General features: G+C 62.8%; 43 protein-coding genes and 1 pseudogene. 14 read left to right on the top strand and 30 right to left on the bottom strand.

The window, feature by feature from the left end; genetic code table 11:
- From HUI96_RS27495 to HUI96_RS27450, 10 genes and pseudogenes are all read right to left on the bottom strand, one after another.
- A pseudogene (locus HUI96_RS27495) lies at positions 1-443 on the bottom strand (carboxynorspermidine decarboxylase); the annotation flags it as partial.
- Positions 440-1,639 (bottom strand): hypothetical protein, encoded by a 1,200-nt coding sequence (locus HUI96_RS27490; protein ID WP_210320349.1) that lies wholly within the window; start codon positions 1,637-1,639, stop codon positions 440-442. The gene HUI96_RS27490 and the pseudogene HUI96_RS27495, both read right to left, overlap by 4 nt.
- A complete protein-coding gene (locus tag HUI96_RS27485) occupies positions 1,611-2,168 on the bottom strand; it encodes an NUDIX hydrolase (RefSeq protein WP_188257897.1) in 558 nt (185 codons plus the stop codon). The genes HUI96_RS27490 and HUI96_RS27485 overlap by 29 nt, the downstream gene beginning before the upstream one ends.
- 579 nt (positions 2,169-2,747) lie before the next feature.
- Entirely contained in the window at positions 2,748-3,047 is a 300-nt protein-coding gene (locus HUI96_RS27480; RefSeq protein WP_188257896.1) for a DUF1127 domain-containing protein, read from the bottom strand.
- A 505-nt stretch (positions 3,048-3,552) separates the two neighbouring features.
- A complete protein-coding gene (locus HUI96_RS27475; protein WP_188257895.1) occupies positions 3,553-4,299 on the bottom strand; it encodes a sulfite exporter TauE/SafE family protein in 747 nt (248 codons plus the stop codon).
- A gap of 32 nt (positions 4,300-4,331) precedes the next feature.
- Complete coding sequence (locus HUI96_RS27470; protein WP_188257894.1) at positions 4,332-4,868, bottom strand: nucleoside-diphosphate kinase; 537 nt, start codon at positions 4,866-4,868, stop codon at positions 4,332-4,334.
- A gap of 144 nt (positions 4,869-5,012) precedes the next feature.
- Positions 5,013-5,462: a nucleoside diphosphate kinase regulator gene (rnk, locus tag HUI96_RS27465; RefSeq protein WP_188257893.1), complete on the bottom strand. Its 450-nt coding sequence runs from the start codon at positions 5,460-5,462 to the stop codon at positions 5,013-5,015.
- A gap of 351 nt (positions 5,463-5,813) precedes the next feature.
- Positions 5,814-7,613 carry a hydantoinase B/oxoprolinase family protein gene (locus HUI96_RS27460; protein ID WP_188257892.1) on the bottom strand — a complete coding sequence of 600 codons (1,800 nt, stop codon included), beginning with the start codon at positions 7,611-7,613 and terminating at the stop codon, positions 5,814-5,816.
- Between the two features lie 16 nt (positions 7,614-7,629).
- Positions 7,630-9,711 carry a hydantoinase/oxoprolinase family protein gene (locus HUI96_RS27455; RefSeq protein WP_188257891.1) on the bottom strand — a complete coding sequence of 694 codons (2,082 nt, stop codon included), beginning with the start codon at positions 9,709-9,711 and terminating at the stop codon, positions 7,630-7,632.
- Positions 9,712-9,830: 119 nt separating this feature from the next.
- Complete coding sequence (locus HUI96_RS27450) at positions 9,831-10,553, bottom strand: isochorismatase family protein (RefSeq protein ID WP_188257890.1); 723 nt, start codon at positions 10,551-10,553, stop codon at positions 9,831-9,833.
- A gap of 180 nt (positions 10,554-10,733) precedes the next feature.
- On the opposite strand from HUI96_RS27450, the gene HUI96_RS27445 reads away from it, so the two are divergent.
- Both HUI96_RS27445 and HUI96_RS27440 read left to right on the top strand, forming a co-directional pair.
- Positions 10,734-11,660 (top strand): LysR substrate-binding domain-containing protein, encoded by a 927-nt coding sequence (locus tag HUI96_RS27445; RefSeq protein WP_188257889.1) that lies wholly within the window; start codon positions 10,734-10,736, stop codon positions 11,658-11,660.
- 95 nt (positions 11,661-11,755) lie between these two features.
- Positions 11,756-12,004 (top strand): DUF1858 domain-containing protein, encoded by a 249-nt coding sequence (locus tag HUI96_RS27440; RefSeq protein ID WP_188257888.1) that lies wholly within the window; start codon positions 11,756-11,758, stop codon positions 12,002-12,004.
- Here HUI96_RS27440 and HUI96_RS27435 read toward each other — a convergent pair.
- On the bottom strand, positions 11,970-12,671 hold the full coding sequence (locus HUI96_RS27435; protein ID WP_188257887.1) for a Crp/Fnr family transcriptional regulator: 702 nt from the start codon (positions 12,669-12,671) through the stop codon (positions 11,970-11,972). The genes HUI96_RS27440 and HUI96_RS27435 overlap by 35 nt on opposite strands.
- Positions 12,672-12,807: 136 nt before the next feature.
- Here HUI96_RS27435 and HUI96_RS27430 point away from each other — a divergent pair, with 136 nt between their 5' ends.
- Positions 12,808-13,251, top strand: coding sequence for a pseudoazurin (locus tag HUI96_RS27430; RefSeq protein ID WP_188257886.1), 444 nt, complete (start codon positions 12,808-12,810; stop codon positions 13,249-13,251).
- A gap of 189 nt (positions 13,252-13,440) precedes the next feature.
- Here HUI96_RS27430 and nirK (HUI96_RS27425) read toward each other — a convergent pair whose 3' ends face one another.
- From nirK (HUI96_RS27425) to nirK (HUI96_RS27385), 9 genes are all read right to left on the bottom strand, one after another.
- The gene (gene nirK / locus HUI96_RS27425; protein ID WP_188257885.1) at positions 13,441-14,931 is read right to left on the bottom strand and encodes a copper-containing nitrite reductase; all 1,491 of its coding nucleotides are present in this window, start codon (positions 14,929-14,931) and stop codon (positions 13,441-13,443) included.
- A gap of 328 nt (positions 14,932-15,259) precedes the next feature.
- Positions 15,260-15,967 carry a cytochrome c3 family protein gene (locus tag HUI96_RS27420; RefSeq protein ID WP_188257884.1) on the bottom strand — a complete coding sequence of 236 codons (708 nt, stop codon included), beginning with the start codon at positions 15,965-15,967 and terminating at the stop codon, positions 15,260-15,262.
- 4 nt (positions 15,968-15,971) lie between these two features.
- On the bottom strand, positions 15,972-16,457 hold the full coding sequence (locus HUI96_RS27415; protein WP_188257883.1) for a nitrate reductase cytochrome c-type subunit: 486 nt from the start codon (positions 16,455-16,457) through the stop codon (positions 15,972-15,974).
- Entirely contained in the window at positions 16,430-18,925 is a 2,496-nt protein-coding gene (napA, locus tag HUI96_RS27410; RefSeq protein WP_425299313.1) for a periplasmic nitrate reductase subunit alpha, read from the bottom strand. Before napA ends, HUI96_RS27415 begins: the two co-directional genes overlap by 28 nt.
- A 2-nt stretch (positions 18,926-18,927) precedes the next feature.
- Positions 18,928-19,263, bottom strand: coding sequence for a chaperone NapD (locus tag HUI96_RS27405; RefSeq protein ID WP_237684425.1), 336 nt, complete (start codon positions 19,261-19,263; stop codon positions 18,928-18,930).
- 7 nt (positions 19,264-19,270) lie between these two features.
- Positions 19,271-19,477 (bottom strand): periplasmic nitrate reductase, NapE protein, encoded by a 207-nt coding sequence (gene napE / locus HUI96_RS27400; RefSeq protein WP_188257881.1) that lies wholly within the window; start codon positions 19,475-19,477, stop codon positions 19,271-19,273.
- Between the two features lie 116 nt (positions 19,478-19,593).
- Complete coding sequence (locus HUI96_RS27395) at positions 19,594-20,850, bottom strand: NnrS family protein (protein WP_188257880.1); 1,257 nt, start codon at positions 20,848-20,850, stop codon at positions 19,594-19,596.
- On the bottom strand, positions 20,850-21,227 hold the full coding sequence (locus HUI96_RS27390) for a hypothetical protein (protein ID WP_188257879.1): 378 nt from the start codon (positions 21,225-21,227) through the stop codon (positions 20,850-20,852). The genes HUI96_RS27395 and HUI96_RS27390 overlap by 1 nt, the downstream gene beginning before the upstream one ends.
- 130 nt (positions 21,228-21,357) lie before the next feature.
- Positions 21,358-22,419, bottom strand: a complete 1,062-nt coding sequence (gene nirK / locus HUI96_RS27385) for a copper-containing nitrite reductase (RefSeq protein WP_188257878.1) — start codon at positions 22,417-22,419, stop codon at positions 21,358-21,360.
- A 307-nt stretch (positions 22,420-22,726) separates the two neighbouring features.
- Between nirK (HUI96_RS27385) and HUI96_RS27380 the strand changes: the two genes are divergently transcribed.
- Positions 22,727-23,032, top strand: coding sequence for a chorismate mutase (locus HUI96_RS27380; protein WP_188257877.1), 306 nt, complete (start codon positions 22,727-22,729; stop codon positions 23,030-23,032).
- Between the two features lie 368 nt (positions 23,033-23,400).
- Complete coding sequence (locus tag HUI96_RS27375; protein WP_188257876.1) at positions 23,401-24,258, top strand: transporter substrate-binding domain-containing protein; 858 nt, start codon at positions 23,401-23,403, stop codon at positions 24,256-24,258.
- 58 nt (positions 24,259-24,316) lie between these two features.
- Here HUI96_RS27375 and ctaD read toward each other — a convergent pair whose 3' ends face one another.
- Complete coding sequence (ctaD, locus tag HUI96_RS27370; RefSeq protein ID WP_188257875.1) at positions 24,317-25,969, bottom strand: cytochrome c oxidase subunit I; 1,653 nt, start codon at positions 25,967-25,969, stop codon at positions 24,317-24,319.
- 233 nt (positions 25,970-26,202) lie between these two features.
- Between ctaD and HUI96_RS27365 the strand changes: the two genes are divergently transcribed.
- The 3 genes from HUI96_RS27365 to HUI96_RS27355 are packed head-to-tail and all read left to right on the top strand — an operon-like array spanning position 26,203 to position 30,634.
- The gene (locus tag HUI96_RS27365) at positions 26,203-28,071 is read left to right on the top strand and encodes a glycoside hydrolase family 2 protein (protein ID WP_188257874.1); all 1,869 of its coding nucleotides are present in this window, start codon (positions 26,203-26,205) and stop codon (positions 28,069-28,071) included.
- Entirely contained in the window at positions 28,068-29,339 is a 1,272-nt protein-coding gene (locus HUI96_RS27360; RefSeq protein WP_188257873.1) for a family 1 glycosylhydrolase, read from the top strand. The genes HUI96_RS27365 and HUI96_RS27360 overlap by 4 nt, the downstream gene beginning before the upstream one ends.
- A 23-nt stretch (positions 29,340-29,362) precedes the next feature.
- A complete protein-coding gene (locus HUI96_RS27355; RefSeq protein ID WP_188257872.1) occupies positions 29,363-30,634 on the top strand; it encodes a glycoside hydrolase in 1,272 nt (423 codons plus the stop codon).
- A 96-nt stretch (positions 30,635-30,730) separates the two neighbouring features.
- Here HUI96_RS27355 and HUI96_RS27350 read toward each other — a convergent pair whose 3' ends face one another.
- On the bottom strand, positions 30,731-31,654 hold the full coding sequence (locus HUI96_RS27350) for a hypothetical protein (RefSeq protein ID WP_188257871.1): 924 nt from the start codon (positions 31,652-31,654) through the stop codon (positions 30,731-30,733).
- Positions 31,655-32,350: 696 nt separating this feature from the next.
- Here HUI96_RS27350 and HUI96_RS27345 point away from each other — a divergent pair.
- The 4 genes from HUI96_RS27345 to HUI96_RS27330 all read left to right on the top strand — a co-directional run bounded on the left by HUI96_RS27345 (position 32,351) and on the right by HUI96_RS27330 (position 38,737).
- Positions 32,351-33,256, top strand: a complete 906-nt coding sequence (locus HUI96_RS27345; protein ID WP_237684424.1) for a glycosyltransferase — start codon at positions 32,351-32,353, stop codon at positions 33,254-33,256.
- A gap of 2 nt (positions 33,257-33,258) precedes the next feature.
- Positions 33,259-34,401, top strand: a complete 1,143-nt coding sequence (gene glf / locus HUI96_RS27340) for a UDP-galactopyranose mutase (RefSeq protein WP_188257869.1) — start codon at positions 33,259-33,261, stop codon at positions 34,399-34,401.
- A 253-nt stretch (positions 34,402-34,654) separates the two neighbouring features.
- Complete coding sequence (locus tag HUI96_RS27335) at positions 34,655-37,936, top strand: DEAD/DEAH box helicase (RefSeq protein WP_188257868.1); 3,282 nt, start codon at positions 34,655-34,657, stop codon at positions 37,934-37,936.
- A gap of 234 nt (positions 37,937-38,170) precedes the next feature.
- Positions 38,171-38,737 (top strand): hypothetical protein, encoded by a 567-nt coding sequence (locus tag HUI96_RS27330; RefSeq protein ID WP_188257867.1) that lies wholly within the window; start codon positions 38,171-38,173, stop codon positions 38,735-38,737.
- A gap of 166 nt (positions 38,738-38,903) precedes the next feature.
- Here HUI96_RS27330 and HUI96_RS27325 read toward each other — a convergent pair whose 3' ends face one another.
- Positions 38,904-39,470 (bottom strand): HMA2 domain-containing protein, encoded by a 567-nt coding sequence (locus tag HUI96_RS27325; RefSeq protein WP_188257866.1) that lies wholly within the window; start codon positions 39,468-39,470, stop codon positions 38,904-38,906.
- A gap of 172 nt (positions 39,471-39,642) precedes the next feature.
- Here HUI96_RS27325 and HUI96_RS27320 point away from each other — a divergent pair, with 172 nt between their 5' ends.
- Positions 39,643-40,923, top strand: a complete 1,281-nt coding sequence (locus HUI96_RS27320) for a DUF445 domain-containing protein (protein ID WP_188257865.1) — start codon at positions 39,643-39,645, stop codon at positions 40,921-40,923.
- A gap of 104 nt (positions 40,924-41,027) precedes the next feature.
- On the top strand, positions 41,028-41,531 hold the full coding sequence (locus HUI96_RS27315; protein ID WP_188257864.1) for an HMA2 domain-containing protein: 504 nt from the start codon (positions 41,028-41,030) through the stop codon (positions 41,529-41,531).
- On the opposite strand, the gene HUI96_RS27310 is transcribed toward HUI96_RS27315, so the two are convergent.
- The 7 genes from HUI96_RS27310 to HUI96_RS27280 form a co-directional block, all read right to left on the bottom strand.
- Positions 41,528-44,422 carry a cation-translocating P-type ATPase gene (locus HUI96_RS27310; protein WP_188257863.1) on the bottom strand — a complete coding sequence of 965 codons (2,895 nt, stop codon included), beginning with the start codon at positions 44,420-44,422 and terminating at the stop codon, positions 41,528-41,530. The genes HUI96_RS27315 and HUI96_RS27310 overlap by 4 nt on opposite strands.
- A 334-nt stretch (positions 44,423-44,756) precedes the next feature.
- On the bottom strand, positions 44,757-45,074 hold the full coding sequence (locus tag HUI96_RS27305) for a DUF5132 domain-containing protein (RefSeq protein WP_188257862.1): 318 nt from the start codon (positions 45,072-45,074) through the stop codon (positions 44,757-44,759).
- Positions 45,075-45,175: 101 nt separating this feature from the next.
- Positions 45,176-45,436 (bottom strand): DUF5132 domain-containing protein, encoded by a 261-nt coding sequence (locus HUI96_RS27300; protein WP_188257861.1) that lies wholly within the window; start codon positions 45,434-45,436, stop codon positions 45,176-45,178.
- A gap of 446 nt (positions 45,437-45,882) precedes the next feature.
- Positions 45,883-47,286, bottom strand: coding sequence for an FAD-binding oxidoreductase (locus HUI96_RS27295; protein ID WP_188257860.1), 1,404 nt, complete (start codon positions 47,284-47,286; stop codon positions 45,883-45,885).
- Positions 47,287-47,468: 182 nt separating this feature from the next.
- Positions 47,469-48,488: an LLM class flavin-dependent oxidoreductase gene (locus HUI96_RS27290; protein WP_188257859.1), complete on the bottom strand. Its 1,020-nt coding sequence runs from the start codon at positions 48,486-48,488 to the stop codon at positions 47,469-47,471.
- Positions 48,489-48,696: 208 nt separating this feature from the next.
- On the bottom strand, positions 48,697-48,891 hold the full coding sequence (locus HUI96_RS27285) for a hypothetical protein (protein WP_188257858.1): 195 nt from the start codon (positions 48,889-48,891) through the stop codon (positions 48,697-48,699).
- A gap of 305 nt (positions 48,892-49,196) precedes the next feature.
- The gene (locus HUI96_RS27280; protein WP_188257857.1) at positions 49,197-51,203 is read right to left on the bottom strand and encodes a CocE/NonD family hydrolase; all 2,007 of its coding nucleotides are present in this window, start codon (positions 51,201-51,203) and stop codon (positions 49,197-49,199) included.
- Positions 51,204-51,535 lie beyond the last annotated feature (332 nt).

Raw genomic sequence — 51,535 nt, 5'->3', positions numbered from 1 at the left:
TTGCCTGCTTCCCATTCCCCCAGGCGGCTGAAAGGCCTTGCCGGATCGGCCAGGTCGAAGCTCGACGAACTGATCCCTGGGTTGAGCCTCAGTCCACATGCGATCCCTCCAGCGCGTGCGCTGAAGCGGTCGAGTTGCCCGATCGAATTGAAGATGATCTTGTCGGCATGCGCGACCGCCTCGTCGATCTCGTGGTCTGCCCACGCCACGCTGTAGGCGTGGGTCTCTCCCCCGAAACGCGTGCGCCCGAGCTTGACCTCGTTGAGGGACGATGACGTCGTGCCGTCCATGTATTCGCCCATCAGGTCGAAGACCGACCAGGTGGCGAAGCATTTCAGGGCAAGCAACGCCTTGGCACCGGATTTTTCGCGCAGGTAGGCGATACGCTCCAGATTCCGGAGGAGCTTGGATTTGTCGATCAGGTAGTAGGGCGTCTGTATCAAAGCCATCGCGTCAATCTTTCTGGGCACGGTGGGGAAGCGGCAGGTCCTTCGAGAGGGCCGGTTACGGAAAGCCCGAGAACACGGCGTTTCATCGACCGCGCGGCCAGCGAAACATTCACCGAAATCCGCGTCGGATAGGTCTGCGCGCAGTACGAGCCGTCGCTTGTTAACTCGATTCCATGGCGCAGGAACGGTGTCACGTCCGTGAACCGGTCCGGAACCGGCCGGAAGCCGTCATCGCCGACCATTCCCATCCATTCGGCAACCTGATCGGCCGGCTCGCGGACGCGGCTCAGGACCGCCAGGTATTCCTCCTGCAGCGCGGGACTATTTTCGCGCCTCATAGCGTCCGAAAGACGATCCAGATCACAGGCCAGTTCGTAGGCGTCGCATCGAGGTTTCCTCCAGACGATCCTCCGATCGTCGATGACGTCGAGATACTCATCGACCCCCGGCAGTTCCTCGTCCGCATGCGGCACGAACAGAGCGAAAGGATCGCTTTCGTCCCGCCAGTGCCGCTTTGCACTGCTTTCGACGGAGTCTGGATTCGCGGGCGGAAAGAAATCCAGCGCGGCCAGGACCGAGTCGGAAACCTTCACGGACTTGGCGGCGATATCCGCGGCGTTTGCCAATGACAGGCCAGCCTGGCTGTGCAGCGCATAGGAAATCGCAATCCCGACCCGCGCGCGCGGTGGAAGAGAAAGCGGCGCCTGGTTTTCGCCGTGGCCAGTTTGGCAGTCCAGGACGTCGAGCAACACTCGCACGGCTTCCGCATCGCATATCAGCGCAGAAGTCAGATCGCTCTCCGTCAACGCTCCCCTGTGCCATGCATCAAGCCGTGCCGGATCGGCCGAGATGCTCATGCGCGCCTCCCGACCTCTGCCCACTCGTTCCCCCAGCCGCTTCGCGACTGCGGCCAGGGCGGAAGATTTTCCCTTCGCGGGCATGCCAAGCCCGACGTCCTGCTCGCCAAGGATTTCACATACCTTCATGATTGCCTCCGCGTGGTTGCTGCAGGCAACGCCCGCGCCGTTCCTCGGGGATTGTCGAACCGGAAAAGTGGAAACCTGGCGGTCCCGGACGCGCAGCCAGGTTTGTGATCGCGTCCGGGTCAAAAGCCCGCTTTGGCGGTGCGCGCGCCCCGCGTAGGACAGGCGGCTGGCTTGATCAACATGCACCTGCCGCATGAACTGCAATGGAGGATTCGGTCCGTGGCAGCAGGGGGACGCGCTGCCGGAGTTCTCGCCCGGCCGAATCCGATGATGCCGACGGCCGCACTTTACGCGAGCCGGACGTCAAGGTCTTCAGCAGTTCTGCCAATCCCGGCTCGTCAACCACCTTGCATGCCTCCGCGATCGGCCACCACTGCCGCTTCCGCTGGCCCTTCTCCAGCCAGTTGAGGAGCGTTTCGAGGACATAGAGGCCAAAGACCGTCACGTGCCTTTGCTCCAACGAACCATCGTCCCGCGGTCGCGAGTAGCGATACGACCCGATCGGCTCGGCTGCTACACGACCGACGACGCCCGCCTCCTCGAAGGCTTCGCGTTCAGCGGACTGCGACGGCGTGCAGCCTGCCACCTGCCACCCTTTCGGCACGATCCACCGGCCGCGGCGGCGCGACGTCACCAGCATAACCTCGAGGAAGCCGTCTCTCATGCGCCAGGGCACCGCGGCGTACTGTTTCGCGATCCCGGGTTGTCCGACGGTTAGGATGGTACGATCCAAGGCGGCGCTCATAGCAGCACCTGTGACCATGTCGAATAAGCGCCCGGCCCCCGGTGCGGCTTCGGCAGATCCTCCCTTGTCGAAGGGACGACGACCGACGCGATGCACCACGGACACCGGGAGGCTGCTCTTGGAAGCAAACGGCTGCAGGAAAGGCAAATGCGCCTGAGGCGGGAAAATATCATTGTCACGCTCCATTGGTGCGACGCCACGAAGAGCGCCGCAGGAATGAACCGCAGATTGTTCTGGAATGTCCCGGAGCAGGAATTACGTGCGGGCTTCAGGGTTGGAGAGCCTGCTCCGGGAAGGGATGCGACCTTCTCCGGCAAGCCTCGAAATCCTGATGTAAGTCTCCATGCACATGTATCTTACTTATTCCACTAAGCTATTTTATTCAAGGTGGCGGAATGTCGCCAGGCCACGATCCGGATCAGATCATCGCGAACGCAAGGATCATCAATCCGAACATTCCTACTGCAATGATCGTTTTCGTTGCCGTGTCCAACTGGATTTCTCCGACTGTTGAATCGCGGGCACAAGGCCCGCGCCTTACCTGACATATTCTTGGTGCCGCGACCCTCAGGCCGCTCTGCGAAGCTCGTTGGGAGCTTCCTCCGGCGCTGCAAGCGAACGTTTTGGCCTGATCTGTCGGCCCTTCCGGCGAAAGAGGTCCTCCACGTGCCGAGAGATATCGTTTCTCGAGATTCCAATGTCTTCGAGTTGCCTGTCGTCCAGGGCTTCAAGGTGGGCAATCGCCTTGCGTTGCTGCCAACGCTGGAATGCGCGGGCAAGGAACTGTGCGAGCGTCGTCAGCGGATTACTTCGCTTCGCGTCTCGCCGGGCTGGGGTTGATGGTCGAAGGATCGGGTGATCGGTCATGCATTCTCCATTGCGCAAAGGGTGATCAGGCCCGATCCGCGTCGGCAAAGCTGCGCGACCAGGCACGTCTAAGACGCCGGCCATGCACTTGGCGCCGCATGCGGTCCTTCGACCGCGGCAAAAAGATCGCCACGTGCAAGACGGCTTGATTGTGAATGGAGTTCCCCGAGACGGCAGTCGCGAACGTCCGAGCCGTCCGGGGTTTAAGAAAGGGTCAGCAAAGATCCTGACAGAAGCAGATATTTTCTATGGCGGCTTGAGAACGTCATTTTCCTTATATGGTGGCTGCACTTCACCTATTCAATCGATCTCAATGTAGATGCGGCCTTTCGACGCTGAGAATTCACTCCGCGCCGTTGGCTGAAGCAGAATAAAAAGGAAAAAGCGCACGCGGCGACCAAGGGTCTAACGCGGCCTCATGGTCGGACCGGCGGCACGACAGCGTTAGCGCCAGCCGGCGACTGGCACCTCACAATACGCGCTCATTACGCGCGTATCCGGTGCGTTACGCCAGAAGCCTCCAGAAGAAGACGGCGCTCATGGCGGCGCCGACGATGATGACGACAGCCTTGACGACTGATCGCGGCAGCGCCCTCGCGACAGGCGCTCCGGCATATCCGCCGACCGTGGCAGCCGCCATCATAAGGGCCGCCTGGGGCCATGCGACGATCCCTGCAGCCGCGAAGGTCCCGACCGAGATCGCCGACAGCACGAAGGAGAGGCCGTTCTTCAGCCCGTTCATCAGGTTGAGGTCGCGCATCCCCCACACCGAGAACAGCGCCAGTAGCACGATGCCGAGCCCGCCGTTGAAGTAGCCGCCGTAAATGGAGACGAGAAGCGTCCCGATGGATCCTCCGCCCGCTCCGAAGCTGTGCCGCTGGGCCCAGCTCTGGAGACGGTCGCCGAATGCGAATGCAAGCGTGGCGAAAGCGAGCAGGAAAGGGACGGCGACCGAGAACGCCTCGTTGGACGACACCAGGAGCAGCAGCGAACCGACCAGCCCACCTAGGACGGTCGCGCCAGTGATCTTCATGAGCTTCCTACGGTCGAAGGCGGCGATCTCACGGCGGAAGCCCGCCGCGCCGCCGAGATAGCCGGGGAACACGGCGACGGCACTGGTCGCGTTCGCCGCCACGACGGGGACCCCGGTGTAGACGAGAGCGGGAAAGGTCAGGAAAGTACCTCCTCCCGCCACCGTGTTCAGCATGCCCGCGAAGAACGCCGCGGCCGCTATCACGAGATGCTCGGTCATGCATTTCCTCTAGATCGGCGCGCGGGCATGGCTCACGCGGCCGACGGGCCGGGATCGTCGGAGTCGTCGGGCCCGGCAGGCACGAAGCGCGGCTGATCGTAGAAGGCGCCGCGGATCAGCTTCAGCGCCGGCCTGCGCTTCTCCGGCTCGGCCAGCCTGTCCATTGCTTCCTTCTCGCGCTTTACCGCCTCGGGCTGGTAGTGAACCTTATCCAGCGCGATCCGCTCCTCGACGCCGTCATGGTTGGTCAGGGGAAACACTTGGCCTTCGGCGAGGCCGAGAAGGGCCAGCCCCCGCGGCGTGGTTATCGGCAGGAACATGCCGACGGGCGAGGTCATACGGTCGTGCGAAAGTACGCGGGTGTCTGGATCGCGGCCGTCGACGCTGAAGCTCACGCGGCTGCTCAGCGTGGCGACGTTCTCGGGAACATCGTCGCGGAAGACGACCGTAGCGGTTTCGATCTTCCTTTTCAGGATCGGCGCCAGCGGATCGTCGCCGAGGCAGCGGTCGCGCATGACTTCGAGGATCGTGAAGTCTTTCGTGGTGAGGATGCAGGTTTCGTTCGACATCGCAGTTCTCCATCGCTCCGCCCGGGAGCGGTCAGTTGAAACGAAATGGAGAATCCCCTGGCCGCTGAGGGCGGCGCAGGGGCTACGATCCTGCGATGAGGCAGCCTCCGAACAGCGAGAGGCGGCAGGGCGGCAGAACCTCCGTCATGATGCCGGCCGCAGTTCGATGGAAGCCTGGCTGGCCGAGGCCTCGGCGGGTGCGTCGACGCTTTCCACGGTCAACCGGTGGGTGCGTCCGTCACGTGCCGTCCAGTCGATCGACTGCCCGGCGGAGAGGCCGATCAAAGCGGCGCCGATCGGCGTGAGGATCGAGATCTTGCCTTCGGCGATGTCAGCCTCGCCGGGGAAGACCAGGGTTACGCTTCGGACTTCGCCTGCGTCGGTGGTGAAGCGCAGGCTGGAACCCATGCGCACGACGTCCGCCGCGATCCGCGCATCGGCGACGACTCGCGCACGGTCGACTTCCGCCAAGAGTTCATCCGCGACTTCGGGATTCCTTGCGGACATGGATTCGGCCAGTCGCGACAGCCGCTCGTGATCGGTGCGGGTCATCGTGATGGCCGGCTTGCGTTGTCTCTTTGTCTCAGGATTCATCCTGGACTCTCCTTGCAAATGACCGCTCGCGCGCCTGCGGCATCGCTAAGGTCGAATTCTTGTTCTGGGATTTGAGTGTCGCGTGTGGGGCTCGCTATCGTCCCGCAGTGCGGGAAAGCTCGCCTAATGCCCCGCGGCCGGGGCGCGACGCGACCAGCCGGGGGTCAGATGCCCGCGATGGGGCACACCCTATGAAACGAAAGAAAGCGGCGTTCGGTCACGTACATGAAGCGAAACGTGGGGCCTTGCGACTGGAAAGTCAAGCCCACCACCGGTACAGCCAAAATCTGAACTTGGCGAAAGGCGTCCTGGACCGGACGCCTTTCGCAAGGTTACTTTCCGGGGACAGCTCTATGCTTTTGCCTTGAGTGCCCTCAGGCGCGCAGTCGCTTCTATGTCGACGGTCTCGTCCTCGAGGTTGACGGCCACGCCATAAACCTCCCGCGCGTGGTCTACGGAATAGAAGCCATCCAGCACGTCCTCGAGCACCTTCTGCGGTGGCCGCTTCAGAGGTGAGCCGTAACCTCCGCCATTCGGGCTGTAGTAGGCCATCACGTCGTTGGGGTTCACGGCCAGCCCGGAGAATTTCGAATACATCTCGCGGGCCTGCTGCGGGGCGCCGGAATTGTAGATGAGGCACTTGCCCACCGCGCCGTCAGTGCCGCCGAACACACCCCAGGGAGCTTCCTTGTGCCGCTCGGATTCGTGCGTGATGAAGCCGTCCGTGAGCACGCGCTGCGCCTTGACCACGCCAAGCCCGCCGCGGAACTCGCCGGCGCCCGGAGGAACGTCGTCGCGCAGTTCGTAGCGGTCGCAGACCATCGGGATGTGCATGGCCAGATCCTCGAGAGGATTATTGCGCGTGTTGGCCATCAGGTTGTCGATGCTGTCGGGCCCGTCGGAGCGCGGCCGTCCGCCATAGGCGCCCTCGTTGACTTCCAGGAACACCCAGTAGTCGCCGCTCGGCCGCACCCCCGAATAGGCGGCGAATGAGATCGACGCCGAGCTGCCGGCAATCACCTTGTCGGGCATCACCGGAGCGAGCGCGCGGATGATCAGATCGATCATGCGGTTGCATTGGGTGAAGCGCGCTTCGGCCGAGGCCGGCGGCTTCGGATTGAAGATCGACCCGAGCGGCGCGATCACGTTGATCGGGCGGAACGAGCCCTCATTCGAAGGCACCCGCACGTCGGAAGTGTAGGCGTCGAGCAGCAGCTTGCGGAACGCCGCATAGGCGGCCACCTTGGTCGAGCCCTCGAAGGGCACGTTGTAGGCAGTCGGCGTCTGGTCGGCCGACCCGGTCAGGTCGACATCGAGTTCGTCGCCCCTCACCCGCACCGTGACCTTCACCTTCAGCCTCTGGTCACGGTTTCGCCCGTCGTCGTCCAGCCAGCCCTCAGCCGAATATTGGCCGTCCGGAATGTCCGAGATACGCTGGCGCATCATCCTCTCGGCATAGTCCATCAGCTGATTTGCCGCCTGAAAGACCGTCTCCTCGCCGAACTTCTCGATCAATTCGACGAAGCGCTTGGCCCCGAGCCTGGCGGAAGCGACCTGCGCCTCGATGTCGCTGACCAACTGCTGGGCGGCGCGGCTGTTTCTGCGGATGAAATTCCACATTGCCCGATTGGGCTCTCCCTTGCGGTAGAGCTTGGTGCCGGCAAACAGCATTCCCTCGGCATAGACATCGGGGACGTCGATGATGAGGCCCGGCGTCGCCGCGCCGATGTCGACGTGATGCGCGGTATTGCCGGCGAAGCCGACGAGCCGACCCCGGAAGAAGACGGGAACCACGATGGCGAGATCAGGCGTATGGCTCGACCCGTGGTAGGGATGGTTATGGACGACCACGTCGCCCTCGTACCATTCGCCGTCCTCCAGGGTCTCCTGGATGCCGCGCAGATAGCCGGGGATCGAGCCGATGTGCATCGGCGTCGATTCCGACTCGCACAGCGTGTTGAAATGGACGTCGAACAGGCCTGCGCCCAGATCCTCCGATTCCCGGATGATGGATGAAAAGGACATGCGATAGAGCACATGCGCCATCTCTTCCGCGATCGTTTCGAAGGAGCCGCGGATCACCTGCAGCGTGATCGGGTCGATCTCGGCCGGTACTTCCTTCGCCGCTACGATCTTTTCCATGGTGTTCATGTTGATCCCTCCCCGATCAGGCGATGCCGGCGCGACGGACGCGCGTGTTGCCGTAGTCCAGCGTCTCGGCGACATAGCCGGGCGGCACCAGCGTCGTGGAATCGTGCTGCACCAGGATTGCGGGACCGTTCACCTTGTCGCCCGCGTAGAGCTTGGTGCGGTCATAGCGCGGGGTTTCGAGCGTACTTCCGTCGTCGAAAGTGGTCGTCCGCACGAACATCAGCGCGCGGTCGATGCTGGATCCATCGGTCTCGCGCACCTTGGGCACGTGAAGGCGCTCGACCGCGGCCCGGCCGATGGCGCGGAGGGTGATCAGTTCGACCTCCTGGTCGCGGTAGCTGTAGCCGTAGTCGACCTGATGCTGATCGTGGAAGCTGTCCACGATGACCGACTTGTTGGCGTGCGTCACAGGTCCGTCGGGCATCTTCGCGCGCAGCTCGAAGCCCTGCCCGCGATATCTGCATTCGGCGACCATCTCGACCCTCTGCTGGTCGCGCGGAATACCGTCGTCGTCCAGTTCCGCGACAACCCGCGCATGCAGGCGTCTGGCGGCTTCGTTGATGCGGGCGAGTTCGTCGTCGCCGGAAGCGTTGAGTTCGACGATCGCCGCCTCCGTATGGTCGTACTGGAGGTCGGTCTTCAGAAGGCCGACCGCGGCCGTGATGCCCGGCGCGACGGGAACGATAATGTCCTTCGCCGAGATCGCCTCCGCAAGCGCGACGCCATGCAGAGGCCCGGCGCCGCCGAACGGCAAGATCGAGAATTCCCGGGGATCGATGCCACGTGCGAGCGAATTCGACCGGATCGCCAAGGCCATGTTGTTGTTGATGATCTTGATGATGCCTAGCGCCGCCTCCTTCACCGACATACCGAGCGGGTTTGCGATCTTCTCCTCGATGGCCTTCCATGAAAGCTCCGGATCGAGCTTGAGGTCGCCGCCCAGGACAAGGTCCGGATCGAGGCGGCCGAGCACGACCTGCGCGTCGGTCACGGTCGGCTCCACCCCGCCACGGCCGTAGCATGCCGGCCCCGGCTCGGAGCCCGCCGAACGAGGCCCGACGTTGAAGGCGCCTGCCTCGTCGATGAAGGCTACCGAGCCGCCACCGGCTCCGATGGTCACCAGGTCGATCATGGGGGTCAGCACCGGATGGCCGGACACGTAGGTGTCGCGGGGATTCATAATCTTCACCCGGCCATCCGGGATCGTGCTGATGTCGGCGGAGGTGCCGCCAATGTCGACTGTGATGACGTTGCTTACGCCCGCCATCACTCCTTCCGACGCGCCGCCGATGACGCCACCCGCCGGACCCGACATGAGGATGCGAATGGGTCTTGCGGCGCAGGATTCGACTGTCGACACGCCGCCGTTGGACTGCATGATGCGAAGCTTGGACGTTACGCCCGCCTCGCGAAGCTTCGATTCAAGATCGCGCAGATAGAACGCGGTCTTCGGTCCCACGTAGCAGTTCATCGCCGCCGTGGAGAAGCGCTCGTACTCGCGCATCACGTTGGCGACTTCGCTCGACAGCGTCACATAGGCGTCTGGCATCTCTTCCAGGATGATTTCCTTGGCGCGGCGCTCGTGCGCATCGTTCAGGAAGGCGAACATAAAGCCGACGACGATGGAATTGATGCCGCGCTTCTTGAACAGCTTGATGGCGTCGCGCACCTCCTGCTCGTTCAGCGCGGTCTCCACTTCGCCACTGGGCGGCAGGATGCGCTCGGAGATGGCGATCCGGTTGCGGCGTTTCACCAAGGGCTGGTCCTGCCACGGAACGGTGAAGTGCAGCGAGAAGTTGTAGGGCCGCTTGTGGCGTCCGATGTGCAGGATGTCGCGGAAACCCCGCGTCGTCAGCATCCCGGTTTCAGAGCCTTTGTGCTCGATGGTGATGTTGGTTGCGGTGGTCGTGCCATGAACGATGACATCCACCTCCGACGGCTTAATCCCAGCGAGGCTGCATATGCCCCTGACCCCCTCGACCACGCCGATCGACTGGTTCTTCAGGGTCGTCGGGACCTTGTGGTAGAAGACGCCTTTCGCGCACTCCAGCACCAGGTCCGTGTTGGTTCCGCCGACGTCCACGCCGATGCGTGCCATTTGCTCCTCCTCCTCAAGCAATCGGTGCACAACCCAGGGCGATCCTCCCTAGACTGCCTGCTCCGCCATCTCCTCCCAGCGGAAAAAAGGCGCGTCCTGCAAAGGACGCGCCGCAGCTTTCATTCCGCCGCAAGGCGGGTAGAGTTCACCGTGTTCAGATAATCGACGCATTCGTCGACGCTGTGAACGTCGGCAAATTTCGCATCAATGTCGTAAAGATTCCAGGCAACCGCGCCCGGAACGCGATCGCCGATGCATTCGCGAACGGCAATGGTGCGGAAGCCGTCTGCCAGCCCGTCGCAGATGGTGGTGCGCACGCAGGCCGTAGCCGTGACGCCGGTCACCAGGATGGTGTCGACGCCGGCGGCGCGCAGAATGCCGGCAAGGCCTGTGCCGTGGAAGGCGCTGGCCCGCTTCTTGAGCAGCGTGTACTCGCCTTCAACCGGCGCGATACGGGAATCGATCGCCCAGAGTTCCTTGTCCTTCAGGTTCACGACGTCGATCGGGATCTTGCAGTGCCACAGGCCCATGTCGGTGAAAGGCGAGTTGCGATCGGTGATCTCATAGGCAGTTGTGACGTGCACGACCGGGTGCCCGTTGTCCCGGCAGGCCTTGAGAAGCCGCTGCATGCCGGGGATGATCTCGTTGTCCATCGCGTCCTGGTCGCAGGTGAACGGGTTGCCCGGCCGCGTCCACGCATTGGCGAGGTCGACGCTGATAAGCGCCGGGCGCTTGCCGAAGCCGACACGGCGCTGGAAGCCTCGCTCCTGATAGATCTTGGTCGATGCCGCGAATGCCTGCTGAAGCATGCGGTCGAGTTCCTTGTTGTCGATATCGCTCATGGCGGCTCCCAGTCCCGGTGTTGTTCAAACCGGCGTTCGATTTCCGATCTTCGATGATCACCCGTCCACTTGCCGAGCAGTCATCTTGAAAGAAGATGATGCCGGCACTCGCCATCCACCTGAACTGATCTTTCGCCAAATATTCTTGCGCCGGGTGCATCAATCCATCATCGTGGAGGCGTGCCTAAGACAAACGGAAATTCGAACACCCAATCGCAGGCAGGGCTGGAACTCACCCAGTCCTTCCTAGTCGTCGCCGAGGAACTCAATTTCCGCCGCAGCGCCGAGCGGCTGAACGTGGACCAGTCGGCATTGACCCGGCGCATCCAGAAGCTCGAGCACCTCCTCGGCTTCGCCCTGTTCGAGCGCACCACGCGCGAAGTAACTCTGACCCCGGCCGGCCGCTCCTTCTACGAGGGCAATGAAAGACTCCTGCAGACCTATTCCCGCGCGGTCAAATCGGCGCGGCTGGTGGCGGAAGGCAAGAAGGGAGTCCTGCGCCTGGCCTACATGGCCTTCGCAGCCACGGAGTTGATGCCGTTTGCCGTCTCGCGTTACCGGCGCCTCTACCCCCACGTGGATGTGAACCTTCGCTATATCCGCACCCAAGGGCAGAAACTGGCCTTGGCGCATGACGAGGTCGACATCGGCTACATGATCGGACCGTTCGACCACAGCGACTTCCACAGCCTGCTTCTTGCCAAGGACCCGCTCTACGTCGTCACGCCGAGGAACCACCGCCTCACCCGATTGCACGAGGTCCGGCCTGCGGATCTGGCTCAGGAGGAACTGATCCTAGGCGACCTGGTGGAATGGGAGGCCTATCGCTGGCGGTTGAACGAGATGTTCTCCGCCGAGGGCGTTCCCCTCAACATCAAGCTGGAGGCGTCGAACACGCTGGCGCTGGTCGGCCTCGTCGCGGCGGGTCTCGGCATCACCGTCTACCCTGAGAGCCTGATCGGCTTCCTCGGCCGCAACGTCGAGGTGAGGCCTATTCTGCAGCCGGATTTCCGTATCGAGACCGTGCTGGTCTGGAAACGCACCAACCGCGCCAAGACGGTGCGTCAGTTCGTGGATATCGCCAGAAACCTGCCAGCAAGAGGCTGACGCCGAGAAAGCCACAAGCGCTCGCTCTTTGTTCCGGCGCAACGACGCAAGGCTGATCCCGAACAAAATGGCTTCCTTCGAAGGAGCTATATCCGATGGTTCGAACACCGATGATCCATCCTGACATGCCGATAGACGAGGTGATGCGCCGCTGGCCGGAAACGATCCTCGTGCTGGTTCGCAGACGCATGTTGTGCGTTGGATGTCCGATCGGAACGTTCCATACCGTTTCCGAAGCCTGCCGCGAGCATGGCGTGCCGGAGGGCGAGTTCCTGATGGAACTGGAGGCCGCCTTGGCGGGCAGGAGCCTCAGCCGCGCCGTCGGTTCTCGGCAATCAGCATGAGGCCGTGCGGATCGGTGACGGTGACCTTCTGGCGCCCGCCACGGACCAGCCCTTGAGCTTCCCAGGCGCTGAGCAGCCGACTCACGGTATGCAGCGTCGTGCCGGTCATCTCGGCGATGTCCTGCCGGGTGATCGGAAAATCGATCTCGATCCCCTCCGGCGTCTTGCGCCCGGACTGCTGTACGAGCCGCAGCACGGTTCGGGCGATCCGCTGTTCGACCTGTTCGGTCGCCATCGCCATGACCTGTTTCTGCGTCTCCTCGAGCCGGGTTCCGATCGTCTGATAGGCGGCCGTGGCGAAGGCCGGAACCCGCGCCACCAGGTCGGGCCATGCGCCGTTGGGCCAGGAGAGCACCACGCAATCGACCGCCGCTACCGCGCTGGCGGGGTAGGTCATCCTGCCCATGGCGATCGCGATGCCGAAGAGTTCGCCCTCATTGATGTAACGGGCGATGATCTGATGACCCTCCGGCGTGGTGCGCACGACGCGGATATGTCCGGAGAGAAGGAGGTGGAACGACTGGGCTTCCTCGTCCTGCGAGAACACCTCCGAGTCCTTTGGCACGCGCGATGAACGCGCTCCTTTCAAAATTTGGTCGAGGTCCTCCGCGGAAAGTCTGGCGAAGGCGGGCAGGCCCGTAAGCAGAGACCTGTCGAGCACTGGCATGCGGCACGTCCTCCGGGATCGCCGGGAAGTCTTCGCCTGCTTTCTACCCTGAGTTTGCGCCAGCGCAAACTGTGCCCCCCGTGCGGCATCTATAGGTTTTGCGCGGTCCAACGCCGCATGCAAAAGGAAGAGGAAAATGAACAGGATCATCGCAGCCTTGGCCCTTGGAGCAGCGGTCGCCTTCACCGCAACCGCGGGTGCCGCGGAATTCGAGGTCAAGATGCTGAACAAGGGCGAGAGGGGCGTGATGGTGTTCGAGCCTGCCTACATCAAGGCGGCGCCGGGCGATACCGTCCGCTTCGTGCCGACCGACAAGGGTCACAATGTCGAGACCATCAAGGGCATGATCCCGGGCGATGCCGAGCCCTTCAAGAGCAAGTTCAACGAAGAGTTCGCCGTGACGCTCAATAAGGAAGGCATCTACGGGCTCAAGTGCACGCCCCATTACGGCATGGGAATGGTGGCGCTGATCGAGGTCGGCGCTCCGACCAACCTGGCTGAAGCGAAGACGGTGAAGCAGACCGGAAAAGCCAAGGCTGCTTTCGAGGAACTATTCGGGCAGGTCGTCGCGGCTGAGTAGGATTCAGCCGCATCAGGGGGGCGGAGGGGCAGGCCGGGTTGACGTAAGTCTCCCGGCCGAGCCGCATGTCCGTGTCACTTTGACTTTCGCCTAGCGCGTTACGAAGCGCCTGAGGCAGCGGCGGCCTCCTTCTGGTGCGGACCGCATGGGTGAGCCGATGGAACTCGCGCCAGGTCGTTTACCGGCAAGCTACTTTGCAGGCCCCTTGTACATAATTGCATCGTCTCGCGGCCCGTCCACGTCCAGGAAGCCGACGAGGCCGCGTTCCAAGCGGGAAAGTGCATGATCGACCAGCGTGTAGCGGCCGCCGCGGTGGATCTTGAAATCGATGATCGTCGCGCCGCCGGGCGGCACTGAAACGGTTTGCACACCCGTCAGCGGCGGCGACGTAACGCTTCCCAGCACATAGGCATGATCGAAAATCTCCCCGATCACATGGAAAGACGAGGTGAAGTTCGGTCCGCCAACTCCGAAGAAGATGCGCACGCTATCACCGACATTGGCGTAAAGAGGATGGGTACGGGTCAGCGCGCCGACGGAGCCGTTGAAGAGAAAATATTCGGGCCTTTGGTCGAGCAGCTTCTCGTAGTCCAGTTCCTGGTCGCCCGGCGTGCCGAACGGTTGAACCGTGTAGATCTCCCCCTGCATGACATAGAATTCACGGTCGACTTGCGGCAAGCCGCCTTCCGGTTCCACCAGCAAGAGGCCGTACATGCCGTTGCTTATGTGGGTGGGCACACTCGGCGTAGCACAGTGATAGACGAATATGCCGGGTTCGAGCGCCTTGAACGTTACGACGGCCTCGCTGCCCGGATCGGTCTGCGTGAACTCCGCGCCGCCGCCCGGCCCGATGGCGCCATGAAAATCCACGGAATGGATCATCAGGCTCTCCTCGGGATTCTTCAGATGCACCTCGACCGTGTCGCCGACGCGCACGCGGACGAAGGGGCCGGGAACCTTGCCGTTGAAGGTCCAGTACGTATAGCTCGTCTTGTCGTCCAATTGTCCCTTGAGTTCCACCGTTTCGAGATCGACGCGTACGATCCGAGGCTGGCGGGCACCGATCGGCGGCGGTAGGTCGGCGGGATCGCGAGTGATGTCTGTTGCCGTTGCTCCCATCTCAGCGCGGTTGCCCGGCATAACCTGAAGCAAGCCCTGCATGCCTGCCTGGCGGTGGCCAGGGACCGAGCAGTAGTAGTCGAACTCGCCGACTTTGCTTGCGACGAAAGAGAATGTCGAACTTGCATTCTTCCCGGTGACGATGGCCGAGCGCGCTGCGTATTGGTCGATGACCACGTCATGCTGTGCGCCCTCGCCATTGATCAGGTTGATCTGGACCGTCTCGCCGTCGTGGACCATCAGCGTCGGGTTGACTTTTCGGTCAATTTCGCCGCCGTCACCGATGAAAACCATCCGCCCCTCAGCGATCCCGGTCCGCAAGGTGAATACCACCGGCGCATGCGAACTCATTTGCATTGTGGATGCGGCCGGGTTGCTGTTTGACACGGCAGGACTTCCCCCGGAGGTGGAAGCGGGTGGCTGTTCATCCGCCATGGGAGTATTGGCCCCGGCCTCAGTTGTCCCGAGCGCGTGCTGATGCTGCTCCGCATTTGCGACGGAAGACCAGATTAGGCCAAGAACCACAAATCCCAGAATCATCGCCGCGCGATGCAGCTTCATGATGTCCTCCCATCTCGGGATGTGCTGTGAAACTGGCAGCAGGGAGCGCCGCGCATAATGCCCGCGCGCCGTTGGATTATACATTGCGCGGCTTTCGAAAGCTCGGACATACGTCAACGGCTTCGAGATTTATTGACGAAGTAACGGCAGCGATCTTTGACCCTGGCGTCGCCCTCGCCTCTCCCTTTCCCCGTGAAGAACGGGCGAGGAAGTATCGGCCTCGCCGCCAGCCATCTTCCCGCCTCTACGGACAGAAGATGGTGATAGGCCGGCGATCAGCCATCGGTATCAGCGGCGCACGTGACCACAGGCGCCCTTCGGCGCCTCTTCAGTTCACGAACTCTCCGGCAACCGCCATATGTATGGTCGACCACCGCTCGAGCCTGTCGAAGATGGAGGCTTGCGGCAATTGCTCCCCCTGCATCTCGGGCGGGACCTTCCAGCCCGGATCGACCCCTTCCATATTGGGCAACTCATGCGCGATGCCCTTGTGGCAGTCGATGCAAGTGGCCTGGCCGCTCAGCAGGTAGCGTGTGTGGATGTCGGCGGCCCGTTGCGTCTGCTTCGAGAGATCCATCGCCACCGACGAGTGGCAGTTGCGGCATTCAAGGCTGTCATTGGCCTTCAGCCGCGCCCATTCGTGCTGCGCGAGTTCCAGCCGCTTGTCGAGGAATTTTCGACGCGTGTCGATGGTGCCGAAGATCTTTCCCCAAACCTCCTTTGAGGCCTGCATTTTGCGGGCGATCTTGTCGGTCCACTGATGCGGGACGTGACAGTCCGGGCAGGAGGCTCGCACACCCGAGCGGTTGGTGAAGTGGATGGTCCGCGTCAACTCCTGATAGACGTTTGCTTCCATCTCATGACACGAGATGCAGAACTGTTCGGTGTTGGTCACCTCGAGCGCGGTGTTGAAGGCGCCCCAGAAGATGACGCCGCCGATGAAGCCGCCGAGCGTGAGAAAGCCAAGGCTTAGCGTGGCTGCCGGCGTAGACAGGATTTTCCACGCCCATAGGGCGGCCGCCCGCAGTTTGCCCATTTCTCTACTTGTCCCCCGCGTGTTCGACGCCCATCTCGCTCATGTCCCTAAAAGTGTTCTTGACCGGCGGTGCGGCGGTGGCCTGCGGCACGTGGCAGGCCGTGCAGAAGTAGCGGCGGGGCGAGACGTCAGCGAGCATCTGGCCTTCGCGCGTGATGTAATGGGTCACGCTGATCATCGGGGCGCCCGAGCCTTCGGTAAGCTCCCGCTTGTGGCAGGAAAGGCATCGGTTCGAATTGACCGAAAGCTGGTAGCCCTCGATCGAGTGCGGGATGACCGGAGGCTGGTCCGGATAGGCGCGCATCTTGCGGATGTCATCCACGGTCCATTTGGGCAGCGGGTCGGCAGGAGCCGACTCGGTGAACGGCACGTCGCCCCTGAGCTCGGCGCCCATCTGCGCCAGGGCTGTCGAAATGGTGAACACGGCCCCTGCCCCGATCAGAGCAAGGAGTATCCGTGTCTTCATACGGAAACGATCTTGACCGCGCATTTCTTGAAGTCCGTCTGCTTGGAAATGGGATCGGTCGCGTCCAGCGTGACCTTGTTGATCAGTTGGCTGGCATCGAACCAGGGAACGAAGACGACGCCCTTCGGCATTCGGTTGCGGCCGCGGGTCTCGAGGCGCGTCCGCATCTCGCCGCGCCGCGAGACGACCTTGATCTCCGCGCCCTGGTTGAGGCCGCGGTCGCGCGCATCGTCGGCATTCATGAAGCACACCGCGCCCGGAAACGCCTTGTAGAGTTCCGGGACCCGCATGGTCATCGAGCCTGAATGCCAGTGTTCCAGGACCCGGCCAGTCACCAGCCAAAGGTCGAACTCTTCGTCAGGGGATTCGGCCGGCGGTTCATAGGGTACGGCGATGATCTTCGCCTTGCCGTCGGCATTGCCGTAAAACTTCACGCCCTCGCCCGGCTTCACATAGGGGTCATAGCCCTCGCGGTAGCGCCAGAGCGTCTCCTTGCCGTCGACCACCGGCCAGCGCAGTCCGCGCACCTGGTGGTACATGTCGTAGGGCGCCAGATCGTGGCCGTGGCCACGGCCGAATGAAGCGTACTCCTCGAACAGCCCTTTCTGGATGTAGAATCCGAAGTGCTTCGCCTCGTGGTTCTCGTGTTCCGGACTCGCTTCGGAGAGCGGAAAACGGTCGACCTGGCCGTTGCGGAACAGAACGTCGTAGAGGCTCTTCCCGCGATAGTCCGGATTGGAGTCAAGGATCTCGGCAGGCCAGACCTCGTCGGTCGTGAACCGCTTGGAGAACTCGACCAGCTGCCACATGTCCGAGCGAGCCTCACCGGGCGCGCTGACCAACTGATGCCAGACATGCGTGCGCCGCTCGGCGTTGCCGTAGGCGCCTTCCTTCTCGACCCACATGGCGGCGGGCAGGATCAGGTCGGCGTTGACAGCGGTGATGGTCGGATAGGCGTCCGACACGACGATGAAGTTCTCCGGGTTGCGATAGCCGGGATAGGTCTCCTGGTCATTGTTCGGCGCCGCCTGGAGATTGTTGTTCACCTGGATCCAGTACCAGTTGAGCTTGCCGTCCTTCAGCATACGGTCCTGCTGCACGGCATGGTAGCCGACCTTGTCGGGCAGCAGGCCGTGCGGAACCTTCCAGATCTCCTCAGCGTGGGCGCGATGCTCCGGATTGACGACCAGCATGTCGGCGGGCAGCCGGTGCGCGAAGGTGCCGACCTCGCGCGCCGTGCCGCAGGCGGAAGGCTGGCCGGTGAGCGAGAACGGGCTGTTGCCCGGCTCCGAGATTTTTCCGGTGAGCAGGTGGATGTTGTAGAGCATCTGGTTGGCCCAGACGCCACGGACGTGCTGGTTGAAGCCCATCGTCCAGAGCGACATCACCTTCTTGGCCGGGTCGGCGTAGAGTTCGGCCAGCTCTTCGAGGAAGCCCGGCTCGACGCCCGAGAGCTCGGAGACCTTCTCGAGCGTGTACTCAGAGACGAACGCCTTGAACTCCTCGAAGCTGGACGGCTCCGTCTTTCCGGGATCGCCAGCGCCGGCCGCTGCCTGTTCCAGCGGATGCTCCGGGCGCAGGCCGTAGCCGATGTTGGTCTCGCCCTTCACGAAGACGGTGTGGTCGCGCACGAAATCCTCGTGCACGCGTCCGGTCGTGATGATGTGGTTGGCGATGTAGTTGAGGATCGCGAGGTCGGTTCCCGGCTTGAAGATGATCGGGATGTCGGCAAGGTCCATCGAGCGGTGGGTGAAGGTCGACAGCACCGCGCAGCGCACATGCGGATGGCCCAGCCTCCGGTCTGCGACCCGCGTCCACAGGATCGGGTGCATCTCGGCCATGTTCGAGCCCCACAGCACGAAGGCATCGGCGGCCTCGAAGTCGTCGTAACAACCCATCGGCTCGTCCATGCCGAAGGTGCGCATGAAGGCGACCGCGGCTGAGGCCATGCAGTGGCGCGCGTTCGGGTCGAGGTTGTTGGAGCGGAAGCCGGCGCGCATCAGCTTCGTCGCGGCGTATCCCTCGAAGATCGTCCACTGCCCGGAGCCGAACATGCCGACGGCGGTGGGACCCTTTTCCTTGAGCACCTGCTTGCACTTCTCGGCCATGACGTCGAAGGCCTCGTCCCAGGAGACGGGCTCGAACTCACCCTCCTTGTCGTAGACGCCGTTCTTCTTGCGCAGCAGCGGCTGGGTCAGCCTGTCTGCGCCATACATGATCTTCGAAAGGAAATAGCCCTTCACGCAATTCAGGCCGCGATTGACTTCCGCCTGCATGTCTCCGTGGGTGGCGACGACCTTGCCTTCCTTGACGCCGACCATCACGCCGCAGCCCGTCCCACAGAAGCGGCAGGGCGCCTTCGACCACTTGATCTCCAATGCGCTCACGCCGCCCGGCACCGGCTGGGCTGCGGCTTCGGGCACGATGCCAGCCGCCGTGGCCGCTATGGCGGCCGCCTGCGCCTTCAGCAGATCGCGTCGGGAAAGGTCCATTCTCAAGCTCCCTGGACTTCCTGTTCGACGTGCTCGAACACCATGTTGGCGGTGATCACGCCGTCCATGACGGCGATCTGCAGCAACAGGCCGCCGACCGCGCCGCTGCTCGGGCCTTCGAGCAGCACCACCATCTTGCTACCCTGGCGTGCGCTCAGTTCCACGCCGTTCATTTCGGCCAGCCTGGCCGCGATCTCGTCCTCGCGGCCCGGCAGCACGGCTACAACCGCGCTCGATATGCAGTGCTGTTCCGGTGCAGACTCCGCATCATGATTGCGGCCTGTCCTGCCTGCGAGAAACTGGCGCCTCGTCACGCCGTCTGACGGGGTGTCCATCATGCGAGCCTCAATGCAAAGGGTGAGGAGGAGGGCCCGGCGGGCCGAACACAATCTGCCACATCCAGACGAGGAAGCCATAGCCGCCGACAACGCCGACCGCCACGATCGGCCAGATGCCGAAGGCAAGCACAAGAAAGGCGAGCAGTTCCCTGCGCCTGACGCTTGCCGGCGGGCGATGCTCCAACTCGGCTGCTTTTCCGGTGTCCTGGGTCATGGCCTCCTCATGTGCCTTGGACAGGGCGGATCGCCATTCCCTCTCCGCCGGAATGGGCAGGCACAAAGCTAAAGCCCCGCCTGTTTTTTTCAATACCCTCTTTGGTAGGCGGGAGGTTACGTTCCGTGAACCGCAGCCCGCGGACCCCACAGGACAGCTGCGTAACGCACCGCGAATAGGAGGAAGGCAGCGCTCCAGAAGACGCCGCCGCAGGCGAGCACGTGCAGGTACCAGTTCCCGGCGAACGGGGCCGCCACACGCAGCGCCGCGCCGAGCGTGACCGCGAGATAGATGGCGACGACATACCGATCGGCGACGATCTGCCGGCCGGTATGGCCGAGGCTGGCGCGGGTCATCACGGCGAGCGTCATGGTTCCGATGGCGCCGGCCGTCAGCGCATGGATCGCTGCACTCGTGGGAACGGCGTGGGCGAGAGTGGAGGCCCCGAGCAACAGCATCGCCACTGCAAGCCAGAGATAGCCAACATGCAGGATCAACAGGATCGGCTCCTTGACGGTCCGCACGCCACGCCACCGCATCATTCGGGCGGCAAGCAGGGCTCCCGCAGCGATCTGCGCGCTGCCTGTAGCGAGCGATTCCGGAACGGCCACCCAGAGGATCATGGCGACCGCCGTCGCCACGAGCGCCGCTTTATCGAGGCGCCCGAAGGTGGCGGGAAAGCGGGTGGCGCCGTCTTTGACCAGCCAGTTGCGGGTGAAGCTCGGGACGATCCGCCCGCCGATCAGCGCGATCAGCAGGGCAGCGACACCAAGCGCCAGCCGAGGTCCAAGGCCCGCAGGCACGAGCCCCAGGTTCTCCGCGTGATGCAGCGCGTTGGCGGCGCCGAACAGGGTGATCATCCCAGCGACCGGCAGGTTCTTCCAGTTACGTCCGGCGATGATCTCCCGCCACAGCGCCAAGGCCAGCACCGCTGGAAATGCGAGGTCGGCCGCCATCGCGAGCGACGGGACCGGGAGGAAGGCGCATGCGGCCCGGCCGGCGAGCCATAGCGCGACCAGTCCGGCAAGCGGCCAGCCGCTGAGTGGAAGGCGCCCCGTCCAGTTCGGAACCGCGGTCAGGACGAAGCCGGTGATGACAGCCGCGAGATAGCCGAACAGCATCTCGTGAACGTGCCAACCGAGGCCTGGAAACGGCCCGGAAAGCGCCCCGCCCGCTGCGTAGATCCAGAGCCAGGCCGGGATCGCCAGCCCCGCATATAGCGCGGCGAGGAAGAAGAAGGGCCGGAAGCCGTATTGCAGGATCGGCGGCATCGACGCGATGCGGCCGCGGCCGTCACGCGCGGTCTCGCCCGATTTGCGGAGGCTTCGCAGCACTGACCGGTCGTGCGCCGAGGAGTGTTGCGAGGCGGCCATCAGCTGTTTCCCGCCCCGGCAGCCTGCCGCGCCGCCAATGCCCCGCTGGCGGCGAAATCGGCGACATCCTGGAAGAGGCTGGCGATCTCGTGGAAGGCTGTCCGGTCCGGCTCTTCCGGCGTCAGTTCGTCGAGTTCGCAAAGCAGCGCCGTGACGATCACGATCGCATCGCGCATCCGGCGGGCATTGGCCAGACCTTCGGCGCGGCGAGCAAGGCCCTCTTCCGCGCCGATCCGTTCCAGCATCGCGTCGGCGGCGTCGCGGCAGCCGCAGTCGAGCCCTGCCTCGTTGAGTTCACGCCTCAGGCGCTCGACGATGCTCGCGCCGGAGTCCAGGCGAACCTTGCATTCGGCGGGAGTGGCTTGGGGATTGCGCATGGGGCTCGTCCTGAAACCAATGTGGGTCGATCAGCGCCGCCGTCCAGGTCCATCATCGAGACCACGGCGGCAGCGAAATGAAGCGAATTGGCCGCCGGCTGCCCGGCGGCCAATTGTTGGGGATGGCAGGCTATTCGCCGAGCATCCCGACCTTCTCCTCGACACCCTCGCGATAGATGTCCGGCTGCTCCGGCCCTTCCACTACCAGCTTGCCGATCAGGCCGCGCATGGCGCGCGACAGGGCGTGATCGACCAGGGCGTATTCGCCGGGGACCTCGACCTTGAAGTCGACCGCGGCAGCACCGCCGGGCGGGACGGTAAGGGTCTGCACGTCGGGCAGCGGTTCACCCGTCAGCGATCCGAGATTGTAGACCTTGTCGAAGATCTCGCCGATCACGTGGAAGCTCGAGGTCTTGTTCGGGCCGCCGACGCCGAAGTAGATGCGCACCGTCTCGCCGACCTTCGCCTTGAGCGCATTGTCGCCGGTCAGCGCCTCGGCGGCGCCGTTGAAGACGTAGTATTCCGGCTGCTCGTTGATCAACTTGTCGTAGCTCTCGGTAAGCTGCCCCTGCGTCCCGAGCGCTTCCTCCGTGTAGAGCTCGCCCTGCATGACGTAGAACTCATGGTCGACCGCCGGCAGGCCGCCTTCGGGCTCGACCAGGATCATCCCGTACATGCCGTTGGCGATGTGCTGGGCTGCCGGCCCCACGGCGCAGTGGTAGACGTAGAGGCCCGGGTTCAGCGCCTTGAAGGTAAAACCCTTCTCCTCGCCGGGTGCCGCGAGCGTGGCATGTCCGCCGCCGTGCAGGCCGGTAACCGCATGGAAGTCGACATTGTGCATGGCCACGCTGTCCTCGTGGTTCTTTAGAAGAACCTCGACGGTGTCTCCAACGCGAACCCTGACCAGCGGTCCGGGAACCTTCCGGTTGAAGGTCCAGTAATGATAGCTCGTGCCGTCCGCGAGCTTGCCGATGACCTCGACCGTCTCCAGTCCGACCCGAACCGTCTGCGGCCCGCGTTCACCTACCGTACCGGGAAGATCGGTCGCCTGGCGGATCACGTCAACGGGGGCTTCGGGCGTACCGAACTCGGCCACATGGCTGTGCTGGTCCGAAGGAAAGGCCGGGAAGGCAGTTGCCGCTGCGAATGCTGCTGCAGCGACCGTTGCGAAGAGGTACTTGCGGGTGCTCATGGCACGTGTCCTTCTGACCGCGTTGTTACGAAGGCACGTTAGGTCAGTGCGGAACGCCGCTCTTTGTGCGGGAACAAACAACGCAGAGATGGCGAGACTTCTCGGGAGCCGCAGCTACTGAACGCGTTTCGAGCAGCCCGATATGTAATCCGAGGAATGTGACCTCCAATTCAGGCTCCGATGATCTGGCGAAGATCAGGCGTCCCGGTTTCTGCGCGGGCATGTGACGTTAGGCCAACGCCGGTGATCCGGAATTTCGACACATCCAAGCTTGGCTTTTTGGGCATCCTATCTTACGGACCCGCTCATGAAGATCCTCGAACCGTACCGTGCCCGCATCGACGCTCTCGACGACCGGATTGTCGACCTGCTGGTAGAGCGCACGGGCATCATCCGCGAAGTCGGTCACATCAAACATGAGCACGGCATTCCCGCAGTGCTGCAGGACCGGGTCGACGCTGTCCGGGAACGGGCGGCCGCGCGAGCGCAAGCGAAGGGCCTCGACCCGGAACTCGTGCGCGAGCTCTACGCGCGGCTGATCGCGTTCAGCTGCAGCCTCGAGGAAACCATCAAGGATGAGTTGACGAACTCGCAGGCCCCTGATCGCCCCTGAAAGCTCCGGCTTCCGGAACCCAGCGCTCAGCCTCGCATAGGCGACCTCGTTGTCGCGCATAGCTCCCTGAGATCTGCCCCAAATTGGGCTGGTTCGGCGCGGCCGCTCGCACCCGAGGCGCGTCCCAGCGCTCGTCGGGGAGAGCCGCCCGCTATGGGAGCCCCACAACCCCCCAAAAAAGCAAAAACTATGCTCACCGAAATTTAGGAAGCAGCCTGGAAAAACACTCCACAAAACGCAAGAATGCACGGATAGATACTTGCTTATCTTCTTCGTCATTTGCGACGATTAGGAACTTAGCAACAAAACGCGCCTAAACACCACCACAACTGGATTTTGTCGTAAGTCTTGGTCTGGGGGGACAAGGCATGCGTTTCTGGACTGGATTGCATCTTATCTGGGCATCTTTCGCGCTGACGACTTTTGTGAAGACAAGTTCCTTTGCCGGGGCGACACTCGATGAAGTATTGAGAACCGGCGAGCTTCTGGCACCCTATCCAGAGATTTCCCCGCCGTATGTGCTGAAGGACAATAAAGGCAGACTGACCGGCTTCGACGTCGAAGTGTTGGGCGAAATCGGGCGACGTCTCGGAGTCCAGGTCAGATACGTCACCCGCGAGGACGGATCGAATTACAACTGGGAAGAACAGACCTCAGGTCGGTGGCAGGGCAAGTACGACATCGTGGTCAACGGCATGACCCCGACCGCCGAGCGTGCCGAGAAGTTGGTTTTCCCCGCAACCTATTACTATTCCCTGGGTGTGCTGACGGTGCACCAGCAGAACAGGACCATCAGGGCGCTCTCCGATGCGAACGGCAAGCGCATCGGCGTAGTGAAGGCCGCCAACAGCGAACTCTATCTGCGGCGCGAGTTCTCCGGGATCATCGACGTGTCGCCAGTGGCCTACCAAATCGAGAACCCAGTGATCGCGACCTACGATCAGGAGGACAAGGCCTTCGAAGCACTCGCCGACCGCGAACTCGATGGCGTGATGAGCTATCTGCCGGCGGCCGTGGCGCAGATCAAGAGAGGCAAACCCTTCCGGGTGATCGGGCAGCCAGCCTATCGCGTACCGCAGGCTGTCGCGATCATGCCGGGTGATCCAGAATTCGCCGACCTCCTCACGACCATCGTGGATGGAATGCATGCGGACGGCACTTTGAGAAACCTTTCGGTTGAGTGGTTCGAATTCGACCTGACAGGACGTGAAATACCGGGCGGCTGAGGTCAAGCCGGCTCCGCGGCCTTTGCGAAGAGCTCTTTTCCGTCCGCGGCCCGTCCGCTCAGCGGATGACCGGGAGTTGGCTCCACTGATGGTATGGCGGGGGCGAAGAGAGTTCCCACTCGAGCGTCGTGGCGCCTGGGCCCCACGGATTGGCACCCGCTATCCGCTTGCGCGCGAACGCTTCGGCCACGCCGATAAGGAACACGACCGTGCCGATCCCGGCGAGATAGGCTCCGTAGGATGAGACCATGTTCCATCCTGCATAAGCGTCGGGGTAATCGATGTAGCGCCTCGGCATGCCCGCGAGGCCCAGGAAGTGCTGCGGGAAGAAGACCAGGTTGACGCCTATGAAAGTCATCCAGAAGTGCACCTTCGCGAGCAGCGAGTTGTACATGTAGCCGGTCATCTTGGGGAACCAGTAGTACCAGCCGGCGAAGATCCCGAATAAAGCGCCAAGCGACAGCACATAGTGGAAATGGGCCACCACGTAGTAGGTTTGATGAAGCGCTCGATCCAGGCCTGCATTGGCGAGTTGAACCCCGGTGACGCCGCCCACCGTGAACAGGAATATGAAGCCGATCGCCCACAGGATCGGGGTGCGCAGAGTGATGGAGCCGCCCCACATGGTGGCGATCCAGGAGAACACCTTTATACCGGTCGGAACCGCGATCACCATCGTCGCGAAGGTGAAGTAGCGTTGCGTGTCGAGCGAGATACCGCTCGTGTACATGTGATGCGCCCAGACGATGAACCCGAGCACCGCGATTGCCACCATCGCGTATACCATGCCGAGATAGCCAAAGATCGGCTTCCGGGAAAAGGTCGAGATCACCTGGCTGACGATGCCGAAGGCCGGAAGAATCATGATGTAGACTTCCGGGTGACCGAAAAACCAGAACAGGTGCTGGTATAGGATCGGGTTTCCGCCGCCCTCGGGATTGAAGAAGGTCGTACTGAAATTCCTGTCCGTGAGCAGCATGGTCAGCCCGCCCGCCAGGACGGGCAGGGCCAGGATCAGCATGAAGGCGGTGATAAGCATGGACCAGGCGAAGAGCGGCATCTTGTGCAGCGTCATGCCAGGGGCCCGCATGTTGAAGATCGTGGTGACGAAATTGATCGCGCCAAGTATCGAGGAAGCCCCGGCGATATGGAGGGAAAGGATGGCGAAATCGACGGAAGGCCCCGGATTGCCCGACGTGGAATAGGTCGGGTACAGGAACCAGCCCGTTCCCGCGCCGTAGCCGCCAGCCGGGCCCCGCTGGAAGAAGGAAATCAGTAGCAGGGTGAAGGCCGCCGGCAGCAGCCAGAATGAGATGTTGTTCATGCGCGGAAAGGCCATGTCGGGTGCCCCGATCATGAGGGGTATCATCCAGTTGCCAAATCCGCCGATGAGGGCCGGCATCACCATGAAAAAGATCATGATGAGGCCGTGCGCCGTGGTGAACACGTTGTATAGCTGCTTGCCCTCATCGATGGCCGCATCCCCCTGAACCCCGAAGATCAGGTTGGCGAGCCAGGGGAAGACCTGGATGCCGGGCTCCGACAATTCCCAACGAATGAAGATGGATAGAACCAGGCCAACGAGGCCCGCCACGATGGCGAAGCACAGGTAAAGCGTGCCGATGTCCTTGTGGTTGGTGGATGCCAACCAGCGTCTGAAGAAGCCTCTGGGGGCCTCGGCCGCGTAATCGGAGAGCGCCGCGTCGGTCATGATCCCATCCCCATTCCTCGAGGGGCGAAGAGCCGACTCCGAACCGCACAAGGCGGGCCTTGTTCCCAAGTTCCAGCGTCCCTCAGGCTTCGAAGCGATGCCGCATCATGGTTCCACGCTCTCAATCTGCGGAGGTTCACATTTCGGCTGGAACCCTAGTCACATTGGCTAGTTCACGACGCAGAATCCCCTTCGCCGGCCCGATGCGCACCTGAGAGGGATGGAACCCGCCAATGCGACCTGAAGATCATCCACGCCCCAACCTGCGGCGTGACCGATTCATCTCGCTGGATGGCCGGTGGGAATTCGCACACGACGATGAGGATCGGGGACTAGCCGAGCGCTGGTTCGAGCGGACCGAGCCGTTTCCGCGCGAGATCGTGGTGCCCTTCCCGCCGGAAAGCAAAGCCTCTGGTTTGGACGAGAGCGGCTTCCATCCGGTGGTATGGTATCGCCGGGAGATCGAGCTTGACGAGACCGATCGCCAGGGCCGGCTGATGATCCATTTCGGCGCGGTGGACTACGAAGCCAGCGTTTGGGTGAATGGCCGTATGGCGGTACATCACAAGGGTGGACACACCCCCTTCTGCGCAGACATTGCCCCCCTCCTTGTTTCAGGCGCCACGCATGTCATTACGGTCAGAGCAGAGGACATGCCGCGCGATCTCCAGCAGCCCCGCGGCAAGCAATTCTGGGAAGAGAAGCCAGGCTACATCTGGTATCACCGCACGACCGGCATCTGGCAGCCGGTTTGGCTCGAGCCGCTGCCCCTGATCTTCATCGAGGAGCTTCGCTGGACGCCCGATGTGGACCGGTTTGGCGTCGCCATGATCGCGCGCCTGAACGCCGCCCCCCAGACGGGCTGGTCCATCCGGGTGCGGCTTTGCGGAGAGAGTCCAGTCGAAGTTCTCGCCGAAGACCTCTACCTGCTCTGCAGTCGGGAAATCCGCCGCGACCTGCTGCTCGACATCAGCGACGCAGCGATACGCCGGCGTCGCCAGTTGCTCTGGGGGCCGGACCATCCCAACCTGATCGACGCGACGGTAGAACTGCTCGATGCGAGCGGTTCCGTCATCGATCACGTCGAGAGCTATTTCGGCCTTCGCCGGATCGAACTGCGGGGTGGCCGCTTCATTCTCAATGGCATTCCGACCTTCCTCCGGCTTGTTCTGGCGCAGAACTACTGGCCAGATTCGCATCTGACCGCCCCCAGCCCGGATGCCCTGCGCCAGGAGGTGGAACTGACGAAATCGCTGGGCTTCAACGGCCTGCGCATCCACCAGAAGATCGAGGATCCGCGGTTCCTGTACTGGTGTGATCGCTACGGCATGCTGGTCTGGGGAGAGATGGCGAACGCCTATGTCTTCTCCGATTCCGCGGTGCAAATGCTGGTCAGCGAGTGGATGGACGCGGTGCGACGAGACTACAACCACCCCTGCATCGTCACCTGGGTGCCGCTCAACGAGAGTTGGGGGGTGCCGGACCTGGATCGGTCGGCGCAGCAGCGCCACTACGTGCGCGCACTCTTCCACCTGACACATGCGCTCGATCCGACCAGGCCCGTCATTGCCAATGATGGATGGCAGCATGCGGTGGGCGACATCTTTGGCGTGCACGACTACGCCCCTTCGGGCGACGTGCTGTACGAGCGCTATGGCGACCGTGCCAAGGTGATCCAAACCTTCCGGGAAGTCCGCCCGCATCATCACCCCCTCCTGGGTGAAGGGGGCACGCTGGGCGACGAACCGATCGTCATCAGCGAGTTCGGCGGCATTGCATTCAAGCCCGCGCATGAGGAGGACTGGTTCGGCTATGGGCAGTTCTCCGGGCCGGAGGAACTGCTCTCCGCCTACGAATCGCTGGTCAATGGCCTGCTCGAATCCACTGTGCTCGCCGGCTTCTGCTACACGCAGCTCACCGACACGGAACAGGAAACCAACGGGCTTCTCACGATCGATCGCAAGCCGAAGCTCGATCCGGAACGCCTGCGGCAAATCAACACCCGGCCGGCGAAGTCGGTCCCCAGCGAGGTTCTCGATGCGCTGATCAAGCAGGAAGTCGACAAGCGCCGTCGTGATCGCGCCGCGCCGAAGACCGAATGACGCCCCTACCGACCCGCTCCGAGTTGCGGCGCCTGAGCGACCCGGAGAAATTCTGGTGGGCGACCGGCATCGAGGACACGTTCATAACCGCCCCTCACCCCGTCACCGGGCGGAAATTGGACGAGTATGAACTGACGGATCACTACCGCCGCTGGCGAGAGGATCTGGACCTGATGGCCGAGCTTGGGGTGCCTGTGGCCCGATATGGCGTGCCATGGCACCGCATCCAGCCTGCTCCCAGGCAATGGGATTGGCACCACGCGGATGAACCGCTGGAGCGCATGCTCGATCTCGGGATTGCTCCTCAGGTCGATCTTGTCCACTACGGTTTGCCGCTTTGGATCGAGGGCGCCTACCTCAATCCCGACTATCCGCAACTGGTCGCGGATTATGCCGCCCGGCTGGCCGAGCGCTTCAAGGGCCGGATCTTCTGGTACACGCCGTTGAACGAGCCACGCATAACGGCATGGTATTGCGGGCGGCTTGGCTGGTGGCCGCCCTATCTCCACAGTTGGCGCGGCTTCGTCGCCGTCATGATGCAGCTGGCACAGGGCATCCAGTCGACGGTAGCGGCGCTGCGGACAGTCGACAGCGAGATCGTCGCATATCATGTGGACCCCACCGATCTCTACGAGGCGGCGAGCCCCGATCTCGAAGAGGAGGCGCAGCGCCGGCGCGAGATCGTCTTCCTGGCCCTCGATCTCGTTTCGGGCCGCGTGGACGACTTCCATCCTCTCCATTCATGGCTCCGGGCCAACGGAGCTGATGACGAGGTGCTGCGCAGTCTGCGGCGCGAGCCGACGCCCCCCGAGGTGATCGGCCTAAATCTTTATCCCCTATTCACGCACAAGAGGCTGGAGCGCGATGGACGGGGACGATTGCGAACCAAAATGCCCTACACCGAGCTTGGCCTGGTCGAGGGTGTAACTCGCCGCTACCACGACCATTATCGAGTTCCGCTCATGATCTCGGAGGTGGCGACCTCGGGATCGGTAGCGCGCCGCCTGGGATGGCTGGAGCGGTCGGTTTCGGCGGTTCGTCGCTTAAGGGCGGAAGGCTTCCCCCTCGTCGGCTACACATGGTGGCCTATGTTTGCGCTGGTCACCTGGGCCTGGCGTCAAGGTCGCAGAGATGTCGCGCAGCATCTGCTGCAGATGGGCCTTTGGGACCTTGATGCCGACCTGAACAGGATCCGCACGCCGCTGGTCGATGCTTATCGGACCCTGGTCTGCGGGGACACCGAAGCTGTCGGCCCGCTCCACAGCTGAAAACTATCCAAGAAGAGCCGTTCATGTTTCGCAGCTTCTTTCTGGCCGGTTTCGAAGGCTCCACGGGTTACAACCGCCATCGGGAATGGTTCGATCAGGTCGTGGCGACCGGCCACGACAAGACGGTCGAGCAGGACTATCGGAACCTCAGCGAGCTTGGGATCCACGCAGCGCGCGAGACGGTCCGCTGGCCGCTGGTCGACATGGGGCGCGGCCGCTACGATTTCTCCAGCCTGGAGCCGTTTGTCGAGTCCGCCAGGCGCAATCAGGTCGACGTCATCTGGGACCTGTTCCATTACGGCTATCCCGAAGGACTGGATCTGTTCGGGAAGGGGTTCGTTCCTCGCTTCGCCGACTATTGTTATGCGGTCGGCCGCTACATCGGCGTCCGCACTGAAGGCGCCTGCCTCTTCACGCCCGTCAATGAGCCGAGTTTCATGGCTTATGCTGGTGGCGAAAAGGGACTCTTCGCTCCCTACATCGAAGGCAGAGGGTGGGACCTCAAGGTTCAGCTCTGCCGGGCGGCATTGGCCGGGATCGAAGCCCTTTGGAGTGCCTGCCCGGACGCCCGCATGGTCAATGTCGATCCCATTTGCCGGGTCGCGGTGAACTCAGACAGGCCGCTCGACACGGCGGAGGCCCAGGATTTCAACGAGAGACTCGTGTTCCAGGCATGGGACATGATTGCGGGGCGCCTGTTGCCCGAACTTGGTGGCTCCAGAAGGCATCTCGATGTCGTGGGCATCAATTATTACTGGACGAACCAGTGGGAATGGGGTGCGACCGCATTGCCGGACGGACGCATCCCGCCTCTTGCCGATGACGATCCTCGGCGCCTGGGGATTGGCGAACTGACCCGTATGGTCTGGCAGCGTTACGGGGGCGAGGTCATGATCAGCGAAACCTCGCATGTAGGTCACAGCCGCGCCCCCTGGCTGCTTGAAGTCGCGTTGGAATCGGAGAAGCTCCTTCGGCAGGGAGTGCCGCTCATGGGCGTCTGTCTCTACCCGATCCTCGGAATGCCCGAATGGCACGAACCGGAGGTCTGGACGCCGATGGGCCTCTGGGACCCGATCTGCCATCGTGAACCCGACGGCGGACGGCTCATCTGCGAGCCGATGCTGGAGGCGCTGCAGTCGGTGCAGCACCTTAATGACCTGCAGGAAGCCGCCCAAAACGGCGAAATCGACCATCAGGAAGGACCGCCGAACGACAAGCGTCCCATTCCCTTCCGCCCGCGGAAACGGGCGGTGGCGACAGGCTTCCCGTTCCGTGCGGTTCGGCAGAAATACTGACCCGGGCAGTGTCGACTGCCGTCAGAGGACTGGCGTCCCTGGATGCTCGCCAGTCACCAGCAGCGGCATTACGAACGCCGCGACTGCAAGTAGCTCTCAGGCGACCTCAGGCAGCACCGGCTGATCGAGCCGGCATTTGGCAACGCCGTAGCGCCAGCGATGGTTCGTCGTCTCGCGCCGGCTCTGATAGAACAGCGTCAGTTCGCCATTCAGGATCATGACGGTGGAGTGGCCGTTCTCTCCGGCTTCGCCCGGATCGAGAACCGGGCCGACGGTATTGTACGGCCCCTCGACACTGTCAGCGATGGCGAAGAACACTCGCTGGCGGGTGCCCCGAGCGCCTTCCGGCAGGAAGCAGGTTGCGTTGAGCAGGACACGTCCATCGGGCAGCTCGACCAGTTGCGCACCCTCGATACCCCACTCATAGTCCGGATGCTCACGCGGATTGTGATGGGGCACGTCGTTGTGGTCGAGAATCTTGCCGACGCGCTCCCATGGACCGAACCAGGAGTCGGACATGCTCTTGGCAAGATAGACGTCCGGCTGCGGGACCCGCGTGAACTTGGGCATGCCCGAATAGACAAGGTACCGCTGCCCGCCGATCACGGCGGGATGCGGATCGTAGATTCCGTCCTCGTCGGTATCGGGGATGGCGAGTAGCGCCGGCGGCAGCACCACCCACTGGAACCCGTCATTGGATACCACATGCTCGCAGCGTCCGCCCGACTTCATGAATTCGGTCTGGATGAACATGTGGAAGATGCCGTCCTCGAAGATCACGCCGGGCGCCGCGACGCCGGAGCCGGTGACGGGCAGCGCAATCGGCTCATGCTCGGTCCACGGGCCGAAGATCTCCGGCGCGGTGGCATGCAGGATCTTCCAGGTCTCGCTCGTCACCGTGCCGCTCGAACCGAACATGTGCCAGAGCTTGCCGTCAAAGACCGGACACGGGTCCTTGATGTCGTCCACGGCGATCGGATCGAATAGCGGAAATACGTTGGTTGCAAAGCTGATCTTCATGTCACCCACCCGAAAGCAGCCCCGGCATCTTTGGCCATGTTTGTCCGTTCGGATCATGCCGAACGAATTTGGGCGCCCCGCTTCTACAATTTGCTGGCCTTTGTGTTCTCCATAATGGCGGCAATGGGGCGAACGAACGAAAATCCTTGCCGAATGCAGGAATGCCGCAGCCCCTTCTGCCGCTCGTGAGCCGTCCTCGCTCGACCGACATATAGGCATTCACTTAGCTGATCGCAGCATGCGCTGTTGCCACAGTAGCTTCGCGCACGGCCTCGCACCTTGCCGAAAGCCAACCTTCGTCTCCTGCTCTGTTCACGATTCCGAGTTAGGCTGGAACAACTTGATCATCATCAAGTTAGATTGGCGAATTCCCGCCAACTGACGAGAACCGACCGATTCAATATTTCCCTCCTATCGCGGAAATCGTAGATGGAACGCATCATAGATTGCCCTCTACAAAAACATACCGACTACTACAGTTCATTATTATTATGCTTCTCTCATCTAAGATGGAATTTTGTTTTCCAGAGACCACAACATATTCTCACTAGAGCAGCAAAGAACCACAGGATAATCTTCCTTGAAGAACAAATTCGAGAAGATTGCAGTGCGCCTTCATTGCACCTGAACCAAGCGGGCCGCTTTATAACGATCGCAACCCCGGTTCTGCCGCACGGAACCGGCGAGTCCGAGGCAATGGAAATCCAGCGCCATTTGGTGGACGAGTTGCTGGCGTCCGAAAGCTATGACCGGCTCGTCACCTGGTACTACACGCCGATGGCTCTGCGCTTCAGCGATCACATCGAAGGCGATCTATGCGTCTATGACTGCATGGACGAGTTGTCCGCCTTCAAGAACGCGCCTCCGGAACTCGTGCGGCTTGAGAAGGTGATGTTCGGCCGTGCCGACGTGGTCTTTACCGGCGGCCAAAGCCTCTACGAAGCGAAGCGCGCCCATCATCGCGCAATCTACCCCTTCCCGAGCAGCATCGACGTCGCGCATTTCCATCGGGCGCGGCAGTCGATCGCCGATCCGGCCGATCAGGCTCACGTGCCGCATCCACGCGTCGGGTTCTTCGGCGTGATCGACGAACGCCTGGACATCGACCTCGTCGCGTACAGCGCCGAGGTCATGCCGGACGTCCAGTTCATGATGATCGGGCCGGTGGTGAAGATCGATCCGGCGACTTTGCCACAACGCGCCAACATCCACTGGCTCGGCGGCAAGCAATACGCGGAACTGCCTTCCTATCTCGCCAACTGGGATGCCGGCTGGATGCCGTTCGCGCTGAACGAGTCGACGCGTTACATCAGCCCGACCAAGACGCCGGAATTTCTTGCCGCCGGACTGCCCGTCGTATCGACTGCGATCGTGGACGTTGTTCGGACCTACGGCGCGCAAGGGCTCGTATCGATCGCCGATGCAGACGATGTCGTCGAGAAGCTGCGCGACATACTCTCGCGACCCCGCGGACACCACTGGGCAAAGACCGATGCCTTCCTTGCCGGAACGTCGTGGGACAGGACGTGGGAGGGGATGGCGGCCCACATGGCCACGGCCTCCGCCCTGAAGAACGTCATCCCTCTGCGCCGAGGAGCCTGACCATGTTCGACTGGCTTATCGTCGGGGCGGGCTTCGCGGGAAGCGTGCTCGCGGAGCGGATCACATCGCAACTCGGGCAATCGGTGCTCCTCATCGACCGGAGAAGACATGTCGGCGGCAACGCCTACGACTGCTACGACGATGCAGGCATCCTCATCCACCGCTATGGACCGCACATCTTCCATACCAATGCGCAGTCGATCGTCGACTATCTCTCGCAGTTCACGCGATGGAGAGACTACGAGCATCGCGTCCTGACTGCGGTGGACGGGAAACTTCTGCCAATCCCGATCAACCTCGACACCATCAACGGGCTGTACGACCTGAACCTGACCTCCGAGGAGTTGGAGCAGTTCTTCGCCTTGAGGCGCGAGAAAGTCGATGAGGTGAAAACCTCCGAAGACGTCGTGGTCAGCACCATCGGCCGCGAGCTCTACGAAAAATTCTTTCGCGGCTACACCAGGAAGCAATGGGGCGTTGATCCCTCGCAGCTCAGCAAGTCGGTGACTGCGCGTGTCCCCACCAGGACGAACCGCGACGACCGCTACTTCACGGACGGCTTCCAGAAGATGCCGCTGCACGGCTACACGCGCATGTTCGAGCGCATGGTGGACCATTCGAACATCAAGATCATGCTGCAGACGGATTTTCGCGAGATCCGCAACCAGATCCCCTACCGGCGGCTCATCTATACCGGACCGATCGACGAGTTCTTCGACTGGAAGCTGGGACGGCTTCCCTACCGCTCGCTGCACTTCAAGCATGTGACGCTGGACAAAGAGAATTTTCAGCCGGTCGCGGTCGTCAACTATCCGCAGTCGGAGTTATACACCCGCATCACTGAATACAAGCATCTCACCGGCCAGATTCATCCGAAGACCAGCCTGACCTACGAGTTTCCCAGCGACGTAGGCGATCCCTACTATCCGGTTCCGCGGGCGGAAAACGAGGCGCTCTACAAGCGCTACGAGGCAATGGCGATGGCACGTCCCGACGTCTGGTTCGTCGGCCGGCTCGCGACCTACCGCTATTACAACATGGACCAAGTGGTCGGGCAGGCGCTTGCCACGTTCGGCCGTATCCAGAAGGCGCTGCATGCCGAAACAACTGCGGGGTTTAGCGCGATAACGGAAGCCGCCGAGTAGCGTCTCAGCGCAAACCGATCCGTCTTGGGAGCCGGTCCGGTAGATCGCGCCTGAGCCGGATCATGGCCGCTGGAGCGGTGGCGTGGCATATTCTCCGGTCCCTCAAGCGAACCCTGATCTCACATGGTGGAACCAAGGCGGTTGCTGTCTCTTCTGCGGTTCACAAGTGCGCGGACGGCGGATCGGTATGACACATCCCAAGAAAGCAGGGGCAGTCGAGGTGGTTGGCAGAGAGCCACTCCGGCCCAGCAGAATGCCTGCCGCCGACGAACCGGAACGTGGTGGTCGCAGTCTGCCGGCCGCCGCGATCGCTGCACGACTTATCGAACGGGCAAATGCGGCTGGCCGACGCGATCTTTTGTATCTCGCCGGCAGTGAAGCCGCCGCCGACGAGGTAGCCCTCGCCTTCAAGAGCTTGCGCCCCGAGACGGAGGTCATCGTCATCCCGCCCTGGGATTGCCTGCCCTACGACAGTGCCCTGCCCTCTCGCGAATGCATGGGACGACGGGCCAGCGCCATCGAGGCCCTGTCCCGGCCCGCGCGGACAACGCGGCTTCTCGTGACCTCCGTCGAAGCCGCACTCGGCCGCGTGCCCTCAGCAGAGGCTCTGTCGCCCGGATTCAAGACGCTGTCGGTCGGCGATGAACTGACCCGTGAAGCCTTGCTCGCCGACCTGGAGCGCGCCGGCTACATACTGGATGAGCGCGTGGACGAGGCGGGAGAAGCAGCTTTTCTCGGCCAAGTGCTCGACATCTTCCCCTCCGCTGCCGAGCAGCCTGTCCGCATCCTGCTCGATGAGGAAGACGACATCATCGAGATCCGCACCTATGACCCGCTCTCGCAACGCACCCAGAGCAACCTCTCTTCTATGCGAATACCGCCCGCCTCGGAACTGATAGCCGATGCGCCGGAGGAGACCGGCGCACGCGGACGCGTAAGCCTTGAGCAAATGCTACTGCGAGTTGGGGTCGAACTCAGGACAGTGTTCGACCTTTTGCCCGAGGCGGCACTTGTGACCGCGCCAGGCTTCCAGGATCGGCTGGCTACGGCATCGGGACTGGTCGCCGAATCGCGGCAGGCGCGGGCGGATGTAGATGGCGTGAGCGCGCATCAGGAGCACTTCTATCTAAGCGACAAAGAGGTCACGCTAATCATTGAGGAACGCGGCGCCGAGACGCTGGACGTCGGCGGCATCGAAGGCTTGCCCGACTTCCTGCTGCAAGCCGACCCGGCCGGCGCCGTGGCGCGGTTCATATCGGCGGCATTGGAAACAGGCCCTGTCCTCCTTGCCGGTACGGCTTCCGAACTCGCGCGCATGGAACGGGGGCTGGCACGCCGGCTCGAGCGCAAGCCGGACGCAGTGGAGCATTGGTCGGACGTGATTGCTGCCGAAGCCGGTTCGCTTCTGGCAGCGCCGTGGGACCTCGAACATGGCTTTGTCGACCGCCGAGCAGGCTTTGCGATCGTCGCCGCGCCTGACCTGTTCGGGGCGCGGCTGTATCACGGCCGGGGGGCAGCCGAGGCCGAACTGGCAGCCGAACCGGAGTTGGACGTCGGCGACGTCGTCATCCATGAGGACCATGGCGTGTGCGTGCTTCGCGCACTGGAAACCGTCGAGGTCGACGGCGTCAGCCGCGACACGGTGCGGCTGGAGTTCCACGAAGGCGCGTCCCTGCTCGCCCCGGTGGGGGAGTTCGGCCGCATCTGGCGCTATGGCGCGGACGAAGGCACGGTTACGCTGGATCGCCTGAAGGGCGACGCCTGGAACAAGCGCAAGGCGCTCGTGAGCGCCGAGATCGACGAGGCGGCCGGGCAACTGGTGGAGTTGGCGCGGAAGCGAGAAGCGGGCGGCGCCGACAAGATCGTGCCGCCGCGTGCGGCCTATGCGCGATTTTCCGCACGCTTCCCCTATCCGGAGACACCGGATCAGCAGACGGCGATAGCGTCCGTCCTCAACGATCTCGCTTCCGGCAAGGCGATGAACCGGCTGATCTGCGGCGATGTCGGCTTCGGAAAGACCGAAGTGGCGTTGCGCGCCGCCGCCGCTGTGGCGCTTTCAGGCAAGCAGGTTGCGGTGGTGGCGCCGACGACTGTGCTCGCCCGCCAGCACTACGAGACCTTTCGCCGCCGGTTTGCGGGCACCGGCGTGGAAGTGGGTCACCTGTCGCGGGCCGTGGGCACTGCCGAAACGAAGCGCGTTCAGGAGGGCCTGGCGAGCGGCAAGATCGGGCTGGTGGTCGGCACCCATGCCGTCGCCGGAAAGAATGTCTCCTTCAAGCATCTCGGGCTCGTTGTCATCGACGAGGAGCACCGCTTCGGCACCAGGCTGAAGGAGAATTTGCGCAGCCTGAAGCCGAATCTCCATGTGCTCACCATGAGCGCCACCCCGATCCCGCGCACGCTACAGGGCGCGATGGTCGGTATCCACGAAACCAGCACGCTGGCGACCCCGCCCGCCCGGCGGCGTCTGGTGCGCACCTCTCTGGCCGAATTCGATCAGGCGGCGGTGCGTACGGCATTGCTGCGCGAAAAGCGCCGCGACGGACAGAGCTTCTTCGTCGTGCCGCGCATCGAGGACATCGACGGTCTCCGCAAGGAATTCGCCCGCATCGTGCCGGAGCTCAGCCTGCGCGTGGCCCATGGCGAGTTGGAGATCGCCGAGTTGGACGAGACGATGGTGGGCTTCGCGGATGGCGATGGCGACGTCCTGCTTGCCACCAACATCATCGAAAGCGGCCTCGACGTGCCACGCGCCAACACGATCTTGGTCTGGCGCCCCGATCGCTTCGGCCTCGCCCAGTTGCACCAGATACGCGGCCGTGTCGGGCGGGGCCGCCCCCAGGGCTTTGCCTATCTTCTCACCGAACCCGGGCAGGAACTCGCGTACGAGACCCGCTCCCGACTCTCCACCCTTGTGGCATTCGACCGGCTGGGCTCCGGTCTCGCGATCAGCGCGCGGGACCTCGACCTGCGCGGCGCAGGCGATCTCGTGGGAGACGACCAGGCCGGACACATGAAACTGATCGGCGTCAGCCTCTATCAGCACCTGCTTGCCCGCGCGGTGCGGATAGCGCGCGGCGAGAGGCTCGAAGTCGAAGTGGAGCCCAGCATCGAGCTGGAGATGGCTGGCGCTCTGCCCGAGGGCTACGTGTCAGAATCGCTGGTGCGCCTGAATCTCTACTCGCGCCTGCAGCGGCTGGAGGATCCGGTAGAGATTTCGGCGCTCGAGGACGAACTGATCGACCGCTTCGGCCCGCCACCAGAGGAAGTCAGGACCCTGCTGGACATCGCGTTGATCAAGTTGCGCGCGGCGCAGGCAGGCGTGTCGGCCGTGAGGGCCGGACCGAAGGCGATCGCCGTCGTTTTTTTGGAGCAGCCTGATGAGAAGACATGGGCACGCTGGGAGAAACGTAGGCGCTTGTCCAGGCGAGGTAACCGCCTCGTTGCCGAGACGAGCACCGCGCCCGGTCCCAAGCGGCTGGATCGCACCCGGCGATTGCTGGAACTGATCTCGGCGAAAAGACCGGTGCGCTGAGGCGGCTGCATCGCATTCCCGGCTAAGGGCGAAATGCCGATGCCTATAGTGCGGAAATCGGCGTTCCGACGGTATCCTGCAATCGTTTGCCTTCTCCGCGTCTGGAAGCGGATGCGATCACGTCACTGTCGCGCGAACGTGTCCAAGAATCCGGTACGCTCCTGCTCCGACTCTTCCGGCCAAAGCGTTACTCCTGAAAGCGGTGCCAATATAATAACTTCCGGGACCGTTTGAATGTTCAACCTTGGAGAGGTGATGGAGACTGATATGAGACCTCATCTCGTGTCCCTCATGCGTCGGGGCGCAATAGCCATCGGCGTTGTCGCAGGGTTGGCAGCACCGGCCCTGGCTAGCCCATCGGGATTGGCAGCCGGAACGAGTCTTTCCGGCCACGATATCAGTAACTCGCTTCCCATCGTGCAAGTGCGCGGGGGTGGTGGCGGTGGCGGTCACGGCGGTGGCCATTTCTCTGGTGGCGGCGGCCATATGGGCGGTTTCGGGCACATGGGAGGCTTCGGACACATGGGCGGCTTCGGTCATATGGGCGGCTTCGGCCATCCCATGATGGGCCGCGGGTTTGATCACTTCCATGGCAACCGCTCCTTCCACGGCAACCGTTTTGCGCATGCGCGCTTCTTCCATAACCGTTTCAACCGATTCCACCGCTTCAACAATAACTTCTTCGACGGCGGTGATGGCGACTTCTTCCTAGGCGTTGGTTTTCCCTACTATGGGCTCTCCAACAATTACTGCTTCTACGATTATTATGGGCGCTACGTCTGCCCATATTATCCGTACTAAGTAGTTCGTCGCTCGACAGGGGTGGGAACACTACGGTGGCGAGGATCTGAGGCGGGCAGCCGCGCCACCGCTTAAGCAGTGTATTGGCCGAGGCGTCAGGCTCTGCGAGTGGGATGGGACTGACTACAGTTAGTATTGCGGGAGCCTGCCTCCCGGCCCTGTCGGGTCAATTCGAGGCCAGCCGTGGGCGTGCCCCAGCCGGACGGTTGGCATGGGGCGCCGTCAGCCGCTCCAGCATGAATGCATAGAAGAACAGCGAGGCGGCCGAGCCGAATGCCCTGCCTTGCGAGATCTGGAACAGGCCCAGTCCGCCGAACAGCAGCATCAGCGGCAGATTGTGCATTACCCGCAGCGCGCCATAGGCGTTCCAGAAATTCTCGGACGCAGGCCCGAGGATCTCGCCGCGCGCGGCCTGTAGGGCGCCCAGGACAACGAGCCCTGACGCCGCGGTTTTAGGGGATACAACGATTCTGCGCGTTGCGGGTGCCGGAGGTACCCTGCGCACTTCGAAAAGTCCGCGTTCGGCGGCGAACTCCTGTATCGACTGCGGGTCCGTCGTATGTTCGATGAGGACGCTGCCGGTGGACGGGTTGACGATCACCGCGCTGATCTCCGGATGCTGCGAGAGCGTTTCGATCGCAGAGCGGAAGAACGACTGATTTCCGCGCAGGCCCGGCACTCTGACCCGCAGGCGCCCGGTAAGCTCGTGTTCGACAGTAGCACTTGGCAGCATCGGTTGCCTCGCTCCCAACGATCCGATCCCGGAAACGTCCACATTGCGACACAAGTGCGCCCGGCAGACGCCCAATCTCAGCCTCATTACACTGCATTGAGGGCCGGATGTTGGCGGTTCGGACACGAGCACCATTTATTGGCGCAACAGAGGGCAATGCATGCCGCCGGAAATGATGACACCACAGACCACGAGCACCTTTCCGCAGGGCTTCACACTCAAGAACGAGGCCCTGCAGCGCCGGCGCCTTCGGCGCAACCGCGTCCTCGCCAACACGCTCCTCGGCACCATGGCCGGGATCACATTCGCAACGCATCTGGTCGAGGCGCCGGGCTTCGCTGTCCTGCTGTTGCGGGCGGGAGCCGAAGCGGGCGTCGTCGGCGGACTGGCCGACTGGTTCGCAGTGACGGCGCTCTTTCGCCATCCGCTCGGAGTTCCGATACCGCACACGGCGATTATCCCGAACAGCCGTGAGCGCATCGCGCGCACACTTGGCGTTTTCATCGAGCAGCATTTCCTGACCCCGGAGGTGGTGCTCGGCAAGCTGCGCGCCCTACGGATAGGCCGTCGTTTCGCCGTCTGGCTCGGCCGTCGGTCCACCGCTGCGGGGATCGCCGACACGATCATCCAGGCGATGCCATACGTCATCCGCTCGCTGGGCAAGCGGGACTTGCTCGAGTTCGCCAATCGCACCCTGGGAGAGCAACTGCGCCGCACAGACATCACCCCGGTGCTGGCCCGTATCGTCGAGGCGTTGACCAAGAGCGGCGAAGCGGACGTCGTCTTCGATCAGACCCTCGGGATGGCCGAGAAGATGCTGCAGGAGAATTCCGAACGGATCGAAGAGATCGTCCAGCAGCGCAGCCGCTGGTGGATTCCGAGTGCAATCAACAAGCGCATTGCCAATGCGATGATCTCGGGCGTGCTCGAGGTGCTGCAGAATCTCCGAGAGCCGGAAAGCGAAGCGCGGCTGAAATTCCGGGAATCCTTGTCCGATATCGTGGAGAAGTTGCAGACCTCTCCGGAACTGCAGGATCAGATCAATGCTGCCAAGAACAGGCTGCTCGACCATGCCGACGTGCAGGCCTGGATCGGCTCGATCTGGACCGATCTCTCCGCCGTGTTGCTGCAGGATCTGGAGTCGCCATCCTCGAAGACCCGCGAAGCTCTGGAAAGTGTGCTCGTTCTGATCGGTCAGGCCCTCCTCTCCGACGAGGCCATGCAGAAGCACATCGACTCCGCCTTGGAACGCCTTTCGCTTCATATTGTCAGGTTCCGAGGCGAAATCGGTTCGTTCTTCTCGGATGTCGTCATGAAGTGGGACACCAAGGCTCTCTCGGACCGCCTCGAACTGCTGGTGGGCAGCGACCTGCAATATATCAGGATGAACGGAACCGTGGTCGGCGCGCTTGTCGGCTGCCTGCTTTTCCTGATGACCCAGGCAATCTCCTGAGCGACACATATTGCCGCTCAACTGTCATTAATCCTTCGTAAAAACCGGCTATTGGGTTCGCCGACGAGCCACGCAGTCGGCTGAAACTGAGACCAGCAAGCGTAATGCATCCTCGCCTGAAGGCCCATATCATCCACCGCATTCCCGGCCGCATGCGGATCCAGATCCCCGCAGCACGGCACCAGGAACAGTTCTTCGCCGGCCTCAAGCAGCAGTTGAACGCCATACAGGGCGTGCGAAACGTGACCGTCAATCCGGCGGCGGCGAGCGTCACGATCGAGCATGACAGGAACCTCGACCCTCTCGGCGGATGGACTCCGGCTCTGAAAACGGGTCCGGCGGCCGGCAACGCCGAGCCGAGCACCTGCCCGTGCTGCGGCGCAAACCCGGGCAGCAACTCCGTCAGCCATGGGACCGAGTTCGACCTCGTTTCACTGGTGACGAAGCTGATGCCGATGGTGCTGCCGAAGCACCCGATCGTTCAGGTGGCGGAACTGGTGGCCGAGCCGGTCCTTCGTGCCATCATCGGCTCTGCGGCCGAGCGGCCAGACCAGACTTTCTTCCTGTCGAATCCAGTAGCATCTAAGACTGTCCTCTTGCCTGCCTAGGCGGGCTGGTCGCCCGGCCAGGCGTCCGGTTCTGCAGTCACGTCGCGTCTCCAGGTGAACTGGTCGCCGGGGCCGATCGAGTTCAGTTTGTTCAGTTCCATGGCTATGAACGGAAGCACCCCGCCAGCGAGTGTCGTCGCGGCGTCTCTCGCGCTCAATCGCGATACACCGAGCAGGCCCCTCGCCACCGGCAGCAGCAACGCAATCAGATGCACGCCGATCGAGCCGCCCACGATCGCGGAAAGCGCATTGTTTCTCGGCGGCGCGGTGGGTCCAAATATGCCGTGCTCCTCCGAACGTGATGTCAGGGCGTGCAGCAGTTGCGCGAGCATGATGCTGCCGAACGTCATCGTCCCTGTCTGCGGTGCGTTTGCGCCGTAGCGTCGCCAGCCGACGAGGGTCGACGCCAACGCACCGGCACCAAGCATGGCAGCCTGAGCTGCCGTGCCGGCAATGTCGTCGCGCCCCAGCACCGGGGCGTCGGCTTCCATCGGCCCCTGCTCGAGAACATCGGCCTCGGGTGCTTCCATCGCGAGGCCAAGACCGGGCAGCACATCGGTGATGAGGTTGATCCACAGCAACTGCATCGGCGAAAGAGGAGCACTCATTCCGGCCGCGGTGCCGCTAAGGACAAGCAGCACCTCACTCAGGTTTGTGCTCACGAGGTAGCGGAGCGCCTTGCGGATGTTCCGGTGCGTGGTGCGGCCGGTCACGAGTGCCGGCAACAGGCCATCGAGCCGATCTGAGGTGATGAGGATGTCGGCGATCTCACGGGTTGCCGCGGCAACGTCCGTCTCGGCCACCGCAATGCTGACATTGGCAGCTCGAAGCGCCGGGCCGTCGTTCACTCCATCACCGACCATCGCAACGGTTGTGCCGGCGGCCTGCAACGATCTCACTATCTGCAGCTTCTGCGCGGGGCTTACCCGGCTGAATGCCTGTGTGTGCCCCGCAACTTCACCAAGTTCGGCAGGGGTCAGGCCTTCCAGTTCGGCCGCATCTGTCACGCGAATCGCGCCTGGGCCATTCAGGTGGATGCGCTCGGACACGGCAATTGCCGTCGGCCGCTGATCCCCAGTGAGCATGATGGTCTGAATGCCAGCCTCATGCAGCCTGCTCATCAGTTCGCGTATGCCAGGGCGGATCTGGTCAGCCATGCCAACGAGCCCGATCCAGGTAAGGTCCTCGACCGGCCGATCCTGGACGCCGCCATCCTGTCCTTGCAGTTGCCTTTCCGCCATTCCAAGCACCCGCAGGGCCTGGGATGCCAGTTCGAGGTTCCGCTCTTCGATGCGTGCCCGGCGCTCCGGAGTCAGTTCCTGCTCCGTGCCGTCGGGAAGCATTTGGAATCGGCAACGTTCCAGGACGTCGTCGGGACTTCCCTTCACGGAGACCATCTGTCCGTGCGCCGACACATGCGTGGTCGCCATGAAGCGATAGGCTTCGGATCTGTGCTGAACCTTGGTGCGCGGAAATTGCTGCCGCAGCGCTGCGACGTCAATGCCGCTGTCGAGGGCCGACTGGACGAGCGCGCACTCGGTGGGCGACCCATCAAGGGTCACGCTGGTTCCTTTGTGCACGATCTGAACGTCGCTGCAGAGCGCCCCCACCTGGAGCAGGCGCTGTAATGCCGGCTTCTGATCGAGTTCGGCCGGCCTCCCATCCTGCCCCAGAACGCCTCCCGAGCTCGAATAGGATTCTGTGGCGATCCTGATCTGCTCCACATTGATGCGGCCCAGCGTCAAGGTCCCTGTCTTGTCGAAACAGATAGTTTGCACTGCCCCCAAGGTTTCGATCGCCGCCAGTCGCCGAACGTAAACGCCGCGTTTACGCAGTGCCTCCACACCAAGGGCCAGAATCGTGGTGGCCAGCAGCGGCAGACCTTCCGGCATCGCGGCAACGGCGATCGACAGTGCCGAACGGATCATCGGAATGAGGCCCTGGCCGCGCAGAAGGCCCACGCCCGCGATCACCGCGCCCGCAGCCAAGGTCACCCATCCGAGTTGTCTGCCCAGATCGCCTAGCTGTCGCTGGAGAGGTGTTTCGGGGCGGGCAGTGCTGGTAACAAGACGTTGGATCAGCGCAGTTTGCGTGGACGAGCCGGTCGCGACCGCCAGCGCACGCCCTCCGCCACCCGTAATGATCGTTCCGCAGTACAGCATGTTGCTGCGAGCCCCGAGCGGTGTCGTCCAGTCGCCAATCGGCTCAGGGTGTTTGGATACAGGCATGCTCTCGCCGGTGAGCATTGCTTCGCTCACGCTCAATCCCTGCGCCGAGATCACACGCGCGTCGGCCGGAACCACATCGCCGCGTCGCAACGAAATCACGTCGCCCGGGACAATCTCTCTGACAGGCACCCCTATCGAAACCCCGTCGCGCAAAGCCTGAGCAGTCCGGGAAGCCTGGGCGCCGAGACTCCGTATGGTCGCCTCCGCACGAGATTCGGTCTTGAAACCGATTGCGCCGTTCATGCCAACGACCGCGAGGATGGCGACGGCTTCAAGCAAACCGCCGGTGAGCACCGAAACTGCCGCCGCACCGAGAAGAATAGCGACGGGCAGGCTCTGGAACTGGCTTGCGAGGATGCTGGCGCTCGAACGCGGCTGGACCGTCTGGGTTACGTTCGGACCCGTCTCGGCCAGCCGCTGGCATGCATCGCGCCGGCTCAGGCCTTCGGCGGAACTATGCAGCGCAGCGAATGTCTGGTCCCGAGTAAGAGTATGCCAGACCGGGCCGGTGTCGGAGGAAACCGCACCAGGAGCGGTGATCTCCCTCTGAATGCGGGCCCTCAGATATTCCAGGATGGAATGCAGCGGTGTGGCTGCCTCGTGCTCGATCAGGATGTTCCCTGTCAAATCGCTCGCGGTGAGCCTGGATACATTTGGGGCCATCCGGCCCAGGCGCTCCAGCGCATCCTTGACGACTGGTGAACCCTGCAGGCCATCGACCTTCAGGCGTGCTCGCCCCGGGATCGACGTATGCAGTGGGACAATGGATAAGGAGGATGGACTGTGCACCCTCTCAAATCCCAAAAGACATCCAGAAAGCACGCATTACGGCACCTGAGCACATGCGCGGGCCTCGAGCCGAATGGTCGACGGTGAGTCGTGAAAATGGGAACATCATCGCGTGCGCGGGCCGCGTGGGCACGTCATAGCACGGTGGTTAGCACCAGCCATTTGCCTTGCGGCGAACCCGGCTCAGCGCTGAGCTATTTGCCAGGGCTCACGTTGTCGTAGCCGCGCCTGTGCCTCTCGGCTCGGATTCCCTGCGGGTGCGACGTGCGGTGGTCTGCTCCGCCTGCCCGTTCGTCCTTCCTGCCATGTCCGACCTGGCTTCGGCTATCATGTCGGATGTCCACTCATTAGCGTCGGCAAGTGCCGCCCGGCCCTGGTCGTAAGCCATCACCCCGGCTCTGACGACAGCCTTCGAGATAGGACGAAGGAGTGGCATTAATACCGGAGCGACAATTGCGGCTCCGATCCCGACGGCAATGCCTGTGCCAACGTTGCCGCCCTTGAACATGTCTTCGAGTACCGACATCAGAGAACTCCTGGTTGGCCCACACCCCTGTTGTCGCCCACCACCCCGTTTCGACTGCATCGGTGCATTTCGCCAGACCCGAGACTGGCCGGTGCGCAGTGCTATGCCGCCATCTCGGAGCTTGGTCGCTCCTCGGAGGCCCTCTGGGTCTCGGCCATTTCAGCGCGCGCTTCCGCCACGATGTCGCCGGTCCGTTCATTGAGCTCCGCCAATGACACCCGCGCCTGGTCATAGGCCACAAGGCCCGCCTTGATCATGGATTTCGCAAACGGCCTCAGGATCGGCATCACAACAGGTGCTATCACGGCTGCTCCGACCCCGATCGCCAAGCCCGTGAGCAGATTTCCTGCCTTGAACTCCATGTGTCTCCTCCTTTGAGGTTTACCGCGTCGAACGATATGGACAGGGACCGCTGAGCGCCAAGTTACACCTACAGCTAGATGCATCCATCCCACCAGTAACGCTGCAATATTTTGCGATCTTCGCACTGATCGACAGTACAATTGCTAAGTTACTCAATCACACTTCGCAAATGTGTCAGCAGTCTAAGAATTCAATACCCACCTACATTACTCATAAGGACACTCGATACTTGCCGATTCGCTCCCAGCGTTTAGCAATCCGGAGGCAGTCGCTGGGCTCACCACACGATGCTCCGCCTGCGTCCAATTGAAGGCACACCGTGACCTCGCATGATGTATCCGGCTGCCATGAGGCGCAACATCCTGCATGAGCGCTTCAACGAGATGTGAGGTGAGAGGTCAGACGAGGCCCGAGGACCGCAGGGTGGAACTCGGGCCTTGCCTGCTCATGCCGCTTCGGCGGGCCTGATGTTCTGGTTGAGGCTGAAGAAGTTCGTCGGATCGTATTTCCGCTTCACCTCAACCAGCCGAGAATAGTTCTCGCCGAACGATCTCCTCACCACCTCATCGGCCATCTCACTCTGGAAGTTCAGGAAGTGATCGCCGCTGGAATGGGGCTCGAGCGCATCATAGAAGGTCCTCGCCCATTGAATGTGCTCCGCACTCTCGGCGGGATCCAGCCATTGGGCGATGATGCCGATGTTGTACTCGGCACGTCTCTGGGCAAAGGCAGACTCGCTGGGCCCGACGCGGCCCGGCGCACCGCCGTAGAACTCGATCACCACGGCCGACATCGGAGATCTTATCCGGTTACCGTGCTCGACCAGAAGGTCGGCCACCTCATCGGTGAGCCTCGGCACGAAGCTCGCCTTCCAGTAATTGTACGAGCCGTCGGGGAAGGCGGGATCGAGCAACTGCTGCATGGCCGGGAACGGCATCGGCTGGACGACATCGGCGAGCGGTGGACCGAAGGCCCGCAGCGGCTCCAGCACGCGCTCTCCCTCCGACATGGGACCGGACCAGCAGCAGATGATCGCAATGACCGGCACGCCGTCCGGCGATGTCACCATGCCTGCATAGGCGGTCAGGTCTTCGGGCGCTTGCGCCATGAAATCACGATAGAAGCGGAGCACCTCGCCCGCCCGCTCGCGCGGATGCACGATCATTCCGCCGAGTACAGTCGCAATCGGCTGTGCGCGGAACCGGAAGCGCGTGACGATGCCGAAATTGCCGCCGCCGCCGCGTAGCGCCCAAAAGAGATCAGGATTCTCTTCCCGGCTTGCAGTCAGCAATTGTCCCTCAGCCGTCACGACCTCGAACGAGACAACATTGTCGCAGGAGAGCCCGTACTTGCGGACCAGCCAGCCGACGCCTCCGCCCAGTGTAAGGCCGGCCACCCCGGTCTTCGACACCACGCCCGTCGGAACAGCCAGCCCATAGAGGTGGGTCTCGCGGTCGAGGTCTCCGAGTGTCGCGCCACCCTGGACTTCGATAACTCTCGTCTGCGGGTCGACCATGACCGCACGCATCCAGGATAGGTCGATCACCATGCCGCCGTCGCAGAGCGCACGTCCGGCGACGTTGTGACCGCCGCCGCGAACCGAGACCTGCAGATCCTTGGCGCGGGCGAACCTCACCGCATGTATGACATCCGCAGTGCCTAGGCAGCGCACAACCAGCCCGGGATAGCGGTCGATCGCGCCATTCCAGATGCGTCTTGCGGTGTCATAGTCGGCGTCGCGCGGCTGGATCGCGCGTCCGGCAAGGTCGCCGAGGAACTCGTTGATTGTCTCGACCTCGATCGGCTCGCCGTCCCGGTTCAACAAGCGCGTCACAGGGTCATGTTGCATGACTTCCTCCAGATAGCCGCCGCCCGGGCCGAGTTTGAGCCGGAGCAAAGGAACAGTCCACTTCAGGAAGTATATCGGCCTTCCGACGCGGCCGAATTGATCTGAAGACGGATAGGAAGTGCTGCTACTTTATGATGAGTGCTGACGCCGGCTCTGTTCTCGAACGCGGAGAACGGAGCCTGTCAACGCCACCCGAGAGCCGGCGCGACATAGGTCAGTATGGCCTCGATGACATGCGCATTGTACGCCACGCCGAGTTGGTTGGGCACGGTCAGGAGCAGCGTGTCGGCTTCGGCGACGGCCTCGTCCTCCACCAATTGCTTGACGAGCAAGTCAGGCTCGGCCGCGTAGCTGCGGCCGAAGATCGCCCGGGTGTTCTCGTCCAGATATCCGATGTGGTCCTGGCTCTGATCCTGCCCGAAATAGGCGCGGTCCTGATCGTTGACCAATGCGAATATGCTGCGGCTGACCGACACCCTCGGCTGGCGCGCATGGCCCGCCTCCTTCCACGCTTGCCGGAAAACCCGGATCTGCTCGGCCTGCTGGATGTGAAACGCCTGGCCTGTCTCATCAAACTTGAGCGTCGAGCTCTGGAGATTCATCCCCAGCCTTGCCGCCCATTCGGCGGTGGCGTTGGTAGCGGCCCCCCACCAAATCCGCTCCCGCAAGCCTTCAGAATGGGGCTCGAGGCGCAACAGGCCCGGAGGATTCGGGAACATCGGCCGCGGGTGGGGTTGGGCAAAGCCCTGCCCTCGCAGCACCTCCAGCAGGACTTCCGCATGATGACGCGCCATTTCGGCATCGGTCTGGCCCTCGGGCGGGACGTAGCCGAAATAGCGCCATCCATCGACCACCTGCTCGGGCGACCCGCGGCTGATGCCGAGTTGCAGGCGCCCTCCGGCGATGAGGTCGGCCGCACCCGCATCCTCAGCCATGTAGAGCGGGTTCTCGTAGCGCATGTCGATGACGGCGGTGCCGATCTCGATACGGCTGGTCCTCGCTCCGATCGCAGCCAGCAGAGGGAACGGCGAGGCAAGCTGGCGGGCGAAGTGATGCACGCGGAAATAGGCTCCGTCGGCGCCCAGTTCTTCGGCGGCGACCGCAAGATCGATCGCCTGCAGGAGCGCGTCCGACGCCAACCGCGTCCCCGACTGCGGAGAGGGCGACCAGTGCCCGAACGAAAGAAAGCCGATCTTCTTCATGATGACTAGATCTCCCGGAGGCGCTTAGCAACTGGGATTGTCAGACGTGGGCTGCCTCTGCATTGCCCCCGATTTCAAGTCGATTGCAAGGCCGAACGTGGCAGAGGCCGGCGGTCGCCGGCCTCTCGTTGATCTTGCCATGAACATCAGCCGGGGGCGTATGCTTCGCCCGCTTTCCTTGAAGTGGGCGAATACCCGGCAGCGCTGGTCAGCGCTGCTTGGAGCCGCTCCCACCTTCCCGCTGATGCTGCTGTGAACCGCCGCGATGCTCGCTGCCGCCACTCTGCTGACGCTCGGAACCGCGTTCCTGCTGCTGCTGGCCCTGGCGCCGCTCCTCAGGCATGCCCTGGCCGGCCTTGCCGGCTCCTTGCTTACCCCTTTCGTGCTCGCGTTCCTTGGCCATAATGACTCTCCTGCGTTGCATTAAATGCCTTGTCTCGCTGGATTGCGAACCAAAGCTGCCTGGCCACGAAGGCAGCCGGACACAGGGACAACGAATGGAGCGCGGCTAGGTTCAGAAAACTGGACGAAAATTCCGGCAGATGCGCGCCGGTGGCAGGAGGAGTACTGGAAGTGCTCGGAATTGACGCCAGTGGCCAGCGTTCAGAGCGGCCTTTTTTCCTGACGAACGAGAACCGTAGCAGGCAGTCAATCCGAAGGCGAACAACGCCGCTCCAATGTCAAACGGCGTTGCTCGTGCGTGAGACCCTAGATGAAGTCGCGCGGGATCTCTTCCTTGAAGTCGCGCTCGAACACCAACGTATCGCCCTCGTACGCCTCGATCCGGCCGGTGAGATGGAAGGTGGTCGCGTCGGAGTGCATGCTCGAGTAGGTTTCGGTGCGCAGCGACCAGCCGTCCCGCGAAAGGGTCGAGGTCCAGTGCGTCTCGCCGCGCGCAGAGAGCGGATCATTGGGCCGGATCGTCCACTTCTCGCGCGCAACGCCGCCATTGACCAGCCCGTGGTCCAGGTCCCGGTCCTCGCCGAAGTCGTCGACGATGGCGAGCGTCACCTCGCCCGTTGCTTCGTTCCGCTCGACCTTGCGGCTGTTGCTCGCCGGCCGCACCGTCTCGATCCTCCACTTCGGCGCCGCTTCCGGTCCCTCGAAGCTGACCTCGTTGCCGGTTCCCGCGGCGCGCTCGGGCAGGCTGAGCGAGCCGCCGGAGAGCGCTAGCGTCACCTCTTCCGGCGACGGCCAGACCAGCGGCCAGTAGGAAGAGGAAACGGCGAGCCGCAGTCGATGGCCGACCGGCAGTTGATAGGCGATGTCGTCGAGTTGCAGCCGGATCGTCACCGTCTCGCCCGGCACGAGCGGTTTTGGCGTCTCGTGCCCCTCACGGTGGCAGAGATTGAGCACGCCGTAGGTCACGCGCGTAGAGGCGCCATCCGGGTGGACGTCGCACAGCCGCACCGCCACCATGCCCACCGGCTTGTCGGCGGACAGGCTGAGTTCCACCACCGGCGCACCGACGATGTCGATCGATGCCGTCAGCGGCTCCGTGTCGAAGCAAGCCGACTTGGCGTCATCCGCGCGCTGGTCGCCGGGCAGTTCCGGCCCAAGCCAGATCGCGCAATATTCGCCGCCATCCATGCCGCAATCCTGCGGCGAGGCGACCTTTACGGGCGACAGGCTGCCGGTCTCATCGCCCAATCGATTGCCATCAGCCAGATGGAATCTCCGCTGCCCAATGGTTTTGGACGGCCACTCCTTCTCGGCGACCCAGCGCCCGGAGCGTTCCTCGTACCAATCGCGCGGCGGAGCCGAATCCATCACATAGAGCCGCATTGCCGGATCATTCTCGACCCCGGTCTGCTCGTCCTTCAGCCACCGGCCCCACCAGCGCAGCGCCTCCTGCAGGAAGCCGATCGCCGGGTTCGGCACCGCGAAATGCGGGTACTTGTGGATCCACGGACCGACGATACCCTTCGCCGGAGCGTCGATGTTGGAGACCAGCCGCGAAACCGCATTCTTGTAGGCGTCGCCCCAGCCGCCAACCGCCAGCGTCGCTGCCTTGATCTTGGAGAAATCCTCGCAGACGGAGCCGCGTTTCCAATAGGAGTCGCGGCGCTGATGCCGCAGCCACACGGCGGGCAGGAACGGCTCGTGCTCGAGCCGGTCAAGCCACATCGCCTTCCATTTCTCGCCGACCAGCGCCGGATCCGGCGAACGCGACGAGTAGCTCAGCATGGTCGAGCCCCAGCCGAGATTCTCGTTGAGAAGCAGGCCGCCCTTATAGTGGATGTCGTCGGCGTAGCGGTCGTCCGTGGAACAGAGCGTGATGATAGCCTTCAGCGCCGGCGGCTCTTTCGCCGCGACCTGGAGCGAATTGAAGCCGCCCCAGGAGATGCCCATCATGCCGACATTGCCGTTGCACCAGGGCTGCGCGGCGGCCCAGGCAATCACGTCGCAGGCGTCCTGCAGTTCCTGCTCGGTATACTCGTCCTCCATCAAGCCTTCGGAATCGCCATTACCGCGCATGTCGACGCGGATGCAGGCATAGCCATGCCCGGCGAAGTACGGGTGGGTAAGACTGTCGCGCGCCGTGGTGCCGTCGCGCTTGCGGTATGGCAGATGTTCGAGGATCACCGGCACCGGGTTCTTGTCCGCATCCGCCGGCATCCAGACGCGTGCCGAAAGGCGGCAGCCATCAGGCATGACGATGCCCATGTCGGGGTTTTCGATGACTTTACGCGGGAACTCGGTGACGGTCTTCATTAGCAGGCCCTGTGAACGATGCGGTGGTCTACACACTCGTAGACGATGCTCGTCAGAACCATTGCCGCAAATGCGGCATGTCCGAGGCCAACCGGCAAACAGCTGTGGAAGCCTGCACCCCATCAGCATGCGCCCCTGGCCCGCGGCTGCCAATGCGGACTTGCGATCCCCTCCCCCGGGTTCGCCAGGGCCGATAAGAGCCAGAGCACAAATGCAAAAACGCCCTCACCGCGAGGGTGAGGGCGTCAGAGAGACGTAAAGAGAAGATTCCATGCGTTTAGCAGACCTGGCAGCGACTTACTCTCCCGCGTCTTGAGACGAAGTACCATCAG

Origin of the sequence: Pseudaminobacter soli (ex Zhang et al. 2022) (assembly GCF_014595955.1) — a bacterium.
In the GTDB taxonomy this organism is placed as follows: Bacteria; Pseudomonadota; Alphaproteobacteria; order Rhizobiales; family Rhizobiaceae; genus Kumtagia; species Kumtagia pseudosoli.
Note: the sequence above shows the minus strand (reverse complement) of the source record. Positions and strands in the feature narration are given on the sequence as shown.

Excerpts from the sequence above, each read along its gene's own strand:
- HUI96_RS27455 (WP_188257891.1), bottom strand. The coding sequence starts at position 9,711 with ATGGCACGCATCGGCGTGGACGTCGGCGGAACCAACACGGACCTGGTG.
- HUI96_RS27405 (WP_237684425.1), bottom strand. The coding sequence starts at position 19,263 with ATGATGGACACCCCGTCAGACGGCGTGACGAGGCGCCAGTTTCTCGCA.
- HUI96_RS27460 (WP_188257892.1), bottom strand. The coding sequence starts at position 7,613 with ATGAACACCATGGAAAAGATCGTAGCGGCGAAGGAAGTACCGGCCGAG.
- napE (WP_188257881.1), bottom strand. The coding sequence starts at position 19,477 with ATGACCCAGGACACCGGAAAAGCAGCCGAGTTGGAGCATCGCCCGCCG.
- HUI96_RS27300 (WP_188257861.1), bottom strand. The coding sequence starts at position 45,436 with ATGGAGTTCAAGGCAGGAAATCTGCTCACGGGCTTGGCGATCGGGGTC.
- napA (WP_425299313.1), bottom strand. The coding sequence starts at position 18,925 with ATGGACCTTTCCCGACGCGATCTGCTGAAGGCGCAGGCGGCCGCCATA.
- HUI96_RS27470 (WP_188257894.1), bottom strand. The coding sequence starts at position 4,868 with ATGTCGAACGAAACCTGCATCCTCACCACGAAAGACTTCACGATCCTC.
- HUI96_RS27280 (WP_188257857.1), bottom strand. The coding sequence starts at position 51,203 with ATGAAGACCGTCACCGAGTTCCCGCGTAAAGTCATCGAAAACCCCGAC.
- HUI96_RS27285 (WP_188257858.1), bottom strand. The coding sequence starts at position 48,891 with ATGGCCAAGGAACGCGAGCACGAAAGGGGTAAGCAAGGAGCCGGCAAG.
- HUI96_RS27310 (WP_188257863.1), bottom strand. The coding sequence starts at position 44,422 with ATGGCCCCAAATGTATCCAGGCTCACCGCGAGCGATTTGACAGGGAAC.
- HUI96_RS27365 (WP_188257874.1), top strand. The coding sequence starts at position 26,203 with ATGCGACCTGAAGATCATCCACGCCCCAACCTGCGGCGTGACCGATTC.
- HUI96_RS27330 (WP_188257867.1), top strand. The coding sequence starts at position 38,171 with ATGTTCAACCTTGGAGAGGTGATGGAGACTGATATGAGACCTCATCTC.
- HUI96_RS27480 (WP_188257896.1), bottom strand. The coding sequence starts at position 3,047 with ATGACCGATCACCCGATCCTTCGACCATCAACCCCAGCCCGGCGAGAC.
- HUI96_RS27295 (WP_188257860.1), bottom strand. The coding sequence starts at position 47,286 with ATGCAACATGACCCTGTGACGCGCTTGTTGAACCGGGACGGCGAGCCG.
- HUI96_RS27320 (WP_188257865.1), top strand. The coding sequence starts at position 39,643 with ATGATGACACCACAGACCACGAGCACCTTTCCGCAGGGCTTCACACTC.
- HUI96_RS27430 (WP_188257886.1), top strand. The coding sequence starts at position 12,808 with ATGAACAGGATCATCGCAGCCTTGGCCCTTGGAGCAGCGGTCGCCTTC.
- HUI96_RS27350 (WP_188257871.1), bottom strand. The coding sequence starts at position 31,654 with ATGAAGATCAGCTTTGCAACCAACGTATTTCCGCTATTCGATCCGATC.
- HUI96_RS27435 (WP_188257887.1), bottom strand. The coding sequence starts at position 12,671 with ATGCCAGTGCTCGACAGGTCTCTGCTTACGGGCCTGCCCGCCTTCGCC.
- HUI96_RS27390 (WP_188257879.1), bottom strand. The coding sequence starts at position 21,227 with ATGCGCAATCCCCAAGCCACTCCCGCCGAATGCAAGGTTCGCCTGGAC.
- HUI96_RS27315 (WP_188257864.1), top strand. The coding sequence starts at position 41,028 with ATGCATCCTCGCCTGAAGGCCCATATCATCCACCGCATTCCCGGCCGC.
- HUI96_RS27355 (WP_188257872.1), top strand. The coding sequence starts at position 29,363 with ATGTTTCGCAGCTTCTTTCTGGCCGGTTTCGAAGGCTCCACGGGTTAC.
- HUI96_RS27290 (WP_188257859.1), bottom strand. The coding sequence starts at position 48,488 with ATGAAGAAGATCGGCTTTCTTTCGTTCGGGCACTGGTCGCCCTCTCCG.
- HUI96_RS27360 (WP_188257873.1), top strand. The coding sequence starts at position 28,068 with ATGACGCCCCTACCGACCCGCTCCGAGTTGCGGCGCCTGAGCGACCCG.
- HUI96_RS27420 (WP_188257884.1), bottom strand. The coding sequence starts at position 15,967 with ATGGGCAAACTGCGGGCGGCCGCCCTATGGGCGTGGAAAATCCTGTCT.
- nirK (WP_188257878.1), bottom strand. The coding sequence starts at position 22,419 with ATGAGCACCCGCAAGTACCTCTTCGCAACGGTCGCTGCAGCAGCATTC.
- nirK (WP_188257885.1), bottom strand. The coding sequence starts at position 14,931 with ATGAAGCTGCATCGCGCGGCGATGATTCTGGGATTTGTGGTTCTTGGC.
- HUI96_RS27375 (WP_188257876.1), top strand. The coding sequence starts at position 23,401 with ATGCGTTTCTGGACTGGATTGCATCTTATCTGGGCATCTTTCGCGCTG.
- glf (WP_188257869.1), top strand. The coding sequence starts at position 33,259 with ATGTTCGACTGGCTTATCGTCGGGGCGGGCTTCGCGGGAAGCGTGCTC.
- HUI96_RS27345 (WP_237684424.1), top strand. The coding sequence starts at position 32,351 with ATGGAAATCCAGCGCCATTTGGTGGACGAGTTGCTGGCGTCCGAAAGC.
- HUI96_RS27475 (WP_188257895.1), bottom strand. The coding sequence starts at position 4,299 with ATGACCGAGCATCTCGTGATAGCGGCCGCGGCGTTCTTCGCGGGCATG.
- HUI96_RS27395 (WP_188257880.1), bottom strand. The coding sequence starts at position 20,850 with ATGGCCGCCTCGCAACACTCCTCGGCGCACGACCGGTCAGTGCTGCGA.
- HUI96_RS27335 (WP_188257868.1), top strand. The coding sequence starts at position 34,655 with ATGCCTGCCGCCGACGAACCGGAACGTGGTGGTCGCAGTCTGCCGGCC.
- rnk (WP_188257893.1), bottom strand. The coding sequence starts at position 5,462 with ATGAATCCTGAGACAAAGAGACAACGCAAGCCGGCCATCACGATGACC.
- HUI96_RS27450 (WP_188257890.1), bottom strand. The coding sequence starts at position 10,553 with ATGAGCGATATCGACAACAAGGAACTCGACCGCATGCTTCAGCAGGCA.
- HUI96_RS27440 (WP_188257888.1), top strand. The coding sequence starts at position 11,756 with ATGGTTCGAACACCGATGATCCATCCTGACATGCCGATAGACGAGGTG.
- HUI96_RS27380 (WP_188257877.1), top strand. The coding sequence starts at position 22,727 with ATGAAGATCCTCGAACCGTACCGTGCCCGCATCGACGCTCTCGACGAC.
- HUI96_RS27415 (WP_188257883.1), bottom strand. The coding sequence starts at position 16,457 with ATGCGCGGTCAAGATCGTTTCCGTATGAAGACACGGATACTCCTTGCT.
- HUI96_RS27325 (WP_188257866.1), bottom strand. The coding sequence starts at position 39,470 with ATGCTGCCAAGTGCTACTGTCGAACACGAGCTTACCGGGCGCCTGCGG.
- ctaD (WP_188257875.1), bottom strand. The coding sequence starts at position 25,969 with ATGACCGACGCGGCGCTCTCCGATTACGCGGCCGAGGCCCCCAGAGGC.
- HUI96_RS27305 (WP_188257862.1), bottom strand. The coding sequence starts at position 45,074 with ATGTCGGTACTCGAAGACATGTTCAAGGGCGGCAACGTTGGCACAGGC.